This window comes from Pseudomonas rustica (genome assembly GCF_049959085.1).
GTDB lineage: Bacteria > Pseudomonadota > Gammaproteobacteria > Pseudomonadales > Pseudomonadaceae > Aquipseudomonas > Aquipseudomonas rustica.
Window position 1 is genome coordinate 1,467,672 of sequence record NZ_CP188200.1, and the last position, 55,083, is coordinate 1,522,754.

The 55,083-nt window shown below is 56.3% G+C and carries 54 protein-coding genes (1 of these 54 cut by a window edge); 33 read left to right on the plus strand and 21 right to left on the minus strand.

The annotated features are described in order from the left end of the window. Positions 1-113, minus strand: the start of a protein-coding gene (locus ACP3TY_RS06880) for an MFS transporter (protein WP_282356715.1). It extends 1,189 nt beyond the left edge of the window; the window shows 113 of its 1,302 coding nt (coding positions 1-113); the start codon lies at positions 111-113; its stop codon lies off the left edge, out of view. A 73-nt stretch (positions 114-186) separates the two neighbouring features. Here ACP3TY_RS06880 and ACP3TY_RS06885 point away from each other — a divergent pair, with 73 nt between their 5' ends. Both ACP3TY_RS06885 and sthA read left to right on the plus strand, forming a co-directional pair. Then, positions 187-1,233, plus strand: coding sequence for an FAD:protein FMN transferase (locus ACP3TY_RS06885; RefSeq protein ID WP_426619558.1), 1,047 nt, complete (start codon positions 187-189; stop codon positions 1,231-1,233). A gap of 201 nt (positions 1,234-1,434) precedes the next feature. Then, complete coding sequence (gene sthA, locus ACP3TY_RS06890; RefSeq protein WP_038362239.1) at positions 1,435-2,829, plus strand: Si-specific NAD(P)(+) transhydrogenase; 1,395 nt, start codon at positions 1,435-1,437, stop codon at positions 2,827-2,829. Between the two features lie 42 nt (positions 2,830-2,871). Here the strand turns inward: sthA and ACP3TY_RS06895 are convergent, their stop codons facing one another. Continuing rightward, positions 2,872-3,594, minus strand: a complete 723-nt coding sequence (locus ACP3TY_RS06895) for a glycerophosphodiester phosphodiesterase (RefSeq protein ID WP_008087738.1) — start codon at positions 3,592-3,594, stop codon at positions 2,872-2,874. A 14-nt stretch (positions 3,595-3,608) separates the two neighbouring features. Further along, on the minus strand, positions 3,609-4,190 hold the full coding sequence (locus ACP3TY_RS06900) for a PilZ domain-containing protein (RefSeq protein WP_053122069.1): 582 nt from the start codon (positions 4,188-4,190) through the stop codon (positions 3,609-3,611). 94 nt (positions 4,191-4,284) lie between these two features. Here ACP3TY_RS06900 and ACP3TY_RS06905 point away from each other — a divergent pair, with 94 nt between their 5' ends. The 3 genes from ACP3TY_RS06905 (at position 4,285) to ACP3TY_RS06915 (ending at position 7,534) form a co-directional block, all read left to right on the plus strand. Further along, a complete protein-coding gene (locus tag ACP3TY_RS06905; RefSeq protein ID WP_053122066.1) occupies positions 4,285-5,535 on the plus strand; it encodes a lipoprotein-releasing ABC transporter permease subunit in 1,251 nt (416 codons plus the stop codon). Then, entirely contained in the window at positions 5,528-6,226 is a 699-nt protein-coding gene (gene lolD, locus ACP3TY_RS06910) for a lipoprotein-releasing ABC transporter ATP-binding protein LolD (protein ID WP_008087731.1), read from the plus strand. The genes ACP3TY_RS06905 and lolD overlap by 8 nt, the downstream gene beginning before the upstream one ends. 63 nt (positions 6,227-6,289) lie before the next feature. After that, positions 6,290-7,534, plus strand: a complete 1,245-nt coding sequence (locus ACP3TY_RS06915; protein ID WP_053122062.1) for a lipoprotein-releasing ABC transporter permease subunit — start codon at positions 6,290-6,292, stop codon at positions 7,532-7,534. A 119-nt stretch (positions 7,535-7,653) separates the two neighbouring features. Here ACP3TY_RS06915 and ACP3TY_RS06920 read toward each other — a convergent pair whose 3' ends face one another. Further along, the gene (locus ACP3TY_RS06920; protein ID WP_426619559.1) at positions 7,654-9,000 is read right to left on the minus strand and encodes a heavy metal sensor histidine kinase; all 1,347 of its coding nucleotides are present in this window, start codon (positions 8,998-9,000) and stop codon (positions 7,654-7,656) included. Further along, on the minus strand, positions 9,000-9,680 hold the full coding sequence (locus ACP3TY_RS06925; RefSeq protein ID WP_159814271.1) for a heavy metal response regulator transcription factor: 681 nt from the start codon (positions 9,678-9,680) through the stop codon (positions 9,000-9,002). Before ACP3TY_RS06925 ends, ACP3TY_RS06920 begins: the two co-directional genes overlap by 1 nt. A gap of 164 nt (positions 9,681-9,844) precedes the next feature. Here ACP3TY_RS06925 and ACP3TY_RS06930 point away from each other — a divergent pair, with 164 nt between their 5' ends. Continuing rightward, positions 9,845-10,372 carry a cupredoxin domain-containing protein gene (locus ACP3TY_RS06930; RefSeq protein WP_426619560.1) on the plus strand — a complete coding sequence of 176 codons (528 nt, stop codon included), beginning with the start codon at positions 9,845-9,847 and terminating at the stop codon, positions 10,370-10,372. 61 nt (positions 10,373-10,433) lie between these two features. Beyond that, positions 10,434-11,264: an NADPH-dependent 7-cyano-7-deazaguanine reductase QueF gene (gene queF / locus ACP3TY_RS06935; protein ID WP_053122055.1), complete on the plus strand. Its 831-nt coding sequence runs from the start codon at positions 10,434-10,436 to the stop codon at positions 11,262-11,264. A 145-nt stretch (positions 11,265-11,409) separates the two neighbouring features. Here queF and ACP3TY_RS06940 read toward each other — a convergent pair whose 3' ends face one another. Both ACP3TY_RS06940 and ACP3TY_RS06945 read right to left on the minus strand, forming a co-directional pair. Continuing rightward, on the minus strand, positions 11,410-11,673 hold the full coding sequence (locus tag ACP3TY_RS06940) for a DUF4404 family protein (RefSeq protein ID WP_053122053.1): 264 nt from the start codon (positions 11,671-11,673) through the stop codon (positions 11,410-11,412). Positions 11,674-11,782: 109 nt separating this feature from the next. Then, positions 11,783-12,403 carry an HAD family phosphatase gene (locus tag ACP3TY_RS06945; RefSeq protein WP_426619561.1) on the minus strand — a complete coding sequence of 207 codons (621 nt, stop codon included), beginning with the start codon at positions 12,401-12,403 and terminating at the stop codon, positions 11,783-11,785. Between the two features lie 196 nt (positions 12,404-12,599). On the opposite strand from ACP3TY_RS06945, the gene ACP3TY_RS06950 reads away from it, so the two are divergent. Beyond that, complete coding sequence (locus tag ACP3TY_RS06950; protein ID WP_053122049.1) at positions 12,600-13,289, plus strand: MlaA family lipoprotein; 690 nt, start codon at positions 12,600-12,602, stop codon at positions 13,287-13,289. 54 nt (positions 13,290-13,343) lie between these two features. Here ACP3TY_RS06950 and ACP3TY_RS06955 read toward each other — a convergent pair whose 3' ends face one another. Next, a complete protein-coding gene (locus ACP3TY_RS06955) occupies positions 13,344-13,643 on the minus strand; it encodes a PilZ domain-containing protein (protein ID WP_159814263.1) in 300 nt (99 codons plus the stop codon). 273 nt (positions 13,644-13,916) lie between these two features. Here ACP3TY_RS06955 and rssB point away from each other — a divergent pair, with 273 nt between their 5' ends. Then, the gene (gene rssB / locus ACP3TY_RS06960) at positions 13,917-15,098 is read left to right on the plus strand and encodes a two-component system response regulator RssB (protein WP_053122045.1); all 1,182 of its coding nucleotides are present in this window, start codon (positions 13,917-13,919) and stop codon (positions 15,096-15,098) included. After that, positions 15,098-15,580, plus strand: coding sequence for an anti-sigma factor antagonist RssC (gene rssC / locus ACP3TY_RS06965; protein WP_042560140.1), 483 nt, complete (start codon positions 15,098-15,100; stop codon positions 15,578-15,580). Before rssB ends, rssC begins: the two co-directional genes overlap by 1 nt. Before the next feature lie 213 nt (positions 15,581-15,793). Here the strand turns inward: rssC and tal are convergent, their stop codons facing one another. Next, a complete protein-coding gene (gene tal, locus ACP3TY_RS06970) occupies positions 15,794-16,720 on the minus strand; it encodes a transaldolase (protein ID WP_053122043.1) in 927 nt (308 codons plus the stop codon). 202 nt (positions 16,721-16,922) lie between these two features. After that, positions 16,923-17,879, minus strand: a complete 957-nt coding sequence (locus ACP3TY_RS06975; protein WP_426619562.1) for a glycosyl hydrolase family 5 — start codon at positions 17,877-17,879, stop codon at positions 16,923-16,925. A 292-nt stretch (positions 17,880-18,171) separates the two neighbouring features. On the opposite strand from ACP3TY_RS06975, the gene ACP3TY_RS06980 reads away from it, so the two are divergent. The 8 genes from ACP3TY_RS06980 to ACP3TY_RS07015 all read left to right on the plus strand — a co-directional run bounded on the left by ACP3TY_RS06980 (position 18,172) and on the right by ACP3TY_RS07015 (position 27,850). Beyond that, entirely contained in the window at positions 18,172-18,612 is a 441-nt protein-coding gene (locus ACP3TY_RS06980; RefSeq protein ID WP_053122039.1) for a low molecular weight protein-tyrosine-phosphatase, read from the plus strand. Between the two features lie 39 nt (positions 18,613-18,651). After that, entirely contained in the window at positions 18,652-20,880 is a 2,229-nt protein-coding gene (locus ACP3TY_RS06985; protein WP_426619563.1) for a polysaccharide biosynthesis tyrosine autokinase, read from the plus strand. Positions 20,881-20,920: 40 nt separating this feature from the next. Further along, entirely contained in the window at positions 20,921-22,003 is a 1,083-nt protein-coding gene (locus ACP3TY_RS06990) for a glycosyltransferase family 4 protein (protein ID WP_426619564.1), read from the plus strand. Between the two features lie 15 nt (positions 22,004-22,018). After that, positions 22,019-23,131 carry a polysaccharide pyruvyl transferase family protein gene (locus ACP3TY_RS06995; protein ID WP_426619565.1) on the plus strand — a complete coding sequence of 371 codons (1,113 nt, stop codon included), beginning with the start codon at positions 22,019-22,021 and terminating at the stop codon, positions 23,129-23,131. After that, on the plus strand, positions 23,128-24,360 hold the full coding sequence (locus ACP3TY_RS07000) for a phosphoribosylaminoimidazole carboxylase (RefSeq protein ID WP_426619566.1): 1,233 nt from the start codon (positions 23,128-23,130) through the stop codon (positions 24,358-24,360). Before ACP3TY_RS06995 ends, ACP3TY_RS07000 begins: the two co-directional genes overlap by 4 nt. Further along, positions 24,351-25,454: a hypothetical protein gene (locus ACP3TY_RS07005; protein WP_053122025.1), complete on the plus strand. Its 1,104-nt coding sequence runs from the start codon at positions 24,351-24,353 to the stop codon at positions 25,452-25,454. The genes ACP3TY_RS07000 and ACP3TY_RS07005 overlap by 10 nt, the downstream gene beginning before the upstream one ends. Before the next feature lie 12 nt (positions 25,455-25,466). After that, positions 25,467-26,513: an acyltransferase family protein gene (locus ACP3TY_RS07010; protein ID WP_426619567.1), complete on the plus strand. Its 1,047-nt coding sequence runs from the start codon at positions 25,467-25,469 to the stop codon at positions 26,511-26,513. A gap of 206 nt (positions 26,514-26,719) precedes the next feature. Beyond that, positions 26,720-27,850, plus strand: coding sequence for a GDSL-type esterase/lipase family protein (locus ACP3TY_RS07015; RefSeq protein ID WP_426619568.1), 1,131 nt, complete (start codon positions 26,720-26,722; stop codon positions 27,848-27,850). Between the two features lie 111 nt (positions 27,851-27,961). On the opposite strand, the gene ACP3TY_RS07020 is transcribed toward ACP3TY_RS07015, so the two are convergent. Then, complete coding sequence (locus tag ACP3TY_RS07020) at positions 27,962-28,372, minus strand: mannose-1-phosphate guanylyltransferase (protein WP_053122019.1); 411 nt, start codon at positions 28,370-28,372, stop codon at positions 27,962-27,964. 35 nt (positions 28,373-28,407) lie between these two features. Continuing rightward, positions 28,408-29,241, minus strand: coding sequence for a UTP--glucose-1-phosphate uridylyltransferase GalU (gene galU, locus ACP3TY_RS07025; RefSeq protein ID WP_042560129.1), 834 nt, complete (start codon positions 29,239-29,241; stop codon positions 28,408-28,410). A 389-nt stretch (positions 29,242-29,630) separates the two neighbouring features. Between galU and galE the strand changes: the two genes are divergently transcribed. From galE to ACP3TY_RS07055, 6 genes are all read left to right on the plus strand, one after another. Continuing rightward, positions 29,631-30,647: a UDP-glucose 4-epimerase GalE gene (gene galE / locus ACP3TY_RS07030; protein ID WP_053122014.1), complete on the plus strand. Its 1,017-nt coding sequence runs from the start codon at positions 29,631-29,633 to the stop codon at positions 30,645-30,647. Positions 30,648-30,880: 233 nt separating this feature from the next. After that, positions 30,881-31,117 carry a hypothetical protein gene (locus ACP3TY_RS07035; protein WP_007910552.1) on the plus strand — a complete coding sequence of 79 codons (237 nt, stop codon included), beginning with the start codon at positions 30,881-30,883 and terminating at the stop codon, positions 31,115-31,117. 145 nt (positions 31,118-31,262) lie between these two features. Next, on the plus strand, positions 31,263-32,324 hold the full coding sequence (locus tag ACP3TY_RS07040; RefSeq protein WP_426619569.1) for a polysaccharide biosynthesis/export family protein: 1,062 nt from the start codon (positions 31,263-31,265) through the stop codon (positions 32,322-32,324). 12 nt (positions 32,325-32,336) lie between these two features. Beyond that, positions 32,337-33,002, plus strand: coding sequence for a YjbF family lipoprotein (locus ACP3TY_RS07045; protein ID WP_159815505.1), 666 nt, complete (start codon positions 32,337-32,339; stop codon positions 33,000-33,002). Then, positions 32,999-33,760 carry a capsule biosynthesis GfcC family protein gene (locus ACP3TY_RS07050; RefSeq protein ID WP_053122008.1) on the plus strand — a complete coding sequence of 254 codons (762 nt, stop codon included), beginning with the start codon at positions 32,999-33,001 and terminating at the stop codon, positions 33,758-33,760. Before ACP3TY_RS07045 ends, ACP3TY_RS07050 begins: the two co-directional genes overlap by 4 nt. Continuing rightward, complete coding sequence (locus ACP3TY_RS07055) at positions 33,757-35,835, plus strand: YjbH domain-containing protein (protein ID WP_426619570.1); 2,079 nt, start codon at positions 33,757-33,759, stop codon at positions 35,833-35,835. The genes ACP3TY_RS07050 and ACP3TY_RS07055 overlap by 4 nt, the downstream gene beginning before the upstream one ends. Before the next feature lie 877 nt (positions 35,836-36,712). Here ACP3TY_RS07055 and ACP3TY_RS07060 read toward each other — a convergent pair. From ACP3TY_RS07060 to ACP3TY_RS07070, 3 genes are all read right to left on the minus strand, one after another. Continuing rightward, on the minus strand, positions 36,713-38,107 hold the full coding sequence (locus tag ACP3TY_RS07060) for an undecaprenyl-phosphate glucose phosphotransferase (RefSeq protein ID WP_053122004.1): 1,395 nt from the start codon (positions 38,105-38,107) through the stop codon (positions 36,713-36,715). A gap of 389 nt (positions 38,108-38,496) precedes the next feature. Continuing rightward, positions 38,497-39,147, minus strand: a complete 651-nt coding sequence (locus ACP3TY_RS07065; RefSeq protein WP_053122003.1) for a winged helix-turn-helix domain-containing protein — start codon at positions 39,145-39,147, stop codon at positions 38,497-38,499. Between the two features lie 279 nt (positions 39,148-39,426). Beyond that, the gene (locus ACP3TY_RS07070; RefSeq protein WP_426619571.1) at positions 39,427-40,164 is read right to left on the minus strand and encodes a winged helix-turn-helix domain-containing protein; all 738 of its coding nucleotides are present in this window, start codon (positions 40,162-40,164) and stop codon (positions 39,427-39,429) included. Between the two features lie 572 nt (positions 40,165-40,736). Here ACP3TY_RS07070 and ACP3TY_RS07075 point away from each other — a divergent pair. Continuing rightward, positions 40,737-41,570 (plus strand): undecaprenyl-diphosphate phosphatase, encoded by an 834-nt coding sequence (locus ACP3TY_RS07075; RefSeq protein WP_426619572.1) that lies wholly within the window; start codon positions 40,737-40,739, stop codon positions 41,568-41,570. A 49-nt stretch (positions 41,571-41,619) separates the two neighbouring features. Here ACP3TY_RS07075 and dusA read toward each other — a convergent pair whose 3' ends face one another. Beyond that, complete coding sequence (gene dusA / locus ACP3TY_RS07080) at positions 41,620-42,585, minus strand: tRNA dihydrouridine(20/20a) synthase DusA (RefSeq protein ID WP_426619573.1); 966 nt, start codon at positions 42,583-42,585, stop codon at positions 41,620-41,622. A 144-nt stretch (positions 42,586-42,729) separates the two neighbouring features. Between dusA and ACP3TY_RS07085 the strand changes: the two genes are divergently transcribed. Continuing rightward, positions 42,730-43,872, plus strand: a complete 1,143-nt coding sequence (locus tag ACP3TY_RS07085) for a tyrosine-type recombinase/integrase (protein WP_426619574.1) — start codon at positions 42,730-42,732, stop codon at positions 43,870-43,872. A gap of 32 nt (positions 43,873-43,904) precedes the next feature. Here the strand turns inward: ACP3TY_RS07085 and ACP3TY_RS07090 are convergent, their stop codons facing one another. The 3 genes from ACP3TY_RS07090 to ACP3TY_RS07100 form a co-directional block, all read right to left on the minus strand. After that, positions 43,905-44,117, minus strand: a complete 213-nt coding sequence (locus ACP3TY_RS07090; protein WP_141537467.1) for a helix-turn-helix domain-containing protein — start codon at positions 44,115-44,117, stop codon at positions 43,905-43,907. Positions 44,118-44,139: 22 nt separating this feature from the next. Further along, a complete protein-coding gene (locus ACP3TY_RS07095) occupies positions 44,140-44,370 on the minus strand; it encodes a hypothetical protein (RefSeq protein WP_346637932.1) in 231 nt (76 codons plus the stop codon). 1,231 nt (positions 44,371-45,601) lie between these two features. Beyond that, complete coding sequence (locus ACP3TY_RS07100; RefSeq protein ID WP_426619575.1) at positions 45,602-46,099, minus strand: helix-turn-helix domain-containing protein; 498 nt, start codon at positions 46,097-46,099, stop codon at positions 45,602-45,604. A gap of 239 nt (positions 46,100-46,338) precedes the next feature. Here ACP3TY_RS07100 and ACP3TY_RS07105 point away from each other — a divergent pair, with 239 nt between their 5' ends. The 3 genes from ACP3TY_RS07105 to ACP3TY_RS07115 all read left to right on the plus strand — a co-directional run bounded on the left by ACP3TY_RS07105 (position 46,339) and on the right by ACP3TY_RS07115 (position 47,710). Next, entirely contained in the window at positions 46,339-46,734 is a 396-nt protein-coding gene (locus ACP3TY_RS07105) for a DUF6957 family protein (protein ID WP_122595326.1), read from the plus strand. Between the two features lie 207 nt (positions 46,735-46,941). Next, positions 46,942-47,235, plus strand: a complete 294-nt coding sequence (locus ACP3TY_RS07110) for a hypothetical protein (protein ID WP_426619576.1) — start codon at positions 46,942-46,944, stop codon at positions 47,233-47,235. Between the two features lie 91 nt (positions 47,236-47,326). Beyond that, positions 47,327-47,710, plus strand: coding sequence for a hypothetical protein (locus ACP3TY_RS07115; protein WP_346637930.1), 384 nt, complete (start codon positions 47,327-47,329; stop codon positions 47,708-47,710). A gap of 357 nt (positions 47,711-48,067) precedes the next feature. Here ACP3TY_RS07115 and ACP3TY_RS07120 read toward each other — a convergent pair whose 3' ends face one another. Then, entirely contained in the window at positions 48,068-50,281 is a 2,214-nt protein-coding gene (locus ACP3TY_RS07120; RefSeq protein ID WP_346637929.1) for a putative bifunctional diguanylate cyclase/phosphodiesterase, read from the minus strand. Between the two features lie 597 nt (positions 50,282-50,878). On the opposite strand from ACP3TY_RS07120, the gene ACP3TY_RS07125 reads away from it, so the two are divergent. The 4 genes from ACP3TY_RS07125 to ACP3TY_RS07140 all read left to right on the plus strand — a co-directional run bounded on the left by ACP3TY_RS07125 (position 50,879) and on the right by ACP3TY_RS07140 (position 54,196). Beyond that, entirely contained in the window at positions 50,879-51,418 is a 540-nt protein-coding gene (locus ACP3TY_RS07125; RefSeq protein WP_346637928.1) for a hypothetical protein, read from the plus strand. A 309-nt stretch (positions 51,419-51,727) separates the two neighbouring features. Beyond that, positions 51,728-53,167 (plus strand): ATPase domain-containing protein, encoded by a 1,440-nt coding sequence (locus tag ACP3TY_RS07130; protein WP_346637927.1) that lies wholly within the window; start codon positions 51,728-51,730, stop codon positions 53,165-53,167. Between the two features lie 24 nt (positions 53,168-53,191). Beyond that, the gene (locus tag ACP3TY_RS07135; RefSeq protein ID WP_346637926.1) at positions 53,192-53,554 is read left to right on the plus strand and encodes a response regulator; all 363 of its coding nucleotides are present in this window, start codon (positions 53,192-53,194) and stop codon (positions 53,552-53,554) included. A 276-nt stretch (positions 53,555-53,830) separates the two neighbouring features. After that, complete coding sequence (locus ACP3TY_RS07140; RefSeq protein WP_346637925.1) at positions 53,831-54,196, plus strand: histone-like nucleoid-structuring protein, MvaT/MvaU family; 366 nt, start codon at positions 53,831-53,833, stop codon at positions 54,194-54,196. Positions 54,197-54,317: 121 nt separating this feature from the next. Here the strand turns inward: ACP3TY_RS07140 and ycaC are convergent, their stop codons facing one another. Next, the gene (ycaC, locus tag ACP3TY_RS07145; RefSeq protein ID WP_426619577.1) at positions 54,318-54,950 is read right to left on the minus strand and encodes an isochorismate family cysteine hydrolase YcaC; all 633 of its coding nucleotides are present in this window, start codon (positions 54,948-54,950) and stop codon (positions 54,318-54,320) included. Positions 54,951-55,083 lie beyond the last annotated feature (133 nt).

A 55,083-nucleotide genomic window follows, 5' to 3' on the forward strand; every position in this document is an offset into this window, starting at 1 on the left:
GTTTTGGCGATGGCCGTGGCGTAGAAGCCATAGACCATGAAGTCGAACATTTCGAGGAAGTTGCCGCTGACAACGCGAAAGATCGCTTTGCCTTTGCCCGTAGAAGTGGACATTTTTAGATACTCTTTATTGGATTTTTAGAAGCGCGTTCCATCCGTTGGGAGCGAGCGGGCCCTTTGATTCATAATGGCCGGCGCTGTTTTGCGGGGAGATGAAGAATTGTTCACTGGACGGTGGGTAGGGTTCGTGGTTTTGGCGGCTTTTTTGGCGGCCTGCGGCGAGGGTGAGTCGATGGAAAGCTTTGGCGGGCTAACCATGGGCAGCACGTATTCGATCAAGTACGTGCGTCATGCGGGTGATGCCGATTCCGCGCAAGTTCGCAGTGAAGTAGAAGGGATCCTCGCCGAAGTCGATCAGCAGCTGTCCACTTACCGCAACGATTCCGACATCGAACGTTTCAACGCTTTGCCCGCCAATAGCTGTCAGACAATGCCCGCGTCGATACTCGAATTGATCCGCGTCGGCGAACAACTGTCAGCGCAAAGCGAAGGTTCCTACGACCTCACCGTAGAACCGCTGATGAATCTCTGGGGCTTCGGCCCGCAAGGTCGCGAAGAGAAAGTCCCCGATGCCGCTGCACTGGTCGAGGTGATGCAGCGGGTCGGCCGCCAGCATCTGCACATCAATGGCGATCAGTTGTGCAAGGACGCGGCAGTCGAGGTCGACTTCAATAGTATCGCCGCTGGTTACGCCGTCGACACCATTGCGGCCCGGCTCGACGCCATGGGCATCCACGATTACCTCGCCGAAGCCACCGGAGAACTCAAGGCAAAAGGCAAAAAGCTCGACGGCTCCTCGTGGCACATTGCTCTGGAAGAACCCCGCGACGATCAACAGATCGCCGAGCGCATCATTGATGTCGACGGCTACGGCGTTTCGACCTCCGGCGACTACCGCAACTATTTCCTGCAGGACGGTCGGCGTTATTCCCACACCTTCGATGCGCGCACCGGTGCACCCGTCCTACACGACCTAGCGTCAGTCACGGTAATTCATCCTTCAGCGTTGATGGCCGATGGACTATCGACGCTGTTGCTTATTCTCGGCCCCGAAAGGGCTATGGACTATGCCGAAAAACATGACATCGGTGCATTCTTGGTGATTCGTGCCGATACAGGTTTCGTCATCCGTACCAGTCCGGCGTTCGAACGCCTCTGTGGCAAAAAAAACTGACTGAGAACAATACGAAAGCTGGCGTTGTAGTGCAGGCAAAAGTAGCCTACGACGCGACCAAGGGTTAATGTGCGCGGCGTTGACGCTTCTATAGACTGTGTCCGGGTTCTTGATTGACCCCCAATTGTTCCTTCGCGCCGCCGTTCGGCGTGATTTAGCCGTAGGTGCTGCTGGCACCGCGGCCTGTTCTGAGGAGTACGCATGGCTGTCTACAACTACGACGTGGTGGTACTGGGTTCCGGCCCGGCGGGAGAAGGCGCGGCAATGAACGCCGCCAAAGCAGGGCGCAAGGTCGCGATGGTCGACAGCCGTCGTCAGGTCGGCGGCAACTGCACCCACCTCGGCACCATCCCGTCCAAGGCACTGCGTCACTCGGTGCGGCAGATCATGCAGTTCAACACTAATCCTATGTTCCGGGCGATCGGCGAGCCACGCTGGTTCTCCTTCCCGGACGTGTTGAAAAGCGCCGAGAAAGTCATTTCCAAACAAGTCGCCTCGCGCACCGGCTATTACGCCCGTAACCGCGTCGACGTGTTCTTCGGCACCGGCAGCTTCGCCGACGAGCAAACCATCGAAGTGGTCTGCGCCAACGGCGTGGTCGAGAAACTGGTGGCCAAGCACATCATCATCGCCACCGGTTCGCGTCCTTATCGCCCGGCGGACATCGATTTCCACCACCCGCGTATCTACGATAGCGACACCATCCTCAGCCTCAACCACACCCCGCGCAAACTGATCGTTTACGGCGCTGGCGTGATCGGTTGCGAATACGCGTCGATCTTCAGCGGTCTGGGCGTACTGGTTGAACTGGTCGATAACCGCGGTCAGTTGCTGAGCTTCCTCGACTCGGAAATTTCCCAGGCGTTGAGCTACCACTTCAGCAACAACAACATCACCGTGCGCCACAACGAAGATTACGATCGCGTTGAAGGCGTCGACAACGGCGTGATCCTGCACCTGAAGTCCGGCAAGAAGATCAAGGCCGATGCCTTGCTCTGGTGCAACGGCCGTACCGGCAACACCGATACGCTGGGTCTGGAAAACATCGGCGTCAAGGTCAACAGCCGTGGCCAGATCGAAGTCGACGAGGCTTACCGCACCTGCGTACCGAACATCTACGGTGCCGGTGACGTGATCGGCTGGCCGAGCCTGGCCAGTGCCGCTCACGACCAGGGCCGTTCGGCCGCTGGCAGCATCGTTGATAACGGTAGCTGGCGCTTCGTGAATGACGTGCCGACCGGCATCTATACCATTCCGGAGATCAGCTCGATCGGCAAGAACGAGCAGGAGCTGACCCAGGCCAAAGTGCCGTACGAAGTCGGCAAGGCGTTCTTCAAGAGCATGGCGCGTGCGCAGATCGCCGGCGAGCCGCAAGGCATGCTGAAGATCCTGTTCCACCGTGAAACCCTGGAAGTGTTGGGCGTGCACTGCTTCGGTTATCAGGCGTCGGAGATCGTCCACATCGGTCAGGCGATCATGAGTCAGCCGGGCGAACTGAACACTCTGAAGTATTTCGTCAACACCACGTTCAACTACCCGACCATGGCTGAAGCCTATCGGGTAGCGGCGTACGACGGCCTCAACCGGCTTTTTTGACGGGCTCCGGCCGGTGGCCTGAGCCGGCCGGGGAGACCGATTTCAGCAATTCTCGAGCGTGGCAGTGGCCAAACCGGGAAAGTCTGTAATCAGGCTGTCAACGCCGAAGTCGGCGAGTCTGCGCATCAGCGCAGGCTCGTTGACGGTCCACACCGACACATGCAGCCCCTGACGCTGCGCCTTCTGCAGGCGTTCCGGCGTACACAGCGTCCAGTTCAGCGCAAGAATCTCGCAGCCGTAACTAGCCGCGACCTTCAACGGGTCGAGCCAGGCGTATTCGGCGACCAGTCCGCGCGACACGTCCGGCACCAGATCCAGCGCCGCTTTCAGCACTTCCCGCGAACTCGAGGTGATCGTCACCTTATCGAGCAGGCCGTGGCGCTGGGCCATTTCACGAATCGCCAGCACGGTGGTTGCCGCGCGAGTGCGTGAAGCGCTTTTCACCTCGAGCTGCCAGTGCTCGAAATCGCATTGCTCGAACAACTCTTCCAGCGTCGGAATCGGGCATGGCTTGATCCAGCCCGGGCCACCCTTACGCGCGTCGTAAGTCACCAGCTCGGCGGCGGTGTGCTCGACGACTTTGCCGCGCCGATCCGTGGTGCGCTTGAGCGTCGGGTCGTGGATGACCATCAACTCGCCGTCCTTGGACAGGTGCAGATCGAGTTCGCAACGGCGCACGCCGTGCTTGAGACATTCCTGAAAGCTGCTCAGGGTGTTTTCCGGTGCTTCGCCCTTGGCGCCGCGGTGGCCGTAGATGAGGGTCACGGTTCTTCCTTAAATTAAATGCCTGATTCGTTCTGTTCGCGGGCCAGACGTCGTTCCTGGGCCTGCTTCTGCAAGATATAGCGGGCGAGCAATTGGCGCTGGGCGTCGGTCAAGTGTTCGAACTCGGTGCCGACGTCGAATCCGTTGCCCTTGGGGTCGCAATGGGTGACGCGGGCGCGCAGCAACAGGCCCAGCGCTTGCGGCATCAGCACCAGTTTCACCGACAGGTGCGCGCCGGCGGCGATCGGCGTCGGGTACTGAAAGTCGATCCCGCCTTCGGAAATGATCACCGGTTGCGGCTCGCCGATCTGCCCGAGCACGGTCAGGGCGACCACTTGGCTGAGCAGGTCGATGCGTTTGTTCTGGGATTTCAGGAACGCGGCGATGGCGCGGTCGCGCTCGCTGATCTGGCGCAACAAGTGCTGCGACTCGAATTCGCTCAGGTGCAGTTCGCTGAGCAGGTTGAACAGCGGGGAAGCATCCTGCAACACTTCCTGGCCTGCGGCTTCGGGAGCGGACAGGGGCCGAATTTCCAGTGCGATCGTGTCCTCGATACGGTAGTATTCGCGGCGATCTTCTTCATCTAATGTCGACATGGCGAACCCATGGTAGCGGCGGTGGTCTGAGTGTAAAGCTGGTTATCGACCCCCGCCACAAGGACGTTCCTTTTCCCTCCGAACAAGCCCCGACATGTTCAGACCTCTCTTCGTATTTATCGGCACGCGTTATACCCGTGCAAAGCGTCGCAATCATTTTGTGTCATTCATTTCCCTGACTTCGATGATCGGGCTCGCCCTTGGCGTGGTCGTGATGATCGTCGTGCTGTCGGTGATGAATGGCTTCGATCATGAGATGCGCACCCGCGTGCTGGGCATGGTGCCCCACGCGACCATTGAATCCACTGAGCCGATCAACGACTGGCAAAGCCTGGCCACCAAGGTCAAGCAGAACCCGCAGGTGACGGCGGTTGCGCCGTTCACCCAGATGCAGGGCCTGCTGACCAATAACGGCCAGGTCTCCAAGGTGTTGCTCAATGCCATTGACCCTGCGCTCGAGCGCAAAGTGTCGATCATCGACAACTTCATGAAGCAGGGCAAACTCGACGATTTGACGCCGGGCAGCTTCGGCATCGTCATCGGCGACAAGGCCGCGACCAAGCTGGGCGTCGGCATCGGTGACAAGGTCACCTTCGTCGCGCCAGAGGTCAGCGTGACCCCGGCCGGGATGTTCCCGCGCATGAAGCGCTTCACCGTGGTCGGCATTTTCCATGTCGGCGCCGGCGAGCTCGACGGCTATCTGGGCGTTACCAACCTGCAGGATCTGGCGAAGATGCACCGCTGGAAGCCTGATCAGGTGCAGGGCATCCGCCTGAAGTTCGACGACTTGTTCCAGGCACCGCGTGTGGCATGGAACATCGCCCAGCAACTTGGCGAAGACCATTACTACGCTCGCGACTGGACGCGCACCCACGGCAATCTGTATCAGGCGATCCGTATGGAAAAAGCCATGATTGGCCTGCTGTTGCTGCTGATCGTCGCCGTAGCCGCGTTCAACATCATTTCCACATTGGTGATGGTGGTGAATGACAAGAAGGGCGACATCGCCATTCTGCGCACCTTGGGCGCGACGCCGGGCACGATCATGCGCACGTTCATGGTGCAAGGCACGGTGATCGGTGTAGTCGGCACGGCGATTGGCGCGGTGGTCGGGATTTTCGCGGCGCTCAATGTCAGCGCGGCGATCTCGGCACTGGAAGGGCTGATCGGCCACAAATTCCTTAATGCTGACGTGTATTTCATTGATTATCTTCCGTCGCAGGTGCAGAGCCAGGACGTAGTCATGGTCTGCGCGGCGGCGTTGGTTCTGAGTTTCCTCGCCACCCTGTATCCCGCCTGGCGTGCCGCGCGCACCCAGCCGGCGGAGGCGCTACGTTATGAGTGAGTCGGGCATGAGTGAACAAGCAATCTTGAGCTGCCGCAACCTGGGCAAATCCTACGAGGAAGGCCCGGAGTCGGTAGAAGTGCTGGCCGGTCTGCAACTGGAGTTGCACCCGGGCGAGCGTGTGGCGATTGTCGGCACCTCGGGTTCGGGCAAAAGTACTTTGCTCAACCTGCTCGGTGGACTGGATACGCCGACCAAGGGCAGCGTCTGGCTCGACGGTGAAGAATTGTCGGCACTGAGCGAGAAGAAGCGTGGCCTGCTGCGTAACCGCGCGCTCGGTTTCGTTTACCAGTTCCACCATTTGCTGCCGGAATTCACCGCGCTGGAAAACGTGTGCATGCCGCTGCTGATCGGCAAGACGCCGATCCCGGAAGCGCGTCAGCGTGCGACCGCTTTGCTCGAGCGCGTCGGCCTCGGCCATCGCCTTGAGCACAAACCCTCGGAACTGTCCGGTGGTGAGCGTCAGCGTGTCGCCATCGCTCGCGCTCTGGTGAACAAGCCAGGCCTGGTGATGCTCGACGAGCCGACCGGCAACCTCGACTCCCACACCGCGCAGGGCATCCAGGATTTGATGCTGGAACTCAGCACCTCGATGCGCACCGCGTTTTTGGTGGTGACTCACGACATGAACCTGGCCCGTCAGATGGATCGCGTACTGCACCTGCAAGAAGGTCGCCTCACGCCTATCTGATTGGCTGAAACCCGACACCTGCAAAGGCGTCGGGTCTTTTATTTTTATACGGTGCCCCAGCGAATGTTCAGACCGTTATCGATCTTTATCGGCACGCGCTATACCCGCGCCAAGCGCCGCAATCGCTTTGTTTCGTTCATTTCGATGACCTCGATGATCGGCCTCGCCCTCGGCGTGCTCGCAATGATCGTGGTGTTGTCGGTGATGAACGGCTTCCAGCGCGAAATGAGCTCGCGCATCCTCGGCATGGTGCCGCACGCGACCATCGTTGGCGTCAAGCCGATTGATGACTGGCAGCCAGTGGCCGCCGCCGCGATGAAAAATCCCGAAGTGACTGCCGCTGTGCCGTTCACCGAAATGGAAGGCATGCTCTCCTATAAAGGCATGATGCAGCCGATTCAGATCAGCGGCGTCGATCCTGCGCAGGAAGGCAAGGTCTCGATCGTTGCCCAGCACATCGTGCAGGGCCGTCTCGATGCGTTGAAACCGGGCGAGTTCGGTGTGGTGATCGGTGAGATCACTGCGCGACGTTTTCGTCTCAACGTCGGCGACAAAATTACCCTGATCGTCCCGGAAGTCAGCACCGCGCCGGGTGGCATCACCCCGCGCATGCAACGGCTGAACGTGGTGGGCGTGTTCAAGGTTGGCGCTGAACTGGACGGCTCGATGGGCCTGATCCATGTCGCCGATGCCGCGACCATGCAGCACTGGGAACCGAATCAGGTACAGAGCGTGCGTCTGGCAGTCAAAGACCTGTACGCGGCGCCGAAAGTCTCCGCAGACATCGCCGCCAGTCTGGGCGCCGAGTTCAAGGCTGACGACTGGACGCACACTCAGGGCAGCCTGTTCAGTGCGATGAAGATGGAAAAAACCATGATTGGCCTGCTGTTGCTGATGATCGTCGCGGTGGCCGCGTTTAACATCATCGCGACGCTGATCATGGTGGTGAACGACAAGGGCGCGGACATCGCGATCCTGCGTACCATCGGCGCGACGCCCCGGCAGATCATGGCGATTTTCATGGTGCAGGGCACGGTGATCGGGATTGTCGGTACGATCATTGGCGGCGTGTTGGGCGTGATTGCGGCGTTGAATGTCAGTCAGATCGTCGGCTGGATCGAGCGAGTCAGTGGGCAGCATATCTTTAGCTCTGACGTGTACTTCGTCAGCAATCTGCCGTCGGAATTGCAGGGCGGGGACGTGCTGTTGATCTGCTCGGCGGGGTTCATCTTGAGCTTCCTGGCGACGGTGTACCCGGCGTGGCGAGCGGCGAAGATCGAGCCGGCTCATGCCCTGAGATATTCGTAAGCGATCCCAAGCTCGTTCCCACGCTCTGCGTGGGAACGCCTCAACGGACGCTCCGCGTTCGGCTCTGGAAGGGACGCGGAGCGTCCCGGGCGGCATTCCCACGCAGAGCGTGGGAACGATCAGCTTCGAGGCAACTCAATCACAAACCGAGTCCATCCCGCCTCTGATTCGCAACGAATCTGCCCCCCATGCGCGCGGACAATCGATTGAGTAATCGCCAACCCCAACCCCGCATGCTCACTGCTGCCTTCCTGTCGTGCCGGATCGGCCCGATAAAATCGGTCAAACAACCGTGGCAACAACTCCGCAGAAATCCCATCCCCAGTGTTTTCAACCGAAACCCGCACAGCACCCGGTAATTCAGCGATCCGCAAACTCACTGAGCCCGCCGCCGGGGTAAACCGCAACGCGTTATCCAGCAAATTCGACAAGGCCCGCCGCAACATATTGCGATCCCCCTCAATCCGCGCATTACCCTCACGGCTCAGCGTGACGCCGGCGTCCTCCGCCAGCGGCGCAAAAAACTCCAGCAACACATCGGTCTCATCCGCCAATTCCAGCGGCTCACGCTTGGGCATCAACAAACCGTGGTCGGCCTTGGCCAGGTACAACATGTCGTTGACCAGTTGCGCCATCCATTGCAGTTCTTCGAGGTTGCTGTGCAGCGCTTCGCGGTAGTCCTCGATCGGCCGGGGGCGGGTGAGGGTGACTTGGGTGTGAGTCAGCAGGTTCGACAGCGGCGTGCGCAGTTCATGGGCAATATCAGCCGAGAACGCCGAGAGCCGCTGAAACGAATCGTCGAGACGGCCGAGCATGGCGTTGAAGCTGTGGGCCATTTCCGCAAGCTCTGGCGGCATTTGCGCTTCCGGCAGTCGGGCATTCAGCGATTGTGCAGAAATCCCACGCGCCACCGCGCTCATGCGCCGCAATGGATGCAATCCGCTACGCGCTGCCCACGCGCCGAGCAACGCTGTGGCCAGTGCCGAGAGGCCGACGGTCAGCCAGATTAAATGCTGCATGCGTTGCAGGAAGTGTTGGTGATGGGTGATGTCGAGCAACAGGCTCAAGTGCGGCGAATCGGACTTGTCCGGGTAGAGCGGGGCGTTGAGCACGCGGTAATCGGTGCCGTCAGTGCTGATCGTCGATAGCCCGTTTTGCGACGGCAAATCCTTGGGGATCTGCGTCGAACTGTCGTACCAGCGCTGGCCGTCAGCACCGGTGATGCGCAGCGACAAATCGGCCTGACGGCTGAGCTCATCCGCCAGTCGCGCTTCCCGCTGAGCCGGCTGAACGTCCTGCAGCGCGCGGCGCAGACCAATCAGTTTGCCATCCAGTTGTTGCTGGTCGAGCTCAATGAAATGCGCCTCGCTGGCGCGGTTGAACAGCACCCCGGCGAACAGTGAAACCACCGCGGTGCAAGCGGCGAATAACAATGCCAGGCGCGAACTCAGGGACAAACGGCGCATCAGACGCTGCGCTCTTCAAGCACGTAACCCATGCCGCGCACGGTGTGGATCAGTTTGTTGGGGAACTCGTCGTCGATTTTCAGACGCAAACGGCGGATCGCCACTTCGATGACATTGGTGTCGCTGTCGAAATTCATGTCCCAGACCTGCGAGGCGATCAGCGATTTCGGCAACACTTCACCTTGGCGACGCAGAAGCATTTCCAGCAGGGCGAACTCTTTGGCGGTCAGATCGATGCGCTGGCCGCTGCGCTCGACGCGGCGGCGGATCAGATCCAGACGCAGATCGGCCAGTTGCAGACTGGTCTCCTGCGGCGTGGCGCTTCCTCGCCGTAACAGACTGCGCACCCGCGCCAGCAACTCGGAGAAGGCGAACGGTTTGACCAGATAATCGTCAGCACCGAGTTCGAGGCCGTGAACCCTGTCCTCCACCGCGTCTTTAGCCGTGAGAAAAAGTACCGGTGTGTCCAGTCCGGCACTGCGCACCGCTTGCAGAATCTGCCAGCCACTGCGACCGGGCAGCATCACGTCGAGGATCAACAGCGCATAATCACCGCTCAATGCCAGTTGCTGACCGCTGTTGCCGTCGGCCACCAGTTCGGTATTAAAACCGGCCTCGGTCAGGCCCTGACGCAGGTATTGGCCGGTTTTCGCTTGGTCTTCGACGATCAACAGTTTCATGGGCGACTCGGGTTATTCGGGGATGATTCAGTGAAGGCTTTATACCGTGAGAGCACGCGTGAGGCGCCAACCTGACAAAGTTGTAATCTGCCTGTCAGGTTGATGCCAGTGCAGGGCGGCTAAAGTTTCCCACAGGCTGAACCTTATCTTGTTGGAGAACGACCATGTTTTTACGCCAATCCCTGGCCTTGTGTTTGTTGGCATTGAGTTCGCCGGTATGGGCGGCTCCCGCGCACACCTACGACTTCGGTCAGCCAGCGCCCGGCGCCAAAGCCACGCGCAGCGTTGAAGTGGTGCTGAACGACATGTCGTTCGACCCCAAGGCGATTCAGGTCAAGGCCGGTGAGACCGTGCGTTTTGTGCTGGTGAATAAAGGCCAGTTGCTGCACGAATTCAACCTCGGTGACGCAGCGATGCATGCCAAACACCAGCAGGAAATGTTGCAGATGCAGCAAAGCGGCATGCTTACGCCTACCGGCATGAAGGAAATGTCCCACGACATGGCGGGCATGGATCACGCCGCGATGGGCCATGGCATGAAGCATGACGACCCAAACAGCGTGCTGGTTGAGCCGGGTAAAACGGCGGAACTGACCTGGACGTTCAGCAAGGCGACGAGCCTGGAATTTGCCTGCAATATTCCGGGGCATTATCAGGCGGGGATGGTGGGTAAGTTGACTGTCAGTCAGTAACCACTCAAAGCCGCGCGCAAAGGCTGGTAGAATCCGCTGATTCTTCAGTCAGGTTTCCGCCATGCATCCCGCAGCCGAACATTCGCCGCTGGGCAAGTCCAGCGAATACATCGCCACTTACACGCCGTCCTTGTTGTTCCCGATTCCGCGCACTGCGAAGTGGGCGGAGCTGGGGCTGACCGCCGAGACCCTGCCTTATAAAGGTGTGGATTTCTGGAACTGCTTTGAGCTGTCGTGGTTGCTGCCGTCGGGCAAACCGGTGGTGGCGATTGCAGAGTTCAGCATTCCGGCGGATTCGCCGAATATCATCGAGTCGAAGTCGTTCAAGTTGTATTTGAACTCGTTGAACCAGTCGCCGTTTGCTGACGTCGCCACGCTGGAAGCGACGCTGGTCAAGGATCTGTCGGCGGCTGCCGGGAAACCGGTGGGCGTGCGGGTGCGCAGTTTGAAAGACGTTGAAGCCGAAGGCGTTGTGGCGTTGCCGGGCGTGTGCATCGATGATCTGGATATCAGTGTCAGCAACTATGAGCATCCGCGCCCGGAGCTGCTGCGTTGCGATGAGTCGCGGATCGTCGAGGAGACTGTTTACAGTCATCTGCTCAAATCCAATTGCCCGGTGACCAGTCAGCCGGACTGGGGCACGGTAGTCGTGGAATATCGCGGCTCGGCGCTGGATCACGCCAGTTTGCTGGAGTACATCGTGAGTTTCCGTCAGCACTCGGACTTTCATGAGCAGTGTGTGGAGCGGATCTTTCTTGATCTGCAGCGACTGTTGAAGCCGGAGAAGCTGACGGTGTTTGCGCGGTATGTGCGTCGCGGTGGTCTGGACATCAACCCGTATCGCAGCACTGAAAGCGTACAACTGCCGAACGACCGGCTCGTGCGACAGTAAGATCAAAAGATCGCAGCCTTCGGCAGCTCCTACATGGGGAGTGCATTCCAAAGGTAGGAGCTGCCGAAGGCTGCGATCTTTTAAATGTCAGAAATGAAAAAGCCCTGCCGGTGATGGCAGGGCTTTTTTTGTGCGGCCGGAAATCCTAGATCCCCATGCTACCCAGCGCATTGACGATATTGCGCAGGGTGCCGGCGATGGCCGGGTGCTCGACTTCGAAGCGCTCGACCGCCAGGTTAACGCCATCGGCGATGCTGGCGTCCTGAGTAGCGTTCTCCAATTGGATTTCAGACTCGATTTGCGCCATCAACACGCGCAGATCTTCACGTTCGGCTTCCGACAGTGGCGGATTCTGCTCCAGTTGCTCGCGCAGGGTTTCGAGCTGTTTTTGCAGTTCTTGGGCCGGCATTGGTGTTTTCCTTTTATCGAGAGGCACTGGCATTGACCGCAGCCGCGCGCCAAAGGTCTGTGGCTGACCTTTAGATTAATCCACTCTCGTTCAAACTGCATGATCCCGATCAGGGCTTTTCGCCTTTGAGGCGGCGCAGGCTGATGTCGGCGAGGCAGGTGTCGAGCTCGCCCAAGTGATCGATCACTGAATGCACGCCAAGCCCGAACAATTGCACCGTTGCCTTGCCCCGCAGTTGTTCGCGTTCTTTTTGCGTCAGCGCTTGCCATTCACTCGGCGCCAGACCGCACAGTGAACCGCAGGAGGCGAGGCCGATCGTCCACAATCCGGCATTCAGCCCGGCTTGCAGCAAACGAGGTTCGCCGCTGACCAGCACGCAGCCATCGAGTCGATCGACGTTGAGTCCCATTAGTGCTTGCCAGCAAGCATTCGGCGCGGGCCATGGATTGTTTGTTGCTGAATGTTGCGAAGGTTTGATCCACTCCGGTAAAGCGGCCGACAGCGGTTTTGCGAGGGCAGGGGGCAGCTCATCGATCCATGCGCAGGGGATTTTTCGGCGTTGCAAGCTGAGCAGGCTATCGAGTGCGCCGGGAGTCGTTATGGCGTGCTCCGGGTCGCTGCCGCCAAGTTGCAGCGCACGTGCGCCGAAATCCACCAGACAGCCACTGAGCCCGAACAGCACGGCGGTCAGGCTGGGTGTGGCGAGCGGTAAGGTTTCGGCCTGTGACATGGAAGCGTCCCTGAAATAGCGTCAAGGCTAGGGCGCGACAATGACAGTTGGATGACAGGGCTTGCGGAAGGGAATGAAGGAAACTTCCTACAGACAGTCTCATGCCAGACTGCCCAAAATGCCGATTGCGCTTATACTAGCGTTCTTACGCGTGGCCTCAGCTGCCCGTGCCAGAATCAAATCCAAGGAGTTTTCTATGCGCTGGAGCAATCCTCTCGCTCAGCTTTGTGTATGCGCCAGTGTCATGCTGGTTCCGTTCGCCGCCAACGCTGCGACGGAAGAAGACCCTTGGGAAAGCGTTAACCGTCCGATCTTCCAGTTCAACGATTTCGTTGATACCTACGCGCTGAAGCCGCTGGCACAGGGTTATCAGTTCGTGACGCCGCAGTTCGTTGAAGACGGCATCCACAACATGTTCCAGAACGTTGGCGACGTCACCAACCTGGCGAACAACATTCTGCAAGCCAAACCGGCTGCCGCTGGCGTTGATACGGCGCGTCTGATCTTCAACACCACTTTCGGTCTGCTCGGTTTCTTCGATGTCGGCACGAAAATGGGCCTGCACCGCAGCGACGAAGATTTCGGCCAGACCCTCGGTTACTGGGGCGTGAGCAGCGGCCCGTACGTGATGCTGCCGTTGATGGGCCCGAGCACCCTGCGTGACGCGCCGTCCAAGTACGTCGACAGCTTCACCGGCATGTATCGCTACATCGACGACGTGCCGGCGCGTAACTCGATCTTCGGTCTGAACATCGTCGACACCCGCGCCAGCCTGCTGTCGAGCGAGAAGCTGATCAGCGGCGACAAGTACACGTTCATCCGCAACGCTTACCTGCAGAACCGCGAGTTCAAAGTTAAAGATGGTCAGGTTGAAGACGATTTTTAATCTCGACCTGTAGAAACAACAAGGCGACCCTCGGGTCGCCTTTTTTGTGTGCGCTTATTTCATCTTCAGAATGGTCAGGCCTAGCTTCTGAGCGCCGCCATCTTGTGCGCTGACCCAGACCACTTCGGTCTCGGCCTCAAGGCCAGTGAGCGCTGCATGGTCGGAGTCGATCCGCACGCGCAAACGGTCGCCGACCGCGAATTCTCTGGGCGCTTCGACCTGCATGCCACTGCTCGAGAGGTCGATGCACACTCCTGAAACCTCATCACCCTCATGAATCAACACGACATCGGCATCGACTCGCATGCGGATGAAATCGCGCTTTTCGCTGTAGTCCCGACCGGTTTGACTCATGCCTTCGTCCTTCCATTGGGTTACGGTTTGAGCTGTTCTTATAACTCCCAGTGATTTGACAAGTAAAGTCGTCAAGCGACCATCGGCGCATGCTTGAAACGCTCTGCGGATGGGAGTACCGTCTGCGCCTTAGAAGGGCACCTCTGAAGTAACTGCGTTTCGGCCTATGCTCGAAAGCGGTGCAACAGAGAGGCTAGAAAGCGAATCCAGTAGTCCGCGCAGGGTTGTTACCTTGCCCACTACGCCAACCTAATTCTGGCGCCGTTTGCCCACATGCCAAAAACCAGTGCCACGCTGCTGATAATCGATGATGACGAAGTAGTGCGCGCGAGCCTCGCGGCCTATTTGGAAGACAGTGGTTTCAGCGTCCTGCAGGCCAGCAACGGCCAACAGGGTCTCAAGGTATTCGAGCAAGAACAGCCCGATTTGGTTATCTGCGATCTGCGCATGCCGCAGATGGGCGGACTCGAATTCATTCGCCAGGTCACCGAGCGTTCGCCGCAGACGCCGATGATCGTGGTGTCGGGTGCCGGCGTGATGAACGACGCGGTCGAGGCCTTGCGCCTGGGCGCGGCGGATTACCTGATCAAGCCTCTCGAAGATCTGGCTGTGCTCGAGCACTCTGTGCGCCGGGCCCTCGATCGTTCGCGTCTGCTGCTGGAAAACCAGCGCTACCGCGAGAAGCTGGAAAAGGCCAATCGTGAGCTCGCCGCCAGCCTGAACCTGCTCCAGGAAGACCAGAACGCCGGTCGCCAGGTGCAGATGAACATGCTGCCGGAAAGTCCGTGGAGCATCGACGAGTTCAAGTTTGCCCACCAGATCATCCCGTCGTTGTACCTGTCGGGTGATTTTGTCGACTATTTCCGTGTCGACGAGCGCCGGGTTGCGTTTTACCTAGCGGATGTTTCCGGGCATGGCGCCTCGTCAGCCTTCGTCACGGTGCTGTTGAAGTTCATGACCACGCGCTTGCTGTTCGAATCCAAGCGCAACGGCACATTGCCGGAATTCAAGCCTTCAGAAGTCCTTGGTCATATCAACCGGGGGCTGATCAGTTGTAAGCTGGGCAAACACGTCACAATGGTCGGTGGAGTCATCGACGAGGAGACCGGTTTGTTGACCTATAGCATCGGCGGTCATCTGCCTTTGCCAGTGTTGTACACGCCTGACAGTGTTCGTTATCTCGAAGGGCGCGGTTTGCCGGTGGGCCTCTTTAATGAAGCCACCTATGAAGACCACGTGCTTGAGCTGCCGCCGACGTTCAGCCTGACGCTGATGTCCGATGGCATTCTGGATTTGTTGCCAGAACCCACGCTCAAAGAAAAAGAAGCTGCTTTGCCCCAACGGGTGAAGTCGGCGGGCGGCAGCCTGGATGGTCTGCGGCAAGTGTTTGAATTGGCCACGCTAGGGGAGATGCCGGATGATATCGCCCTGTTGGTGTTGAGCAGGAATCTTTAATGAGTACCGGTAGAATCCAGTTCGCCGAGCAGGACGGCACCTTCGTCCTGAAATTCGTCGGTGAAGTTCGCCTGACCCTGTGTTCGGCGTTGGATGCGACTATTGAGAAAATCTTCACCGCGCTGAATTTCAACGCGATCGTGATCGATTTGACCGAAACCCGCAGCATCGACAGCACCACCTTGGGCTTGCTGGCCAAACTGTCGATCCTGTCGCGGCAAAAGGTCGGCCTGCTGCCGACTGTCGTGACCACCCACGATGACATCACCCGTCTGCTGCAATCGATGGGGTTTGAGCAGGTGTTCAACATCGTCAACCACCCGGTGCCATGCCCGGAGTGCCTGGACGACCTGCCAGATCAGGATCAGTCGGAAGAAGTGGTGCGGATCAAGGTGCTGGAAGCACACAAAATCCTCATGGGCCTGAACGATTCCAATCGCGAAGCGTTTCATGACCTGGTGAATGCCCTCGAGCGGCATTGATAGTTTGAGCTGAGGGTAGGGCGGCTGGCCCTATCGCGAGCAGGCTCACTCCTACAGGGTTCTTCATTAGCCACATAATCGCGATCACTCCACAGATCCCCTGTAGGAGTGAGCCTGCTCGCGATAGCTTCCGCAAGAACACCGAATATTTCCCAGCCATAAAAAAGGGCGAACCCTCACAGGTTCGCCCTTTTTGCATTTCAAACAATCAAATCACAGCTTGGCCTGCAACAGTGCCTCAAGCTTCTCCTGGTCGCGAGCGAACTGACGGATGCCCTCAGCCAGTTTCTCGGTGGCCATCGCGTCTTCGTTGGACAGCCAGCGGAATTGCGCTTCGTTCAGGCTCTGACGGGCTTCACCGGCGTGGCCTGGGGCCAGTTTGCGTTCCAGCTTGCCGTTATCCGCTGCCAGTTTGTCGATCAGATCCGGGCTGATGGTCAGGCGGTCGCATCCGGCCAGTTGCTCGATCTGATTCAGGTTACGGAAGCTCGCGCCCATGACCACCGTTTTGTAGTCATTGGCTTTGTAGTAGTTGTAGATGCGCGTGACCGACTGTACGCCCGGATCATCGGCGCCGGTGTAGTCGTTGCCGTTGGCCTTTTTGTACCAGTCGTAGATGCGGCCCACGAATGGCGAAATCAGGAACACGCCGGCGTCGGCGCAAGCTGCGGCCTGGGCGAAGGAGAACAGCAGGGTCAGGTTGGTCTGAATGCCTTCTTTTTCCAGCACTTCAGCAGCGCGGATGCCTTCCCAGGTCGAAGCGATCTTGATCAGTACGCGGTCGCGGCCAATGCCGGCCTTGTCGTACAGCTCGATCAGGCGATGCGCGCGTTTCAGCACAGCGTCTTTGTCAAACGACAGGCGTGCATCCACTTCGGTGGAGATACGGCCCGGGATCACTTTGAGAATTTCCTGACCTACCGCGACGCCAAAACGGTCGCTGGCCAGGCCGACATCGCCCTTGCAGTCGCTGACGCAAGCGTTCAGCAGCTCGGCGTAGCCGGAAATGGCCGCGGCTTTGAGCAGCAGGGAAGGGTTGGTGGTGGCGTCGACCGGTTTGACCCGGGCGATCGCTTCGAAGTCGCCAGTGTCGGCCACTACGGTGGTGAATTGTTTGAGTTGTTCCAGCTTGGAAGTCATGGGCGTGCTCTATCCTATGGGTCTGATGACATTACCCGAGCGCTGACGGTCACTCAAGGGCGTGGACGTGTATCGATGGCCCCTGCGGCAACAACCTGAAAACGATTGTTTGAAAGGTGGGGCGGGCTATCGATGAATACGATGCCAAAACAGCGCACAGGTTCAAAGCAACCGACCTGCGTACAGATCGGTTGCGCACGGACTACTCAGCGTTCAACAGGGTTTCGACCGACATTCGCGCCGGTTTCGGCTGACCGTCAGAGGTCAACAGGCCGAAGTTCTTCTCGCGATCGTTACTGCCGGAATCACTGTTCTTCCATTCATAGATAGACGTCAGCGGGATCTGCAGTTTTTTAACATCGCCAATAAAGGCGTTGATCTTGCTCGCCTGACCATCGGCGCCACCATTAGAGCTGAGCGCTGAGACGCCCCACTCACTGATTACCCCCGGCAAATGAAAGTTCTGCTGAATGAATGCCTGCGCGCTGCTGATCTGCGCAGCAGTCATGCCATACGGGTGATACGACACCGCGCTCAGGCATTTCGGGTATTCGCTGACGATGCGGTTCAGCGCCACGGTGGACGCGGAACCGGCGGTCGGCGGCCGCGCGAAGCCATAACCCACCAGTGGCGTCGCCGGTGGCTTGCCCTGCAACGTCTTGCACACCGAACTCATGAACGGCACGAACGTCGTGTCGAAATTTCCCGTCGGCCAGTAGGTCGGCAGATCCGGCTCGTTCCACAGCTCAATCGCCACCAGTTGCGCGTTGTAGGACGTTTCCAGGCTTGTCACAGCATTGGCGAACGCTTCGCCCGCCGTCGCCAGTTCGCTGCCTGACGAAGCCGGCAACGGCTTGATCGCGCGCACCGTCAACAGCACCGGCAACCCCGCCGATCGCGCCGCCGCAAAGGCAGCGCTGACCTGCTGCTGATAGGCCTTGGCGCTCAGGCTGTCGCTCCACACACCGAAGCGCACAAAACTGAACCCGGCGGCTTTGATCTGCGCGGCATCGGCGGCGGTGAAGTTCTGGATCTTCACCTGCACGCCGATGGTCTTGGCGGGGAGGTTAGGGAACAGTTCACTGGCGTGAACCTGACTGGTGGCACCGAGCAGCGCCAACGTCAGCGCGCCAAGTTGTTTCAAAGGTGTCGATTTCATGTCTGCTCTCCCGAAGAGAAGTGACAACTACGAAGAATGATCTCTTTTCTCAATTTTCGAGTGAGGTGATGGCACTTAGTGCGCGAATGTTATTTTTTGTCGGAAAACAATCAGCCGAAAATCACAGTTATTTTTAGTCCGCTAATAGTGGTTGGGCGCCTTTAAAACGCTGTGGTACTTAATGCTCCAGTACTAACAGGGCGATTCTATTTCTGAGTGCAGAAAGATCCACAGGGTTCATTGCAATCCTTTGGCATGTTGGCCGTTTGACATTACCCGGGAAAGTAAAACCTTGTTCAGAAAGATCCTTGTTGTGTGCGTGGGCAATATTTGCCGCAGTCCGACGGCAGAACTGTTGCTGCGTAACGCGCTGGCCTCGTCAGCGATCACCGTTACCTCCGCAGGCCTTGCGGCGCGGGTCGGCGAGGGTGTCGAAGCGTCGGCGCGTCAGGTGCTCGAAGATCACGGCCACAGCGCCGAAACGTTCAAGGCTCGGCAACTGACATCAGACATCGTCAATGAATCAGACCTGATTCTGGTCATGGAAAAACAACACGTTAATCAAGTACTGAAGATTGCCGCGCACGCGAGGGGCAAAGTGTTTCTGCTTGGCAAGTGGCAGAGCGAGCGCGAAATACACGATCCGTATCGTCAAGGTAAAGCCGCTTTTATCCATGCGCATGCATTGATTGAAGATGCAGTTAGTTCATGGGCGCAGCGCCTCGGGCATTGACGAATATTCTTCAGAACAGTGAATGGTAAGAACAGACTTATGCAGTTACCGTCCGTAATCGGCACCCGTGACAATGATCAAGACAGCATTGATCTGCTCGGCATCTTTGGCAGCCTGATCGATCAGAAATGGTTGATTGGCGCGCTCACCGGCGCGTTTATGGTCACCGGCGTTGCCTATGCGGTTTTGGCCACGCCGGTGTATTCGGCGAACGCGCTGGTGCAGGTCGAACCGAAAAAGAACGACATGCTCGGTTTCTCCGACCTCAACAGCATGCTCGGCGGCCAATCGCCGTCGGTGACCGAGATCGGTATCATCAAATCCCGCGCAGTGATCGGCAAAACCGTCGACGACCTGCGCCTGGACATCGACGTCAGCCCCAACACCTTCCCGCTCATCGGCGGCTTTCTCGCCCGGCGTTATCGCGGCGAAACCGACAGCAGCGTCGCCGCGCCGCGTTTCGGCCTGAACAGCTACGCCTGGGGCGGTGAGCGGCTGGAGTTTGCCCGGCTCAATCTGCCGAAAGAATTGCTCGGCAAAAAACTCACGCTGATCGCTGGCGAACAACATCGCTTCCAGTTGCTCGATGACAACGACAACCTGCTGGCCGAGGGCGCGATGGGCGAAGCCTTTGCGCAGGATGGCGTGGAAGGCTTGATCACTCAATTGCAGGCCAATCCCGGCACGCGTTTCGAAGTGGTGCGCAATCCGCGCATCGTGACGATTCAGGGTTATCAGGATGCACTGGATATCTCTGAACAAGGCAAAGAGTCGGGAATCATTCGTCTGGCCCTCGCCAGTGCCGACGCGCCTGAAGCGGTGAAGATTCTCAACAAGATTGCCTCGCTCTACGTCGAGCAAAACGTACGCCGTACCTCGGCGGAAGCGGCGCAGAGCCTGGCCTTCCTGCAAAGTCAGTTGCCGCAGGTCAAACGTGATCTGGCCAAGGCCAGCGATGCCCTGAACGCCTATCAGACCCACGGCAAAACCGTGAACATTTCCCTGGAAACGCAATCGGTGCTCGGTCAGTCCGTCGCGCTGGAAACGCGGATTTCCGAGCTGAAAATGCAGCAGGCGGAGATGGATCGCAAGTTCACCAAACAGCACCCGGCCTATCGCGCGTTGATGAGCCAGATCGGTGAATTGACCCAGCAGCAGAAGTCGCTGGAAGGCAAAGTCCAGGACTTGCCGGCCACCCAGCAAGAACTGCTCAACCTGACCCGCGATGTTGAAGTCGCCTCGCAGATCTACACGCAGTTGCTCAACAAATCCCAGGAGCTGGACATCGTTCGTGCCGGTGCGGTGGGTAACGTGCGTCTGGTCGATACGGCGGACGTCGACCTGACCAGTCCGGTCAAACCGAAGAAAGCCTTGATCGTGCTGATCGCCACATTCTTCGGCGCCTTCGTCGGTGTGGCGCTGGTGCTGCTGCGCAAATCCCTGAGCCGTGGGCTGGAAGGCCCCGAAGCCATCGAGCAACTCGGTTTGCCGGTGTACGCGTCGATTCCGTACAGCGCGCTGCAACAGGAAGAGGACAACAAAAAGGGCCGCGCCCGCGATGGCGTCGACAAACCGGCGTACCTGTTGGCGCTGCGCAATCCGACCGATTTGTCGATCGAGTCGATCCGCAGCCTGCGCACTTGCCTGCACTTCGCCGGGCTCGATTCGACCAACAACCGCATCATGATTTCCGGGCCGAGCCCGCAAGTCGGCAAAACCTTCGTCTCGTCCAACCTCGCCGCAGTCATGGCCTTGAGCGGTCAGCGCGTGGTGCTGATCGATGCAGACATGCGCAAAGGGCACCTGCACAAAACCCTCAACACGCCAATCAGCAACGGTTTATCCGACCTGCTGGTGAAGCGCTGCAGCATCGATCAAGCGATCAACAAAGTCGAAGTCGACAACCTGCATTTCATCAGCCGTGGTCAGGTGCCACCGAATCCGTCCGAGCTGTTGATGCACGCGAACTTCCGCGAATTGCTCGCGCAACTCAGCGAGATGTACGACGTGGTGATCATCGATACGCCGCCGCTGCTGGCGGTGACCGATGCGGCGATTGTCGGCCGTGAAGCGGGCATCAGCCTTATCGTCACGCGCTTCGGGGTGAACCCGGCCAAAGAGATCGAGCTGACCATCCGCCGCTTCGCGCAGAACGGTATCGAGTTGAAAGGCGCGGTGTTCAACGGCGTCGAGAAGCGTGCCGCGAGCTACTACGGCAACGGCGGCTACGGCTATTACAACTACGAATACGCGTCCGACAAATCCTGAGTTTTGGCGATTGTCCTTTCCTGTTTGAAGTGGGTGAGTTGTGAAAAAAATACTGCACGTGGCAGAGACGATCAAAGGTGGCGTCGCGACCGTTATTCGCACGATTTCGGCGTCGCCGGAAGGCGATGCGGCCGACTACGAGTTGGTGTATCTGGTGCCGGAGGATCAGGCCAAAGAACTGCACGGCATCGGCGCGCAACAGATCCGCACCTTCCCGCGCACCGGGCGCAATGTGCCGTCGTTGCTGCGTTTCGCCTGGCGTCTGACGCAGGTGCTGCTCAAGGAGAAACCCGATGTGGTGCATTTGCACAGCACCTTTTCCGGGGTGATTGGCCGCTGCGTCTGCGTGCTGTTGCGTCCGTGGCGCAAGCCGAAAATCGTCTACTGCCCGCACGCGTTTTCGTTTCTGATGGAAAGCTCGCCAATCAAGCAGAAGGTCTATGCGTGGATCGAGCGCGTGCTGCAAAAGGTCACCGACGTGATCATTTGCGTCAGCCAGTACGAACTCGATAAAGCCGCGCGCTTCGGCATCGAGCGCAAACGCATGAAGCTGATCTACAACGGCATTCATCATAAGGACGACGCGCCGAAAGCCGCGAGCCCCGAGCCGATTCATCTGCTGTTTGTCGGCCGTCTCGATTACCAGAAAGGCTTCGACGTGCTGCTCAAGGCCTTCGCCAATGTGCAGCGCAATGACCTGAAACTGACGGTGGTCGGCAGCGCGGTCAACGAGGATTCGGTGGAGTGTCCGCCGATGGATTCGGTCGAATACCTGCCGTGGGTCACGCCGAGCGAAGTGCAGGCGCTGTACCAGAAAGCCGATGCGCTGATTGTGCCGAGTCGCTGGGAAGGTTTCGCCATGGTGCCGCTGGAAGGCATGGCCATGGGGCTGCCGGTGATCGCCAGCAATTGCACCTCGCTGCCGGAACTGGTCACGCACGGCGTGTCGGGCTACGTGTTTCCGTCCGGCGATCACCAGGCGCTGGCCGATGTGCTGGCGCAAATCCAGAAGCCGCGCTTGCTCGACCTCGGCAGCGAAGGGCGCAGCATCGTCCGCGAGCGTTTCAGCGCCGCGTTGATGATTCGCCAGACCTACGACCTGTATCGCGCTCCCAATTTTTAAGTAGAACTCAAGCATATGAACGTAACGATTTTGCATGGCTACAGTGCGTCCAACTCCGGTGACGGCCTGCTCGTCGATCTGGCCATTGCCTTGGTGCAGCGCAACTTTGGCGACGACACCGCGATCAGCGTGGTCGCCTCTGATCCGGATTCTTTCAGCTATCTGCCGCACCCGCGTTTCGACGCGCCAGTGATGGCGGCCAAGGGCCTGGGCCGGGTCAAGCAAGCGGTGTTTCTCAATCAGTCCTACGCCGGGTTGGCGGATCTGCTGCAGAAAACCGATCTGATCGTCGGCGTTGGCGGCGGCTACATGCGCTCGAAAAGCGCTTTCGAACACATCAAGTTGAAGCTCGGTCACGCCAAGCAACTGGAAACCGCGATCCTCAGCAAATTGCCGTCGGTGTACCTGCCGCAAAGCATCGGCCCGTTCCATGGCGAGAGCAGCAAAATCGTCGAGCACTACGCCAACGCCGATGCGGTGTTCGTGCGTGACAACCGTTCCTCGGCGATTTTCGACGCTTGCGAAAACGTCTACCGCGCGCCGGATCTGGCGGTGCAATCGCTGGCGAGCAAAATCCTCCAGCAACCGAAGTTCACCCGTTGCGCCGCATCGCCAGCCACGGTGTGCGTGGTGCTGCGCAAGCCGCCGGAGTGGAGCAAGGACAAGAAGGTCGCGTACGTCGCCAACCTGAAGCTGCTGCTGCAACGCCTTAAGCAAAAAAGCAAAGTGGTCTGCGCCGTGCAGAGCGCCGTTCGCGGCAACGATGACGGTGCCTTCTATCGCGAACTGGGCATCACTGAAGACCTGCTGTCGTTGAAGGCGACCATCGCCAAATATCAGCCCGATCTGGTGATCTCTGTGCGCCTGCACGGCGCCATCGAATCGCTGCTTTCCGGCGTGCCGGCGTACCACATCAGCTACGAGCGCAAAGGCTTTGGCGCCTATCAGGACATGGGCGTCGAGGACTGGGTGATCAATGGCGGTGACATCGATGTCGACACCATCATCAACACGGTTTACGCGCCAAATGCGCTGTCGAATTTCGGCCAGCGCCTGACCGATACCTGCCGTGAAATCGAAGCGAAAACCGTGGCCATGGACGAGATCATCAAGGGTGTCGTTCGATGATATTTCGGCTACTGCTTCGCGGCGGAGCCTTGGGCGCGAAGTTTTTGCTGGTGTTGGCGATCACTCATTACCTCGGTTATGAGGCGCTGGGTTTTTACGGTGTGGTGGTCGCCGCGTCGTTGATCGCCTCGAAGTTTTACAGCGTCGGTTTCAGTTCTGAGATCAATCGCTTGATCAGCGTCGGCGGCAGTTCGCGCCGCGTGGTCGACAAGGTTTTGCTGTTGTACCTGGCGGTGGGACTGGTGCTGTCGGTGGTGACGGTGCTGATTTATTCACTGTTCCAGACCGTTGAAGCGACGGCGACGCTGATCCTCTGCGTGACCCTGGTTTTGCTCACCGAGCACCTGTCGTTCGAGATCAACTCGTTCGTGTTTTCCGCACAAAAAGCCACGGCCGGCGCATTGCTTTTCTTCATCAAGACCGGTCTGTGGGCGGTGTTGGCGGTGGGCGGGATGATGCTCGGCTGGGTGTCGGGGATCGCCAGTGTGCTGTGGTTGTGGGTCGCGGCGAATGTGCTGGTGATTGTCGCCGGATACTTGATTGTGGTGAACGTGCACAAGGGCCGCGACAGCTCGACGCTGGCGACGGGCGCGGTGTGGAAGGCCGGGTTGCCGTTCTACCTCGGTACCGGTTTGATCGCGCTGAGTCAGTACGCCGAGCGTTTCCTGATTATCGATCTGGAGCCCTACGCCAGCCTCGGCAAATATGTGTACGCGTGGTCGGCGGCGAACACCTTGCAAGCCTTGTCGTATGCGGTGGTCGCGGTGGTTGGCATTCCGGTGTTGGCCAAGCGGTTTCAGGCCGATCAGCAGGCGTTTACGGTCAAGCAGTTGTTCGTCAACAAATGGGTGATGCGTTCGCTGGTGGTGTCGGCGGCGGTGGCGGTGGCGATTTATCTGTTCTTCAACGTGGTGCTCGATTACGTCGCCACCAGCGTGCCGCGTCCGGACAATGCGATTCTTGGCGTGCTGATCTTTTCCTGCGCTTTGCGGGCGATTGGCGACATCGTCTGGGGCGGTTTGATTGCCTCGAAAAACAGCCGCGTCTCGCTTGCCAGCGCAGCGATCTGCCTGCTGGTTTCGGTGCCAGTCAGCTACGTGTTGATCAAGCACTATTCGATTTATGGCGCGGCGTGGGGCAATGTCTTCGCGGTCATCGTGCAGCTCGGCGTTATTGCCGTTCTGACGCGCGTGACCGCTGCGAAAAAGGCTGCCGTGTCATGGGCCTGAAGCTGCCGTGTATCGAGTTTCGCGGCAAGCGACTCGATTCGTATGTGTCGTTCCTGATTCTGTTCACCGGGTTGTTTTTGTCAGTGGCCATGCCGCTGCTGATCCCTCGTGATCCGGGCCCGGATGCGATGACCTTGTGGTCGTCCTACGCGCGCGCCGACAACTGCAACTTCTGGAACCCGTTCTCGCCCGATCGCTCATCGTACGAGTGTTCGGCGTTCCTGCTGCGGCCCACCGGGATCAACCTGACCAATGCCTGGGCCTACGGCATGTTCTGCAATTTCTTCCTCACGGCGATTCCGGTGGTGGTGTTTCGGCGCATGCCGTTGGCGATCTTCGGCACCCTGTGTCTGTGGGGTATCGTCCGCTCGTTTTTCCTTGAGAACCTGACCAAGGAAATCATTGTATCGGTGGCGGTGTTGAGCATTTTGCTCAGCTCGTTGACGCGCAAATATCGTGGCGGATTCTTTCTCTCAGCGGTGATTTACGGCGTGCTGATCCGGCCGTACTGGATTCTGTTTTCGCTGTCGTGGGTCGGCGTCTGCGTGATGAAAAAGTACGTATCACGCACGACGTTCTTTCTGATGTTGTTCCTGTTCTACCTGGCGGTGGCCATGGCGATTCAACTAGCGCTGGGCTTCCCGGTGTCGTCGATTCGCGCCAGCAACAACGAACTGCGCACGGCGGGCGAGGAGGGCTCGAAGTCGCTGATCGTCTCGTGGCTCACCGGCAGCGACTTCGTTTCGCAGGCGCTGGACTCGATGATCATCTTCTTCCGCTTGTCGTTCCCGGTGGAGCTGATTCTGCTGTCCGGGCCGGGGCAGGTGATCTTCGTGGCGTTGATGATCATGACCGCGCTGCTGCTGTTCAAAGTCATCACCTCGACCGATTACAAAGGCGCGCCGATACAGACCAAACCCAAGGAACTGATCGCGATTCCGCTGGCGTTTCTGTTGGTGCAGGGTTTGTTCGAGCCGGACTTCGGCTCCTTCGCCCGGCACTTTTCGATGGTGGTGCCGGTGCTGTTCGTAGGGCTGGGCTTGATGCTGCGGGCGAACAAACCGGTGCAGGTTGAATCAAGAATTCTGAATTGAGGCAGGTGCTTTATGTCGAGCAAGAAAAAGTCCCTGGAGATTGAAACCCTGCGCGGTCTGGCGTGCCTGCTGCTGGTGCTTTACCACGTCATCGGGCCGTTGGGCGGCGGCTTGAAGATCGATATCGGCTCGCCGTTCCGGGTGATCGCCGACTCGATGGTGTACGTGCGCATGCCGCTGTTCACCTTTATTTCCGGGTACATCTATTCGATCTACAAAATCCGTGGCAACGACTTTTCCGCGTTCTTCAGCGGCAAGGTGCGGCGTTTGATCGTGCCGTTGTTTTGCGTCGGTGTGCCGTTTTCGGTGCTGCAAGCGGTGGGGCCGGGGGTGAACAAGGATGTCGGTGTGATCTACGCGTTGCTGTCGTTCTGGGTGCCGATCAACCACTTCTGGTTCTTGCAGGCGGTGTTCATCATTTTCATGTTCGTCGGGCTGCTGGAGTGGCGCGGGATGCTGCGTTCGGCGACGCGCTTGTATGGGTTGTTCGCGTTTGCGGCGCTGTTGTTTTTGCTGCCGCCGTTCAAGCTTGATGCGTTCGGAATAAACGGTGCGATTTACCTGCTGCCGTTTTTTGTCGCGGGGATGATCGGGCAGGAGAATGTCGAGGCGCTGAAGCAACGGTTCGCGATGATCGGGCCGGTGGTGTTTGTGCTGATTTCGCTGACGTTGCTGTATGTGGCGGCGCTGGATCGTGAGTTGATTGTTGATCGCCGTAGCTTGATTGGTTTGACGGTGGGGTGTGTGTCTTGCTTTGCGTTGTTGTCGAGTGGCATGCGCTCGAAGGCGTTGACGTGGTTGGGTGGGTATTCGTATGCGATTTTTCTGTTTCATGTGCTGTTTGCGGCGACGTCGCGGGTGGTGCTGGGGCGGTTGGGTGTGAAGGATGAGAGCCTGCTGGTGTTGGGTGGGTTGAGCGTTGGGCTGCTGGGGCCGGTGGTGTTGTCGATGGTGTTCAGCCGGTTTAATTTCACCTCGGTGCTGTTTCTTGGTGAGCGTGCGGCGGTGAAGAAACCGGTGGTGGTCGTTGCCCCGGTGGTGCCGGTTCAGAATAGCTAGAAGCTTCGCGAGCAGGCTCGCTCCCACAGTGGATATCGAGATCTCCTGTAGGAGCTGCGGCACGCTGCGATCTTTTGCTGTTGCTTCTAAAGAGCAAAAGATCGCAGCGTGCCGCAGCTCCTACAGGGGGATTTGTGTATGACGCCGATCCAGTGTGGGAGCGGGCTTGCTCGCGAAGGGGCCTTACGGACGGAAGGAATTTTTGCATGTTGGCAGTGAATGACGCTCAACCCGTTGCAGCGTCGGTGGTTGAGGTGGGTGATGCGCGTGAGCGTTTTGCCCAGTGGCGTGAGGGCAAGGCCGGCAAGGTGTTGTCGGTCTCGGTGATCGGCGACAGTTACAGCGCCGGCCAGGATTTCTATCTGAACAAACTGGTGCAGCGCGTGGCCGGGGAAGTAGGTTTTGCCGGGCCCGGCTATATCGGCTTCAACCATGGCGCCGCGCTCGGCGGCACGCATTTCAAATACACCCGCAGCAGTGAAAAATACTTCGGCGGGGACTGGACGGTTTCAGGTCTGGGCCAGGCGAGTCCGGACAGCCGCACGGTGAAGGGCCGGCCAGGCGCATGGCTGCAAGTCAACGCCAGCCCGACACCGGCGATCAACACCGCCGTCACTCAGGCTAAATTGTTTTACCTGGGCAGTGGCGAACCTGCCGAGATCCGCTATCGCTGGTCATCCTCAGAAGATTGGCAGCCGATGACGTTGGCAGGTTCTGGCGTTCAGGAAGCAACCCTCTCGGGTCTTCCGGCAGCAGCAGACTGGTCATTCAAACTGGAAGTTACCCAAGGCACGCCAACGCTGTTCGGCCTGTGGATGAGCAACGATCAGAACGGCGTGCGCGTCTCGAAACTCGCAGCGTCCGGCGCTGCATCCGCTGACTTCTATCACAACGATGCGCAATGGCAGACCCAGTGGAAAGCCGCTGTGTCGAAGATCCCTGCCGATGTTTACCTGATCATGCTGGGTGGCAATGATCAGGGCTTTGGCGTCAAACCCGCGCAGTATCTGCAGAACGTTCAAGGTCTGGTGGGCATGCTTCGCGAGATTCAACCGGCGGCGAGTATCAACCTGATCATGCGTCAGGACACCACGCGTTCGAGCGCTTATCCGATGTCGGCGTATGCGCAGGTGCTTGAGCCTTGGGCGCGGGAGCAGCGGTTGGGTTACGCCAACCTGCAATGTGCATTCGGTCCTGACGTGAAGCGCTACGCTGCTGCGATGATCGGCCCGGACAAGATTCACCCAGTGCCGGCAACGGGCGGGAAGGTGATTGCGGATTACTTCTACGGCTGGATCACTGGCGCCAACAATCGCTGCGATGCCGCCCCACAATGATCGTTCCCACGCTCTGCGTGGGAATGCATCCTGTGACGCTCCGCGTCATCCGGCGTAGGGACGCGGAGCGTCCCGGGCGGCATTCCCACGCGGAGCGTGGGAACGATCAGGTCAGTCTTGCGTGAAGGCGTCGACTTGTTCGAGCAATTCCGCAAGCTTCTGCGGCATCAACCGTGCATCACAACGGGTTTCCACGTTGATGATGATCGCCGGGTCGTTGCAGCAAATCCGCACGCGGAAGCGCCAGTCGCTGAAGATCACTTTCAGCCCGTCGCTGTCATCCATCTCCAGCGCCTGCTCGCCATAGCGCTTCTTCAAATGCGCGAGCAACGGATACGGATCGCGCAGCGGCCGGCGGATATCCCCGGACGCCGGGAACACGCCAATGCGCTCCACCAGCAAAATCGTGCCCAGCCAGGTTTCGTTGGCGCTGGGCAACGGCTGATGGCGTGACAACCAACTCATCACCCCGAGGTTGCCCACCTCGCGTTCAATCTCTACGGAATGTTGTGCAATGTTCATGGTGGCCTGCCTGAAATGAAAAAGAGGGAGCCGTCTCAGCGGCCCTTGAGGTAGACGTTTTCGTAGCAGAAATTGGTCGCCTGCAAGTAACCCTCGGCGTCGCCGCAGTCGAAGCGCAGGCCCTTGAATTTGTAGGCCAGCACGCAGCCGTTTTGCGCCTGTTTCATCAGCGCGTCGGTGATCTGGATTTCGCCGCCCTTGCCCGGTTGGGTGTCGGCGATCAGGTCGAAAATATCCGGCGTGAGGATGTAGCGACCGATGATCGCCAGGTTCGACGGTGCGTCTTGCGGCGCCGGTTTTTCCACCATGTTGTTGACGCGGTAGATGCCGTCGGAAATCAGCTCGCCGGCGATGACGCCGTACTTGTGGGTCTGGTCGGCCGGGACTTCCTGAATCGCGACGATCGAGCAGCGGAATTTCTTGTACAGCTGAATCATCTGCGTCAGCACGCCGTCGCCTTCAAGGTTCAGGCACAGGTCATCGGCCAGTACCACGGCAAATGGCTCGTCGCCAATCAACGGACGGCCGCTGAGGATCGCGTGGCCGAGGCCCTTCATTTCCACCTGACGGGTGTAGGAGAAGGTGCAGGTGTCGATCAGCTCGCGAGTGCCGGCCAGAAACTTCTCTTTTTCGGTGCCGCGAATCTGGTGTTCGAGTTCGTAGCTGATGTCGAAATGGTCTTCCAGCGCACGCTTGCCCCGGCCGGTGACGATGGCCATGTGTTGCAGGCCAGCGTCCCGTGCTTCTTCAACGGCGTATTCGATCAACGGCTTGTTGACGATCGGCAGCATCTCTTTCGGCATGGCTTTGGTGGCCGGCAAGAAACGCGTGCCGTAGCCGGCAGCGGGGAACAAACATTTACGAATCATAAAAGTATCCTGGACAGTCATGGAACACAGGCGACGCATGCAGGCCATAACTTCGGTCTGCAAGTTTCAATGATGATTGAAGGCTTACTTTAATACCTGAGTCAGGTTATTAATGGCAATTGTTCATGGGGATAAAAGCCGACAATGTTATGAGATGTCGGTGAGTGCTTGATTAGTTATTTTTAGTCGGTATCTGTTGATAGTGATTCGTGCACTTGCAGTGCTAATAAGTAGCGGGCAATACAGTGTGACCTGCAAAAATATTTATTGCCAGTCATTGAACTAGTTTTGTTTTCGGTTGTTGTCGTTCGTTTGTGTGGATTGCGACACATATCCATGCAGTCGGGCTTGACACGCTACTTGGCATTTATCAAATGACGGATCGCGCCATGAAGATTCTCGTGACCGGCGGTGCCGGCTATATCGGTTCGCATACCACACTTGCGTTGCTGGAAGCAGGTTATGAAGTTGTTGTGCTGGATAATCTTTGCAACAGCAGCGATGCGGCGTTGCATGCCGTAGAAGCCATCTGCGGCAAGAGTGCCTGGATGATTCGCGGCGATGTCTGTGATCGGGCCTTGCTCGACCGGATTTTCCGCGAACACAACATTGAGGCCGTGCTGCATTTCGCCGGTCTCAAGGCTGTCGGCGAAAGCGTGCGCAAGCCGCTGGAATACTACGAAACCAACGTCAGCGGCAGCATCACGCTGTGTCAGGCGATGGCGGCGGCGGGGGTGTTTCGTCTGGTGTTCAGTTCGTCCGCCACGGTGTACGGCGAACCCGAGCAAATGCCCATTCGCGAAGATTTTCCTACCGGCAATCCGACCAATCCCTACGGCCAGTCCAAGCTGATTGTCGAAAACGTGCTGCGCGATTTGAGCCAGGCCGAACCGCGCTGGAGCATCGCTTTGCTGCGCTACTTCAACCCGATCGGCGCCCACGACAGCGGGCAGATGGGCGAAGACCCCAACGGTATCCCCAACAATCTGGTGCCTTACATCAGTCAGGTCGCGGTCGGCAGCCTTCAAGAGTTGTCGATTTTCGGCAACGACTACCCGACGATCGACGGCACCGGGGTGCGCGATTACATCCACGTCGTTGATCTGGCCGATGGGCATTTGAAAGCATTGCAATCGATTGCCGGACGCACTGGCATTCACACCTGGAACCTCGGCACCGGTGATGGCTACAGCGTGTTGCAAGTGCTGCATGCCTTCGAACAGGCCTGCGGGCAACCGGTGCCGTACCGGATGATGCCGCGTCGTTCCGGCGATATTGCCGAGAGTTGGGCCGACGCCTCCAAGGCTGCGAAAGAACTTGGCTGGAAAGCCACGCGCAGTTTGCAGGACATGGTCACCGACACCTGGCGCTGGCAATCCACGCATCCCAATGGTTACTTGGGATGATGGCCATTTAAAGTCCAATGTTATTTTCAGTCAGGTTGTTAGATTCCGTCGGGAAATTACACTGGCAATGCCTTTTGCAAGTCCGTAGATATAAACCTGCCGTTCGACTTTTATCAGTTGGGTAAGACTGTGAAAGAACAACGGATCTTGTTCGCGCTATTTGCGGGCTTGAACGCTACCACCTCTAACACACGCCGGTTTTTTAACAGGCTGAATGTTAGAAAGGAGTTGTTATGAAAAAAGTGATGGCAGTTGCCCTGTTGACGATGTTGAGCAACTGGGCTGCCGCCGCTGAAGCACCGCTTACTGCGGTGACCAATGTAGGTGGCAACGTGGCGGCTTCTCAAGCGCCGGCAGCCAGTACTGCAATGGTCGCCAGTGCAGTCGCGGCGTCTAACAGCGGTGGCAGTGCCAACGGCGGTACCACCGGTACAACGGGTACCACCGGTACAACCGGCACGCATAACTAACAGGAAAGTTCTGTTAGTGCAGTACAAGGTCGCCCGACGTGAGTCGGGTGACTTTGTTTTTGGATTCGCCCTTGAATAGCGTAGTGCCATTATGACTCGTAGTGTTTATCTTTTAATGTTGGCAAGTCTCGCTTTGCAAGGTTGCATGTTTTCCCCCGGTCAATACCTGAGCACCCAGGACATCACGCGTCAGGGTGCCAGTGAAAGCAGCCGGGTCGAGCTGATTCCGATCACGCCCAAGCTGATTGCCATGAACCGCGCCACGCAAAAACGTGAGTCGCTGCCGGCAGAGTTGTTGGCGACGCCCGCGGAATACCGCATCGGCAAGAACGACGTGCTGTACATCACCGTGTGGGATCACCCGGAACTGACCGCACCCTCCGGCGCGCAACAACAGATCGATGCCAACGGCCGCCTGGTGCGCTCCGATGGCACGCTGTACTACCCGTTTATCAAGGAAGTTCAGGCCACCGGCCGGACTATCCAGCAACTGCGCTCGGACATCGAACAACGGCTGTCGGCGTTCATCGCCGAGCCGCAGGTGGATGTCGCGGTGTTGCGTTTCGCCAGCCAGAAAGTCGTGGTCACCGGCGCCGTCACCAAGGCTGGCCCACAAGCGATTTCCACCAACCCGCTGAGCGTGGTCGAGGCGCTGGGCACTGCCGGCATCGACACCAACAATGCCGACTTGTCCGGGCTGCTGCTCAACCGCAAGGGCCGGGTGTATCCGCTCAATCTGGATTCGCTCAATCAAGCGGATTCCGAGTTGCAGAACGTCTACCTCAAGGGCGGCGATCAGCTGTATCTGCCGTACAACGACAACAAGCGCATTTACGTGATGGGCGAGGTCAATCAGCCACGCGCGTTGAGCTTCAAGACCGCGACGATGAACCTTTCCGACGTGCTCGGTTCGGTCGGCGGCTTGAGCCAGACCACCTCCAACGGCAACGCGGTGTACGTCATTCGCGGCGTGGAAAACCTCGATGTCGAGCCGGCAAAAATCTATCAACTCGAAGCCGAATCGCCGACCGCCATGGCGCTCGCTTCGCACTTCGAAGTACGTCCTCAGGACGTCGTGTATGTCGGCCCTGCCAACGTGACTCGCTGGAACCGTCTGATCAGCCAACTGGTGCCGTCGGCATCGATTGTCGGCACCGGCGCTTCCGCTGCGAAGAACTGGAGCGAATACAGCAACAACAGCAAATAAGGCCGCCCGTCCGTGAAAATATTGAAAATCGGCGTCTGCCTGATGGCGGCCGCGTTGCTGTGCGGCTGTAACCCCCTGATGAGCGCGTCGCTGAACAACTTGAAGGCCGCGGTCGTCGGCCCGGATGAAGTCGAGGTGACGCCCGCCGAAGTGGCCGGGGTCAATTACCCGCAACTCAAACTGACCACGCCGTCCGGCTCCGGCGTTTTGGCGCTGGTGCGCGAGCGCGAGGATCTGCAATTTTGGGTCGCTTCCGGCAAACAAGTGTTGTTGCTGCGCGATGGCCTCGCTGTGCGCAGCATTGGCCTGGGTCTGGAAGGCGATCTCGATGGCACGCGCCTGGCTGACAACTCGCCGTTCAAACGAGGCCTGCATCAAGTGCCGGACGGTTTCACCACGCGGCGCTGGATCGATCTCTACAAGGGCCAGGAAGTGGGGGTGATCGTCAACAGTCGCTTCACCCGCCGCGCCACTGAAACCCTGACCATTCTGGACAAGGACTACGCCGTGCTGCGTGTCGACGAGCAGATCGACGCTCCGGCCATTGGTCTCAGTGCGACCAACCGTTATTGGGTCGATCCGCGTGACGGTTTCATCGTGCAGAGCGAGCAGCAACTCACTTCGCAACTGCGGGTGAAGCTCGTGCAACTGACCCCTGATCGCAGGCATTTGCCGTGAAGCGCCTGAGGGTTTTTTCCGCTTTTTTGCTGTTGGTCGCAGGTGCGAGTCAGGCCGCCGTCATTGTCAGCGGCGATGTCGCCAACCCGGGCCCGGTCGAGTTGCCGGCGGGTGGGCGTTTGCTCGATGTGATCAGCGTTGCCGTACCGAATGCCGAAGGTTATTGGCTGGCGGGCGGCTTGCTGCGCCAATCGCTGATTGAGCAACAGACGCGGCTGAAGGTCGGCGTGCTGTTTGATCTGGATGTGCTGCGGCGCATGGCGTTGCTTTTCGACAGACCGAGCCGGGCGGCGCTGGCGCAGCGTGTTGCCGACGAGGTTCGGCAGATGCCGGTGACCGGGCGGCAGATTGCCGATCTCGATCCGGTGGCGCTGGAAGTCGGCTTCGCGCGCAACATTCGTCTCGACGATGGCGATCGGCTGATCTATCCGACACGCGTCGATGAGGTGGAAGTGGTCGGTGCTGTCGACGCGCCGTGTCACCTGCCGTATCAGCCGTTGCAGGAAGCTCGCGAGTACCTGCAAGGCTGTGCGATTTCCAGCGATGCCGAGGCCGATTATCTGTGGCTGATCCAGCCCAACGGCGCTTCGCAGCGCGTCGGTATTGCGCATTGGAATCGCGAATCCGGGCACTTTCCCGTGGCCGGCAGCAAGATTCTGGTGCCGCTGAAAAATGATGATCTTGATCCGCCTATCCCTGAGCTGAATCAGCAGTTGGCCGAATTTATTGCCACGCAGCTGGCCGAGGTGGTTCGTTGAAGTTACGTTTTGCAGCTGTGTTGTTATTGCCCTGTGGTTTGGCTCATGCAGAGCCGCGCATTACCCAGAATGACTTCGGCGGCGCCGGTCTGTTGCAGACGCCGACGGCACGCATGGCCCCGGCCGGCGAGTTGAGCGTCAACGCCAACCGCACCGATCCGTACAGCCGCTACAGCGTTTCGTTGCAGCCGCTGGACTGGCTCGAAGGCTCGTTTCGCTACACCGCGATCACCAACCGGCCGTACGGCTCGGAGGCCCTCAGCGGCAGCCAAAGCTATAAGGATAAGGCAGTCGACGCCAAAGTCCGGCTGTGGGAGGAGAGCCACTGGGCGCCGGAAGTGGCGTTGGGCTTCCGAGATATCGGCGGTACCGGTTTGTTCTCCAGTGAGTTTTTCGTCGCCAACAAACGCTTCGACAATTTTGATTTCAGCGCCGGCATCGCCTGGGGTTACATCGGTAATCGCGGCGACTTCGACAACCCGTTGGGCTTCGCCAGTGATCGCTTCAAAACCCGTCCGGAAACCGAAGGCACCGGTGACGTCAACGCGGGTTCGTATTTCCGTGGCCGGCCTTCGCTGTTCGGCGGTGTGAGCTATCAGACGCCGTGGGATCGTCTCAGCCTGAAGCTCGAATACGAAGGCAACGACTATAAAAACGAGCCGAAGGACAACGAGATCAAACAGGACTCGCCGATCAACCTCGGCGCAGTGTTCAAAGTCACGGATTCGATCGACCTCAGCGCGGCGTGGGAGCGCGGTAATACGGCGATGTTTGGCGTGACTTTTCACACCAATTTCGTCAGCCGCAAAGCGCCGGCGAAGACCTACGACCCGACCCCGGAACCGCTGCCGGCGAAGGCACCGACCACGTCGATGGAGCAGGTTGACTGGGCCAACGTCTCGCAGCGTTTGCAGCAGAATGCCGGCTATAAAGTCGAGCGCATTGCCCAGCGCGATTCCGAGCTGATCGTGTATGGCGAGCAGCAGCGTTACTTCCATTCGTCCAAGGCAGTCGGGCGTGCGAGCCGGATTCTCGATAACAGCGTCAACGACGATATCGACTGGTTCACCGTGGTCAACAAGCGCTACGACCTGCCCCTGGAAGAAACCAGCGTGCCGCGCCAGACCTTCCGCGAAGTGATCAACAACGAGGAACCGCTGCAGTCGCTGCACCGCACCACCGAGATCAACCCAGCGATGCCACACAACGAGAAAACCCTCTACACCGAAGCGCCGCAGCATTTCAGTTACGGCGTCGGTCTGGGCTTCAAACAGAACGTCGGCGGCCCGGATGGTTTGCTCTATCAATTCAGTGCCGATGCGGATGCCGAATACCGCTTCAATCGCAACACTTGGTGGAGCGGTCTGCTCAGCGCCAATCTGGCCAACAACTTCGACAAATTCACCTACGACGCACCGAGCGGATTACCCCGTGTGCGCACGGATTTGCGGCAGTACCTGACCACCTCCGATGTGACCATGCCGCTGTTCCAGGTCAGCCACGCCGAGCAGTTGGATAAAGACCTCTACGGCATGGTGTACGGCGGTTATCTGGAGTCGATGTTTGCCGGCGTGGGCGGGGAGGTGTTGTTCCGCCCGACCGGTGAACGCTGGTCGGTGGGCGCGGATCTGAACTGGGTGCGCCAGCGTGATTTTGATCAGGGTTTGGGTTTGCGTGATTACTCGGTGGTGACCGGGCATATCACCGGTTACACGGATCTGCCGTTTGATACGTTAGCAGCCGTCAGTGTCGGTCGTTATCTGGCGGGGGATTGGGGCGGTACCGTGGATATCTCGCGAGAGTTTTTCAACGGCGTGCGCTTTGGTGCGTGGGCGACGGTCACCACGGCCAACAGCGCCGAATACGGTGAAGGTAGCTTCGACAAAGGCCTGTACCTGTCGATCCCGTTCGACGAAATGATGAGCATGTCGACCATGCGCCGCGCCAACCTGGTGTGGGCCCCGTTGACCCGAGACGGTGGCGCCAGACTGAGCCGCAGCTTCCAACTGCACTCGATGACGGATAGCCGGGAAGGGGACATGTTCTATCGCAACTTCGAGAAAATCACCGAGTAACCCGTGATCTTTGTGGGAGCAGAGTTTGCTCGCGAAGGCGTCGGCACATCCAGCACCGATGTTGCCTGACCCACCGCTTTCGCGAGCAGGCTCACTCCTACAATGATCTGTAGCATTCCCGCTATCCGATACCCACACAAATCCCCGGTAGGAGCCGAGCTTGCTCGCGAAGGCGTCGGCACATTCAATATCGATGTTGCCTGACCCACCGCTTTCGCGAGCAAGCTCTGCTCCTACATTGATTTGTGGTATTCCCACTATCCAGTGATCAACACAAACCCCCTGTAGGAGCCGAGCTTGCTCGCGAAGGCGTCGGCACATCCAGCACCGATGTTGCCTGACCCACCGCTTTCGCGAGCAAGCTCACTCCTACACTGATCTGTGGCATTCCCGCTATCCCGTGATCAACACAAATGCCCTGTAGGAGCCGAGCTTGCTCGCGAAGGCGTCGGCACATTCAATATCGATGTTGCCTGACCCACCGCTTTCGCGAGCAAGCTCTGCTCCTACAATGATTTGTGGCATTCCCGCTATCCTGTGATCAACACAAACCCCCTGTAGGAGCCGAGCTTGCTCGCGAAGGCGTCGGCACATTCAATATCGATGTTGCCTGACCCACCGCTTTCGCGAGCAAGCTCTGCTCCTACAAGGGCATGTGCCACGCCACCTATCTTGGGCCGAGCACTCATCCCCTGTAGGAGTGAGCCTGCTCGCGAAGGCGTCAGCATATTCAACATCGATGTTGCTTGGCCCACCGCCTTCGCGAGCAAGCTCGGCTCCTACAAGGGTTGTGTGCCGCCGCAAAAATCCCGATTCCAACCCAAATCCCAGGCACAAAAAAGGGGACTTTCGTCCCCGTGCATTTGCGCAACCGGCCTCAGTAAATATCCTTCGACAACAGCGTAAACGGTGTCTTCACCAGGATCTTCAGATCCAGCCACAACGACCAGCTGTTGATGTACTGCAGGTCAATCTCGACACGCTTCTGCATCTTGTCGATCGTGTCCGTTTCGCCCCGGCAGCCGCTGATTTGTGCGAGCCCGGTGATCCCCGGTTTAATCCGGTGACGTGCCATGTACGCGAGGATTTTCCCCGAGTAGAAGTGGTTGTGCGCCACCGCATGTGGACGCGGCCCGACCAGTGCCATATGCCCTTGCAGCACGTTGAACAGCTGCGGCAATTCATCCAGCGAAGTGCGGCGAATAAAGCGTCCAACCGCAGTAATGCGCGAATCGTTACGGCTGGCCTGTTTCACTTCGCGGTCGTCGTGCACGCTCATCGAGCGGAATTTCCAGACCTTGATCACCTTGCCGTTCCAGCCATGGCGATCCTGTTTGAAAAACACCGGCCCCGGCGAGTTGAGCTTTACCGCCAGCGCGATGATCAGCAGGATCGGGCTCAACGCGATGATCGCCAGCAACGCCACGGTTTTCTCAACCAGACTTTTGCTCAACGCAGCGGTCGGGCGACTGGTCAGCGGGCTCTCGTTCAAGTAGATCGCCGGCAAACCATCCACGACTTTCACCGAGTGATTGAGCAGCGTCAGCGCGTTCAGATCCGGCACCCAGACCACATCAACGTTGGCGCCGAGCAAATCGACATACATCGCCTCGATCTGCGCCGCTTCGCACAGCGGTAGCGTGATGTACAAACGGCGGATGTCGTGTGCTTCGATCAGCTCCAGCAATTGTTCCTGAGCGCCAACGACGCGCGGTGCATCCGAGGCCAGAGCGGGCAGGGTGCCGTTGCTCACCAGTCCCACCAGCGGCAGGTTTTCCGAGAGACTGAGCTTCTTCGCCAAGCCCAGTGCCAGTTCGCCAGTGCCAACGATCAGCGTCTTGTGCTCACTTTTACGCGAGCGCTGGTAGTACTTCGAAAACGCGTGTAGCGGTGCGTACAAAAACGCCTGGCCGAGGAAGCCGTACACCGCCCAACTCAGAATCACCTGCCGCGAAAACAACTCATCGGCCTGGCAGACAAACGCGATGCAGGCCAGCGCTGCCATGGTCATCGACCAACCCATGAACAACCGACCCAACCCGGTCAGGTAGTTGTCGCGTTTGCGATAAACACCGCTAAACGTATAAGCCGGCACCGAAGCCAAAACCGCCAAGGTTGCGCACATCCGGTAATAGAACGCGACGCTTCCAGTGTGCTGTTCAGCCAGTACGAACAACAGCGTTACAACGAAGCCCTGCGCCAGCGCCCATTGGCCCCAAAAGGTCAGTCCCTTGAGGCCCGTGCTTCGATTGATACTAAGAGAAAGATCCATACGATATCCCCAAAAGACGTCCATTCAGGTTTCAACAGTTGAAATCCGAGTTGTTAAACAGGCTTATTGTTTTTGTTGTAGCGAGTGTCCTGAGGTAACAACGCCGATAGGTCGAACTGTCGTCAGTCAATAGACTAATTTATTGGCGATAAGGGTGTCTGACGAGTTCTAACAAGATGGCATAGTGCCAACTTTTAAATATTTAAAAGCTGATTGTTAGAAAAGGTCGAATAGCAGGGGGTGAATAAAGGATGTCGTATTTGTTACTGTTGGAGGGGTGGAGGCAGGGAGTGTTAATTAAAGGAGGGAGTTGAAACCAAACAGAGTGCTCTTGTTGTTTTTGTAATCGCACTTTTATCTGTTTATCTGGTCTGGGCGGTCGGCTGTGTTTAGGCGACGACTTCCTGGATGAGGCAATAACCACGGTTTCTGACCGCGCGGAACAGTCGTTCACCCTTACTGGCCATTTTGAACTTGTCTTGCAGGCGGCTCAGGCACATCTCCAGACCGCGATATTGCTCCGGCTCTCGGCCGATGCTCAGAATCAACTCGTCTCGACTGACAACCCGTTCTTCATGGCTGAGCATTTTTTTAACCAGTGCTGTTTCAAGTCCGGTGAGACTGATCTCGACATCGTCTTTGACCAGTGCGCCTTGATCGTTGTCCAGATGCCAGGTTTCGTTGCCAGGCGTATCGTCAGCATTGGCGGGAATTATCTCGCCGGTTACCGATGGATTGCTCTGAAAGGGATTAGCGATTTGCGCGGCTCGCCATTCGGATTCGAGGGTGGCGATGATTTTCTGGGTGTCATATTCAATCGTGCGTGCGACGTTCTTTCGACTAACGCTTGGGTATGTGAACTCCATCACGGTCGGGGCGGAAGAGGGCGAAGCGGAGCCTTCAATAAACATTTGTGCCTGAGACGTGCCAAATGAATTGAAGCGTTCACTGGACAAAATGCTTTCCAGTTCACGTTGCGACGTTGTGCTATTAGTCACGACAACAAAATATTTTCTTGGGAGGGTTGTACTAGTTTCCATGTCTCTCTCCTGAATACACACCAAAATTGGCTAAAAAGGGTCAATCGGCAGGCGAGCAATGACTTCCTCGGAAGTAATCGATAGGCAGGGTCTGGGCCCAATGATGGCCCTCGATAAGTTCCACTCGATCTGCTGCTATGTTATGGAGTTATTGTTATGGTTAGTGTTGTCGCGCTCATTCAATCGCTTGATTTCTAATAGGCGTGCGGTACAGATAAAACGATAGCGTTGCATGGGACGATCCTTCGTACGTATGCAAAAGGGATGGCTGCCATTGAATCAGGCAGTCGATATCAGACCCCGCAGCAGGCGATAGCCATGGCCGCGGATGCTCTGAATCGCGTTGGTACCATACATGTCCTTGATTTTTCCACGCAAGCGGCTGATCGATTTCTCCAGCGCTCGAGGGTCGTAGAAATTGGGGTTGAGGCCCATGATGTTGGCAATTTCATCATGGCTCAGAATGTGGTTATGAGTTTGCGCAAAGGCTTCGAGGATCTTCATTTCGGCAAACGAGATATCAAGTTTCTGGCGGGAGCCCATCAGGCAAATGCGCGTCGGGTCGAGTGTCAGATTGATATCGCGTTGCCACTCTTCACTGTTGAAGAACTCGGCAAGCAACTCGGCGCTGTCCTCAGAGAGGGTATTGAGTTTGATACAAAAGTCAGCGCCGGCCAGAAAATACTTGATCTTGTTGAAGGCGCCGCGCCCAGTGATCACTGCGCAAATGATCGGTTTCAAGTTGTCGCTGCGAACGCTTTGCACCAGCGCCAAATTGTCTTCGAGGGCCTGAGGGCTGTCGATGACCAGGAAAATGGCGCGATACCCAGAATAATCATTCTGCTGAAATGAACGAGTGTACGCATCGACCTCTAGTGCCATATCGCTGCGCACATGCCTGGCCACCAGCGTTCTAAAATGTTCGGCCACGCCACGGGTACGACCCAAAGTGAGAACACCGGGGTCGTCGTTTTGCGGGCGCGGACTTCTAGTCGCTAAGTTCCCAGAGAGCATCATGCATTGACTCGAATTAAGTGCTGACATCGGGATGTTAAAGCACCGGTTCTCATCTGTGACTGACAATTGGTAACATTCACGCGCTTTTTAGACGTGGCTCCCGAGTTTTCTAACAATAATTAAGCTTTTCAAGCTTTTAGTTGATTTTGTCAGATAGGTGAACTAGCGCTTAGATGGTGGCGATATGCAATGGTGCCACTATTTTGAATCGCTGGCCATCGCTTTGTTAATGTCCAATTGCCATTGTTTGGCCATCTGCGTGAATGTGAGATTCATCACACTTTATTGGCTGGACTAACTTTTTGCCACTCGGCTCCTAAATATTTTCTGCGTAGTTCGTCGTCCGACGATTACTAACATGGCTTGAGTGTGGCATTTCATTAGACCTATTCTTTCAGGATCAAAAGATCGCAGCCTTCGGCAGCTCCTACAGGGGAATGCATTTCAAATGTAGGAGCTGCCGAAGGCTGAGATCTTTTGATCTTTCATTTTGGCCAATTGTTTAATTGCAGATACTCAAGCCCTGAGTGTTATTACCCGGTCGCTCACACGAGCGCTCTGACGGAGGATTAATGGATTTCTGGACTTTTTTCCAGGTGTTGATATTAGGTGCGGTTGAAGGCCTCACCGAGTTCTTGCCCATCTCAAGTACCGGCCACCAGATCATCGTCGCCGACCTGCTCGACTTTGGTGGTGAGCGCGCCATGGCGTTCAACATTATTATTCAACTGGGTGCCATTCTCGCCGTGGTCTGGGAGTTCCGCCCGAAGATCTTCGAAATCATCAAATGCCTGCCCACTGAGCGCAATGCACAACGCTTCACCGTCAACTTACTGATCGCCTTTCTACCCGCCGTTGTACTCGGCGTGCTGTTCGCCGACACCATCCACCATTACCTGTTTAACCCGATTACCGTCGCCGTGGCGCTGGTGGTCGGTGGCGTGGTGATGCTGTGGGCCGAACAACGCAGTCATGTGATCAGCGTCGAGCACGTCGACGACATGCGCTGGTCTGACGCGCTCAAGGTCGGTTTCGTACAGTGCCTGGCGATGATTCCCGGCACCTCGCGTTCCGGCTCGACCATCATCGGCGGCTTGCTCTTCGGCCTGTCACGCAAAGCCGCTACCGAGTTCTCGTTCTTCCTCGCCATGCCAACCATGGTCGGCGCCGCCGTGTACTCCGGCTACAAATACCGCGACTTGTTTCAGCCCAACGACCTGCCGGTGTTCGCGCTCGGCTTCGTCACCGCGTTCATTTTCGCGATGATCGCCGTGCGCGGTTTGCTCAAATTTATTGCCAACCACAGCTATGCCGCGTTCGCGTGGTATCGGATCGCGTTTGGTTTGCTGATTCTGGCGACGTGGGCGTTTGGTTGGGTCAACTGGACAGCGGCAGCGGCGGGGTGAAGGTCAAGCCAGGCGGATCAAACCGCCTGGTTGAAACTGGGGGAGGGCATCAACGCCCTTCAAGCAACTCGGCGGCTTGATCCAGCAACGCCAGCGGATCCTTGGCCTTGTGAATATCCACCGACAACAACTGACGGAATTTACGCGCCCCCGGGAACCCCGTGCCCAGGCCTAGCACATGCCGCGTGATGTGATGCATCGCGCCGCCGGCCGCCAAATGCTCGGCTATATAAGGACGCAATTGCGCCAACGCCTCAGCCCGACTGATCACCGGCGCCGAACTGCCGAACAACTGCTGATCCACCTCCGCCAGCACATACGGATTGTGATAAGCCTCGCGCCCCAACATCACGCCGTCGAACGTCTGCAAATGCTCATGGCAAGCCTCCATCGTCTTGATCCCGCCGTTCAGCACAATCTCCAACTCCGGAAAATCCGCCTTCAACTGCGCCGCCACGTCATAACGCAACGGCGGAATGTCACGATTCTCCTTCGGCGACAACCCCTCCAGAATCGCAATCCGCGCATGCACGGTAAAACTCGTGCACCCGGCATCGCGGACGGTGCCGACGAAATCGCACAGCTCTTCGTAACTGTCGCGACCATTGATGCCGATGCGGTGCTTGACCGTTACTGGAATTGACACCGCGTCACGCATGGCCTTGACGCAATCCGCCACTAACTGTGGGTGACCCATCAGGCAGGCGCCGATCATGTTGTTCTGTACGCGATCGCTTGGGCAGCCGACGTTGAGGTTTACCTCGTCGTAGCCGTGCTCCTGCGCCATGCGTGCGCAGGCGGCCAGGTCGAGGGGGACGCTACCGCCGAGTTGCAACGCCAAAGGATGCTCGGCTTCGTTGTGACGGAGGAAGCGTTCGTGATCGCCGTTGAGGAGAGCGCCGGTGGTGACCATTTCGGTGTAGAGCAGGGCGTTCTTCGACAGGAGGCGTAGGAAGAAGCGGCAGTGACGGTCGGTCCAATCCATCATTGGGGCTACACTAAATTTACGATTCATAAAGCCTTGTATTTAAAGGTCTCCAGCATATTTTAGTGCTATCCTGCGTGTACATTTCAGGGCCAAAATGACGGTTTTGGTACACCTGGGGTACACGCCGTGTGCAAAAAGGTATGCATCGGGGTACGGGTTAATGAACATTGAGTGAACACAAGTATGGCTTCGATACACCAGCTCCCCAGTGGCAAATGGCGCGCCCTCATTCGGAAAAAGGGCATCACCCCGATCAGCGCAACGTTCGTGACCGAAAAGCTTGCGAAGACATTCGCGAAGGAGAAGGAGCGTCAGCTTGAAGAGATCAAGGCTACAGGCAGGACGGCGGCCCCCAAGGGTTCAACTGTCGCTCATTATATCGATGACTACCTCGATTACATACAGCGTGGGCGAACCCTTCAGCGGAGCGCGCTGTTTATCTACAAGGCGTTGAAGAAAAGATTTGGCAAAATCGGCATCGAACGGCTTTCGAAGAGCCACCTGGATTCGTTCATCAATGATCGGAAAAAGGAGGGCGTACAGGGCCAGACTATCGCCGGTGATCTCTCCCTGCTGTCATCTGTCCTTCGCTATTGCTATGACAGTAAGCACCTAGATGTAGATCCCGACCTTGCAGACAAAGCTCGGAAAAGCCTCAAGACCAATCACAAAATGAGGATCAAAAGCCGAGAGGTTGAATGCTTGCCGACTCAGTCAGAAGTTGACGCCATTATTGCGGCCTACGCCAACAAAAAGCGCCAAAAGATCGACATGCCCAAGGTCATCAAATTCGGACTTTACACGTCCATGCGACAGTCGGAAATCTGTGGGATCAGAATTGAAGATTTAGACAGGGAAAATAAAACTGTCATCATTCGTGACCGTAAGCATCCGAGTGACAAAGAGGGTAACGATGAGACAGTTGCATTGCTTCCATCTGCCTGGCAGATAGTCGAAACGGTCATTGGGAGTCGCCAGTCAGGCTGCATTTTTCCCTACAATCCCAAGTCTGTGTCCACCGCGTTCACTCGTGCAAGGGCAGTTGCGGGAGTAACACGTCCGGTTCGATTCCACGACCTAAGGCATAAAGCAATTACCGACTTCTTTGGCCTTGGCCTTAACGTACCCCAGGTCGCTTCAATGAGTGGCCATCGCGACTGGCAAACACTGAAGCGCTATACACACGTCAAAGCGACTGATGTTCATGCAGCTTACAATGCTCTAAATCTCAAACAGGGAGATTTGAAAAATGTCGGCAGCCAGCTCGCTCTGATCTTGCAGAAGCTCGGTGATATGAATGGCGCCCCGGCATAAAAAACAAGGGGGCCATCTGGCCCCCTTGTTTTTTAAATGCAGCGCCTGATAAAGTCGTCAGAATCAGTTTCCATCAAACTACCAATGAACTCCATCACAGCGTTTTTTGGATATAAGTAAGCAGAGCCGAAGCGTATAGGTTTCGGGCCTTTGCCGTGTTTTCTCCAGTAAGCAAGGGTCTCAAGAGTTACCTTGGCAAGCTCGCTGATGTCCTCGGCGGTGTAGCAGTTGATCTCGTCTGCCATTTTGCTTCTCAAGTTGCTGGCGTCAATCATTAGATGCAGGCTTTTTCTGAGTGCTGCCGAAATTATTAACCCTAGTAATCAGGACAGTTCTTTTTCTCTCATTAGCACTGCAGAGGTGATTTTTGTCATCAGTATGTGCTTGCTCAATAAAGTTCCTGCACAAGTCTTCCAGGCGTAGTTTTGAAAAATTTAAGATTTGCGCGGTTTCTTTTTCAACGACATGGCCTGTGCCCTGAGCGATTTTTTTTTGCATATCAACATCTCGGAGGTGCTCGCCATCATGACCGTCAGCACCCCCATTTTTTCTGAAGCCCGGTGTCGTACCTGCGGCCTGTCAATACATGAGAAATGTTTTTTGTCTGGGCGTCAAGGAGCACTCGTATTATTTAAACGGTATGCCTAGGGCATACTCTTAACTATGAGGATGTTGAAATCTATACTGAGATAATAGAGATCTAGTCGTTGATGGTAAAGTTGTCATCGGCAAAGTTTTTTGGGTTGGGCGGCATGTCCGTAGTAACTGCGCGTAGGGGCGCAGTCTTAGAATGTAAGTTGCAAAGTAAAAAATGAGCATTGCCACTATAAAACAAAGTTTGCAGCTTACGGCTAATCACTTTGCTACCTTGGGTTAACGATATAGCCAAGAATCAATGTTATGTGGCTTAGTGGTGGCTAGGTGAGGTTTTACATATGTAACGTGTTCGCAAATATAGGTTGATTCGGGAATTCTATCTAACCATTCATCCGGCGTTGCTGAGAGAAACCTCGAGCCACTGAGGCGGTGTTTATTTATCAACGGCGACTCAGCGGTGTGCGGTATATCGCAGAGGAAATTTCTAGTCCTTGATGCTGGGGATAGTTACGAAGGCTCGGGGCGAAATTATGCCTCTTGCTGATTCGCTGGATTTTTCGATTTTCGATCACGCAGAGCCTCGGATTTACCAAAAAAAGTAAGTGAAAAGCTTAGCTTTTGATGCCAAAAAGGAGCCGGGGCCTTCGGCCCCAAATGGGCGAGTAGTTATGAGGGGGCGGAGGCGCAACCCTAAACGATGTCATTTTGTTAAAAATGAGCTCAAGAATCCTATAGATCGAAGGATCAGATTTGAAAAGCAACCAGCAAACACGACAGTTTTTAGAACATAAAACTGGGGAGGCCCAGGCAATGCTGCTTTTCTTTTGAGTTCAAAATATAGATCTCCGGTTTTGAAAAACGAATTCAAGGGCAGAGATTTCATGATGTCGAAAAAAAGACATTAATGTCGCATTTATGTAAATATTGAATCAAGATCTGGCACCATCGCTTATGAGGTTCGCGTGCGCAGGGGGGGGACTGTGGATTAAGCCGGAAATAAGGTTATCCAGTGATCGAAGCCATTTGGCGGCAAACCGATCTTTCCGCTTGGCCTCGAGTTGTCGTGTAGGCCAAGCTCAATCTCAACGCACCGCCCCCTTTGAGAGCACCTGCGTCAATCCAGCATTGTCCTCTAACAATCAGCTCTAGATTCGGTAGCGTTAATCCTCTTCCAGTATCGATGCACAGTCGATAGAGCTAGCCCCGTCTCCCGCGCAATTTGCGATTGATTCATTCCAGCAGTCTTAAGCTCGCGAACGACGCTTTCGCTTCCCTTGTTCTGAGGCTTTCCAGGCTTACGGGGGGCAACCGCTCCATCAGTGAGCTGTTCAGCGAGAATTCCAAGACCTCCTTCTTTGTCAAACGCTTGCAGCTGCTTTAAAGCAGCATCAATGAGGACAGGGTAGGGGGTGTCCTGCTGTTGGGACATACAAAGAGCTAGGAGGGCCAGAGGGTTTATTCGAAGGCCCTCAGCAAGGCTCTCGAACTTCTCAAGAGTAATACTTGTTTCGCCTCGCTCGAGGGCGCTGAGTTTGGATTTCGCGGAGGCGTCAGAAAGGTCTTCGTGCCGAAGTTGACGCTGCTTACGCAGTGCTCGGATGGCGCCCGCGAGTGCGATTCTAAGCTGCATGGCTCACTCAAAAGTCAGGATATAGCCACACAGGAGGGTTTCCGTTAAATGCCAGAATGAGGTAGTATTGCGCATACAGCAGTTAGGACGGCCCATTGCGAAGCTTCCGTAAGCTCGTTTTGGCAATTTATGGGAATTAGATGAGAGCGTTTCGCTGGGCATGAAGACCGGCGCGCGGACTTTCCAGCAAGCCTCTGCTGAGCAGGCGTATTACTCGTAAAATATTTCGGAGGCTGTACATGGTTGGAGTGATCGATACAGGGCTTTTCGGAGACCCTGGAGCCTCTTTAGTTGGCTCAGAAGTTAGCCTCCAAGACGCGATGTCTGCAGCCAGAAAGCGCTACAAATGGATGCCCCTATGCGCCGTCGAGGAGTGGATCATCCTTGACGCCATCCTCACCGACGCCGAGCGAGCCAAAGTAGCTGCCACAGGCTGCCAACCAATTTTCATGTTTGCCCACAAAGTCGTGGACGACGAGCAACGGCGTTTCGAACCGGGTCATTGGGTGCGCTCAAGCATGGGCACCGCTTTCAAAGAAGGCTACCTATTCGAAACACGCAACTCCGTCTACGTTTTGCTCGGGCCAGGCCATCGTAAGTCTGCTTCTATCGAAGCGATATTTTCCCTTTTTTGATTACCAACCGGTTCTGCTGGGCAACTGACGTGCTCCAGCAGTTTGAGGCGACACATGTTCAGAACCTTAGACAACGACCTGATAGGCGTCCCAGGAATGTTCGGGGAGGGCGTGTCCCAATGGCGTGGAGTCTCAAGGCTGCTTCGAACGCCTTGGTATCACTTAACCCTTAGCGTCGAAAACGAGGGTCGGTTCAGCGAGTGCGTGATGATGATTGACGACACCCACCAGCTTCAAAAAATTTTGGTAAGTCAGGGTGCGGATTTAGCTATTACCGAGATTATGGCTGTGACGCCATCTTGGATGAATAAGTCCGGGGGCTGGCAGATGGAGCGGTTAACCAAAGTATCCGTTGGTGAGGACAGGTCAGGTTTTGAGGTTTGCTTGTTGGAAGTGGCTAAGGGGGCGGTGTATCACACCTCACACCAGCAAGACTTCAAGATCGAGGCGCTGGCCAACCTGAGGCCCGTCTTTCTCTCAAGCATGATTCGATCAGCCTGAAATTTACCAGTAATCCCCCACGATACCAGCACCTCTGGTTGCGTGGGAAATTCCTGATAACGCCATATGGACTGCCCATTGGAGCGCAAAAATGCTCGACACCCTAGATGTGAATTTCCACGGAAAACGCCATACGGACTTCGATCTCAAGCGAATAATCAAAGCCCAGGAACAAGGTTTTGATGTGCCAGCGACCGCCTATCTCTGCGGTGTTTCCATCAGGTCTCGCGCAGGCATCGGTGTTGTTTTTGGCCACAAGCGCAAAGACCAGTACGGGCGGTTTGGCGATGGCCATCTGATCAGGACTTCTGACGTTCTGAAAATTGAGCGTGAGGGGAGGTTCTGGGTAATGACGACGGAGAACTCCAGGTACGTGCTCGCTACGTTCCAGCGTGAAAACGGACGTGCCAGTCTTCGCGAATTCTTGCGTCTTTCACAAGGGCAGCATCACGTAACTCCACGACTCGTCCATTGAAATTGAGCTGGGAGTTAAGTCGCTCATTAAATCTTATGGGCGAGCTCTTCGCCGGGAGGTGGCGGTAGGGAAAACCGTCTTACTGGAGCATGGGCGTTAAACAAGATACTCGCGAAGGAGCGACGCATCGGGTAATAGCGTAGCAATTTATTCCCTACCAATTTTTGAATCACCACTCTGTTTATCAAGAAGCCAACACGCGATGCCAGGCATTTCGCTATAAGCGGGATTCGAATCAGTCGGAAATCGCACTTCTCCGGACGCCTAGCAGCAGCAACAGTTTGCCCACGACCCATCGCTTCGAGAAGAAACAATGCTTGCGGCAAGTAGCCGATAGGAAGCCGATCTTGTGGGACTTCAAGCATCAAACTCTGCCGCAATCAGGAAACCATCAAGTGCTTCGTATGGCATCGGTTTGGCATAGTAATAGCCCTGGAAAACATCGCAGCGACTGCCCTTTAGGAAGTTCACCTGAGACAAGGTCTCTACACCTTCTGCAACAACGGTCAGATCGAGGTGATGAGCCATGGAGATGATGCCTTGAGTGATCGCAGCATCACGATGGTCTGTGGCGATTTCCCGGATGAACGAGCGGTCAATCTTTATCTTGTCGATGGGCAAGTGCTTGAGATAACTGAGGCTGGAAAAGCCAGTACCGAAATCATCGAGCGCAATGCGCACGCCTAAAGCCTTAAGGCAGTGAAGCACTTCAATCGCCTGCTCAGCATTCTGCAATAGAAGCGACTCGGTAATTTCAAGTTCGAGCTGTGCACCCAATAGTCCGTGCTTCTCCAAGGTCGCCTGAACACACTGGACGAAATTGTTTCGCTGGAAATGCACCGGAGAAATATTCACGGCCATTGAGATGCTTGCAACACCCTTATCGATCAGCTGGCGTAGCTGGGCGCAGGCTGTATCAAGTACCCATAGACTTAGAAGAATGATCTGGCCGCTGTCCTCTGCAACCGGCACAAATAGCTCTGGTGATATAAATCCTTTTTCTGGATGCTCCCAGCGCAGCAGCGCTTCTATTCCGACCACCCTTGATGTCCGCGCATCTATCTGCGGTTGATAATGTAATCTGAGGGATTGCGAGTCGAGCGCCATCTGTAAGTCACTGCGTAGTTTCGCCTGATCGCAAACGTGCTCATTAAGATCACTTGTGTACCATTGAAAGTTGTTGCGCCCTTGCTGTTTGGCCTTGTACATAGCCATTTCAGCCTGCTGGATAAGCTTCATCGGCTGATCGATATGACCATCGCTCACAGTGATGCCGATACTGGCGCTCACATGTACTTCGTTGCCTTGAATTGAGTAAGGTCTGGCGACATCGGCCATTAATCGTTCAACTACCGTTACGACGTCTTCATCACGTACCAGATCCGGAATCAGCACAACAAATTCATCTCCACCTGTGCGCACCACGGTATCTCCGGGACGAACCTGCCGGGTAATACGTCGTGCTACTTCAATCAACACCTGATCACCGGAGTAATGTCCGATGGAGTCGTTGATGGATTTGAATCCATCCAAATCAATGCAGATCACTGCTAGATGACGTTCGCACCTACGGCTGATATGACAATCTAACTCTAGCCAGTCTTCGAGAGACACACGGTTAAGTAAGCCGGTCAGTAGGTCATGGCAGGTGTTGAAACTTAACTGTTGCTCGTAACGCTTTTTTTCGCTGATATCTCTGGCGACCCCGAATACACCGACGATTTCGCCATCGACCCTGATTGGAAAATTGGAAATGTGCATTGTTAACGGTTCGCCGCTTTCGCCCAGCAGACGTGCCTCAAACATTTGAGGTTCGCCGTCCTTGGCTACTGAGAAATGTGCGTTGACCCGATGCAGGTCTTCTTCCAATACAAGATTGGCGAAGTAATACCCGACAAGATCGGTTACGCCGTATGGCTTGAGCTTTAGGCCGGCTGGATTTACATCCAGGATTCGCCCATTCAGATCCAGAGCAAAAACGGGGTGGGGGTTATGAGTGAACAGTGAACGGAAACGTTGCTCGCTTTCTTCCAAACGTTGACCGTCACGCTTGTGGCGGATCGCGATGGCTGCCAAGTTGGCGGAATAGGCTAGCTGTTGAATCTGCGCTTTGCTGGGCATGTGAGTGCGGCGATGGTAAAGGGCAAATGTACCCAGCACTTGGCCTTGAGGGGATAGCAAAGGCATCGACCAACACGAGCGAAGGTTATACCCCAGTGCCAGGTCACGAAAACGTCCCCAGCTTGGGTCATCTGCAATGTCTTCGGTGATCACTAACTCGCGCCGAAATGCTGCAGTGCCGCATGTTCCTTCTTGAGGGCCGATGACCATTCCATCAATTGCCCGGCTGTATTCAACCGGAAGACCAGGAGCAGCAGTGCTCAGCAATCGTTTTCCCTCCGCGTCCACTAGAAGTATGGAGCAAAAGGTATCGACTGACTGGGCATCTAAGATACGACAAATCACGGAGAGTATTTCGTCAAGGTGACGGTCGTTCGCGATCATACCGAGCACGTCACGTTCAGATTTGGGAGGCATCTGACTATGGAGGCTCATGGGGCGAATATTCATATGGGGCGCCTGAAGACTCTCAAAGTCGTCCGTTCTCTGGAGAGGCTGAATAGTGGCCGATCACCTTCCGCTAGTGCTTCGGAACGCACTTTATAGGTACAGATCCAAGGCCAAAAAAGGCTCAGATGCGGAAAAAAAAACCGTATCAGATAGCGCTCGGTTTGCTTGCAGGATGCTCTGTAGCCTCACTGGTGCAACAGTTACCTGCAGTCGTCCACATGAAGGCTACAGTCCGTGCAGGAACAGCACCCGAACGCAGCATCATCCTTTCCTCAGACGCCCTCCATCAGGACGCATCGTCGGGACGCAAGGAAAGTTTTGGGACGGCCATGACCGTTCGTGAACTAACTTTGCCAATACTCGGTGATGAATACGCCGAACTAGATGTTATCGAACCAATTGGTCGCACAGCTCACACTGTAAACTATGAACGTACCCACCAATGCGGTAGAAGTTGACAGCTACTGATTGTCAGGAATGCCGTGCGCTTATTCGATGTTCGCCTCCGGCTATTGGTAGCTTTTCATTGCGACCAATGGTCTGGAAAAGCCATGGCGTCTGTGCCTTACTCGAAATCCAAGTCGTGGAGGGCAATGAATGCGCCGCAGAGGCCCACAGTTCTGGCTTTGGGTGAATAAAAAATTCCCTACAAGGATCCATGAGGAAAGGCTCAAGGATGGGCGGCGCGTGGAAGTTCAAGCACGTGTGACGCACAACAAGGAAGTGCAGGTATTTGTCGGAATCTATCAAGAAAATGGTGCCGCGATGCACGAGGAGTTCCATGAGCGAGAAGGTCTCGAGCGGCTGAGTAGTGCACTGAATTGGGGGCTTCAGCGTGCACTTGCGATTTTGATGGACAGCGAGCCCTTCTGCGCTCCCCACCGCACCCGGTTCACTCTGGGCCCAGCGATTACCGATGACGTAGTCCTTGCACTCAGGCGTCGGGAGATGACTGAACAAGAACAGCACAAGCTCGATATGCTGGATGCCGATGCGGAATACGTTTCTGCCAAGCTGGCGATGTTGACTCTAATGCGCTCCACCTCCGTCGACGCCGAAGCTTGGGATGCGCATCGCGCTCGCTTGCAGCAGGCGATTGACCGCAAAATTAGTCTGCTGCGTACTTATCTGCTTTAAGCGTTTCATAAATTGAGATGCCAGTGGATGCGGAAGGTATTGCCGTGCGATCCGCGAGCAAGGAAAAGTTTTGAACGACTGCTGTTGGCTGTAAGCAGTCCGTCGATGCCCCGTTTGCCTAGACAGCTGTCAATTTATGCTGGATTCCAAACTTGCGGAAGTTGTCTGGCCCTTAGCGACAGATGCGTCTTTCTCCACTACCTAATCTCTGGCGACAACAATCTAGGTGCAATAGCTTCGGAGCGAAAATGGCGTTAGCATTCCGTCCACTCGGCTTCACCAGCTTGTTTTTCAGATCAGGGTCGCATTGTGGAAAAGCTAAAACGCCTCGAAAGTGGAATCGAAGGGCTCGACGCTCTGCTCAAGGGCGGACTGGTAGCAGGCTCTTCATACATAATCCAAGGGCGCCCAGGGTCTGGTAAAACGATTCTGGCTAACCAGCTTGGGTTTCATCACGCGGAAAATGGGGGGCGGGTGCTAGTCGCAACGCTGCTTGCGGAGTCTCATGATCGCCTATTTCAATTTCTTTCAACTCTGAGCTTTTTCGACTCTTCCAAAGTCGGCGCTGAAATCCAATTTGTCAGCGCGTTTGACACTCTGGAAAACGAAGGACTGGACGAGGTAGTAAAGCTGCTTCGACGCGAGATAAGCCGTCAGAAAGCCACCGTTATGGTTGTGGACGGTTTGCTCAATGCGCGCTCAAAAGCTGATTCACACATTGATACCAAGAAATTCATCTCTGAACTGCAAGGGCACGCCGCTTTTGCTGGTTGCACGGTGTTGTTTCTTACCAGCTCTCGCCTCGACGACGGCAGTCCTGAACACACCATGGTTGATGGCGTCATAGAGATGGGCGAAGAGCTATATGGCACTCGCTCAGTGCGTCGAATTCAGCTGCGTAAAACTCGCGGCAGCGGAGCTATGACCGGTCTTCACGAATGTGAAATTACCGACAATGGCTTGGTGGTGTACCCGCGACTCGAAAGTCTTTACAGCCACCCGTCTTCTCCCGATAGCGCCGATTTGACGCGTATCGCCAGTGGCATTGAATCACTGGATGACATCTTAGGCGGTGGACTGCACAGTTCCAGTGTATCTCTGGTCATAGGCCCCTCAGGGATTGGTAAAACGACGCTCGGCCTTAAGTTCCTGGCCGAGTCGACCGTGGAAGCGCCGGGCTTACATTTTGGCTTCTATGAAAGTCCACAACGGCTGCGCCTCAAAGGCCAATCACTCGGTATTGATATCAAGGGCATGGAAGATAGTGGCGCGTTGACCATTGCCTGGCAGCCCACTACAGAGGGGCTTTTGGATGGACTGGGTGCACGGCTGTTGAGTATCGTCGAAGAAAAGGGCATCAAGCGTTTGTTCATCGATAGCCTAAGCGGCATGACGCGAGTCACGACAAATCCAGCGCGGATTACTGACTTCTTCAGTGCTCTGATGAACGAGCTGCGATCCAGGGGCGTTACAGTATTTGCATCTTGGGAAATGCGCGATCTGTTCGGTTCAGAGGTCAGCGCACCAAACTCTGACCTGTCCAGCATCGTCGACAACCTAATGCTGATGCGATTCTATGAGAATCACTCTGAACTAAGCAGGACGCTTTCCATTCTTAAAGTACGAGACAGCTCTTATGACCCTTCGCGTTTTGAGGTCGTCATCCGTGATCAAGATGTTTTCCTGAAAAAGGCTTTAAGACATGAACCTTCAGTCCCGACTGAGACATCGCCCGGTTCACAATCTTAAGCCTTCGTGCGGGTTGAATTTAACATGACCACCATCCTGGTCGTCGACGACGAGTATTTGATCGCTGATATTCTCAGTTTCGCGCTGGAGGATGAAGGATTCATGGTGGTTACCGCCAGCAACGGTCAGAAAGGACTTGAGGTGCTGGATAGAGAGCGGCCTGCTTTGATCATTACCGACTTTATGATGCCGGTGATGGACGGCCTAGAGTTCGCTACAGCCGTCCGAGCGCTTCCCTCCGCTCAGCATTTGCCAATCATATTGATGAGCGGTGCTCAGGCCCATATCGGCATGGAAAGATCGGACTTGTTTGATGCGGTTTTGGCAAAACCATTCAACATCGACTTGATCATTTCTGAGGTTAAAAAACTCTTGGCTCTTGGTTAGTGTATGTCTCCAGTTACTTGCGTAGAATGATCCTGGGCATGGCTACTCTCAAACCAAGCGGTGATTTCACGACCCGCACCACTGGCTTAGTCACCTATTGAGTAACACTGCGCGTATGGTGATTTCGTCTCATTCAGTACAATCAGCACATCATCAAATATTTGATATTCGTCCAGTGATAAAATTTAATAGCTGCGGCGCTAATAGTACCTTGTTAGAAGTGCAAGCCGTGATTTATGGTGTAAACTTTTGGTATCACTCACATCGAGAATTTCAATGTCCAAACTTGCAGAATTCCGCCAGCTCGAAAAACACCTCGCCGAACAGCTCCAAGCGCTCGAAGCCTTAAAGGGCGATGCCGGCCTCAAGAAAGAAATCGAATTCGAAACCAAATTGCGCGATTTGCTCGCAAAATACGGCTACAGCCTCAAGGATGTGATCAACCTGCTAGATCCGCAAGCAGGTCGTCGCGTACCAGCAGGCGAGCGGAAAGCTGGAGGCCGTAAGGCACGTGAAGTGAAGGTTTATAAGAACCCGAATACTGGTGAGACAATTGAAACCAAGGGTGGAAACCATAAGGGTCTCAAAGAATGGAAAGCGAAACATGGCTCCGATACGGTCGAGGCTTGGCTGGCCAATTGATTCTGGTTTGAGTACAAGAAAGGGCCCGTTGAGGGCCCCATTTCGTTAAGTGCACAGAAGTATGCCTAATGAAGCCCATGCCCAAAGCCCGCAAAGGCGGGCCTTGGGTTACGAACCAGACTTACGATTGGCGTGTAGTCAACGCCGAATAGCTGTTCATCAAATTGCGGTAGTTAGGAATGCGCTGAGACAGCAGATTGCCCAGGCCTTCTATGTCGTTGCGCCAGTCGCGCTGCAACTCACAGGCCACCGAGAACCAGTTCATCATTTGCGCACCGGCTTGAGTCATGCGGTTCCACGCAGCCTGTTGCACGGTGGTGTTGAACGTGCCCGAAGAATCGGTGACCACGAACACTTCAAAACCCTCAGCCAGTGCGGACAGGGTCGGGAACGCTACGCAGACATCCGTGACAACGCCGGCGATGATCAATTGCTTGCGACCGGTGGCTTTAATTGCTTTGACGAAGTCTTCGTTATCCCACGCATTGATTTGACCGGGACGCGCAACGTAAGGTGCGTCCGGAAACATTTCCTTTAGCTCCGGTACCAGCGGGCCATTAGGGCCTTGTTCAAAGCTGGTAGTGAGGATGGTCGGTAATTCGAAAAATTTGGCAACGTCGGCCAGGGCCAACACGCTGTTCTTAAACTCGTTGGGCGAGAAGTCCTGCACCAAGGAAATGAGGCCGGTCTGGTGGTCGATCATCAGCACTACAGCGTCGTCTTTGTTCAGGCGGTTGTAAGTAGCGTTGCTCATGATGAAATCCTTTATCGATGTGGTTTATTGGCTTCGTTCAACATGGGCTCAGATTAATGATGTTCATTGGCTCAATAAAGGCGTTGAAAACGGTTTTACTGTCAACTCAGGTGTGACAATCTGTGTCCCCCTG

Excerpts from the sequence above, each read along its gene's own strand:
- ACP3TY_RS06885 (WP_426619558.1), top strand. The coding sequence starts at position 187 with ATGGCCGGCGCTGTTTTGCGGGGAGATGAAGAATTGTTCACTGGACGG.
- sthA (WP_038362239.1), top strand. The coding sequence starts at position 1,435 with ATGGCTGTCTACAACTACGACGTGGTGGTACTGGGTTCCGGCCCGGCG.
- ACP3TY_RS06900 (WP_053122069.1), bottom strand. The coding sequence starts at position 4,190 with ATGTCGACATTAGATGAAGAAGATCGCCGCGAATACTACCGTATCGAG.
- ACP3TY_RS06905 (WP_053122066.1), top strand. The coding sequence starts at position 4,285 with ATGTTCAGACCTCTCTTCGTATTTATCGGCACGCGTTATACCCGTGCA.
- lolD (WP_008087731.1), top strand. The coding sequence starts at position 5,528 with ATGAGTGAGTCGGGCATGAGTGAACAAGCAATCTTGAGCTGCCGCAAC.
- ACP3TY_RS06915 (WP_053122062.1), top strand. The coding sequence starts at position 6,290 with ATGTTCAGACCGTTATCGATCTTTATCGGCACGCGCTATACCCGCGCC.
- ACP3TY_RS06920 (WP_426619559.1), bottom strand. The coding sequence starts at position 9,000 with ATGCGCCGTTTGTCCCTGAGTTCGCGCCTGGCATTGTTATTCGCCGCT.
- ACP3TY_RS06925 (WP_159814271.1), bottom strand. The coding sequence starts at position 9,680 with ATGAAACTGTTGATCGTCGAAGACCAAGCGAAAACCGGCCAATACCTG.
- ACP3TY_RS06930 (WP_426619560.1), top strand. The coding sequence starts at position 9,845 with ATGTTTTTACGCCAATCCCTGGCCTTGTGTTTGTTGGCATTGAGTTCG.
- queF (WP_053122055.1), top strand. The coding sequence starts at position 10,434 with ATGCATCCCGCAGCCGAACATTCGCCGCTGGGCAAGTCCAGCGAATAC.
- ACP3TY_RS06940 (WP_053122053.1), bottom strand. The coding sequence starts at position 11,673 with ATGCCGGCCCAAGAACTGCAAAAACAGCTCGAAACCCTGCGCGAGCAA.
- ACP3TY_RS06945 (WP_426619561.1), bottom strand. The coding sequence starts at position 12,403 with ATGTCACAGGCCGAAACCTTACCGCTCGCCACACCCAGCCTGACCGCC.
- ACP3TY_RS06950 (WP_053122049.1), top strand. The coding sequence starts at position 12,600 with ATGCGCTGGAGCAATCCTCTCGCTCAGCTTTGTGTATGCGCCAGTGTC.
- ACP3TY_RS06955 (WP_159814263.1), bottom strand. The coding sequence starts at position 13,643 with ATGAGTCAAACCGGTCGGGACTACAGCGAAAAGCGCGATTTCATCCGC.
- rssB (WP_053122045.1), top strand. The coding sequence starts at position 13,917 with ATGCCAAAAACCAGTGCCACGCTGCTGATAATCGATGATGACGAAGTA.
- rssC (WP_042560140.1), top strand. The coding sequence starts at position 15,098 with ATGAGTACCGGTAGAATCCAGTTCGCCGAGCAGGACGGCACCTTCGTC.
- tal (WP_053122043.1), bottom strand. The coding sequence starts at position 16,720 with ATGACTTCCAAGCTGGAACAACTCAAACAATTCACCACCGTAGTGGCC.
- ACP3TY_RS06975 (WP_426619562.1), bottom strand. The coding sequence starts at position 17,879 with ATGAAATCGACACCTTTGAAACAACTTGGCGCGCTGACGTTGGCGCTG.
- ACP3TY_RS06985 (WP_426619563.1), top strand. The coding sequence starts at position 18,652 with ATGCAGTTACCGTCCGTAATCGGCACCCGTGACAATGATCAAGACAGC.
- ACP3TY_RS06995 (WP_426619565.1), top strand. The coding sequence starts at position 22,019 with ATGAACGTAACGATTTTGCATGGCTACAGTGCGTCCAACTCCGGTGAC.
- ACP3TY_RS07000 (WP_426619566.1), top strand. The coding sequence starts at position 23,128 with ATGATATTTCGGCTACTGCTTCGCGGCGGAGCCTTGGGCGCGAAGTTT.
- ACP3TY_RS07005 (WP_053122025.1), top strand. The coding sequence starts at position 24,351 with ATGGGCCTGAAGCTGCCGTGTATCGAGTTTCGCGGCAAGCGACTCGAT.
- ACP3TY_RS07010 (WP_426619567.1), top strand. The coding sequence starts at position 25,467 with ATGTCGAGCAAGAAAAAGTCCCTGGAGATTGAAACCCTGCGCGGTCTG.
- ACP3TY_RS07015 (WP_426619568.1), top strand. The coding sequence starts at position 26,720 with ATGTTGGCAGTGAATGACGCTCAACCCGTTGCAGCGTCGGTGGTTGAG.
- ACP3TY_RS07020 (WP_053122019.1), bottom strand. The coding sequence starts at position 28,372 with ATGAACATTGCACAACATTCCGTAGAGATTGAACGCGAGGTGGGCAAC.
- galU (WP_042560129.1), bottom strand. The coding sequence starts at position 29,241 with ATGATTCGTAAATGTTTGTTCCCCGCTGCCGGCTACGGCACGCGTTTC.
- galE (WP_053122014.1), top strand. The coding sequence starts at position 29,631 with ATGAAGATTCTCGTGACCGGCGGTGCCGGCTATATCGGTTCGCATACC.
- ACP3TY_RS07035 (WP_007910552.1), top strand. The coding sequence starts at position 30,881 with ATGAAAAAAGTGATGGCAGTTGCCCTGTTGACGATGTTGAGCAACTGG.
- ACP3TY_RS07040 (WP_426619569.1), top strand. The coding sequence starts at position 31,263 with ATGTTTTCCCCCGGTCAATACCTGAGCACCCAGGACATCACGCGTCAG.
- ACP3TY_RS07060 (WP_053122004.1), bottom strand. The coding sequence starts at position 38,107 with ATGGATCTTTCTCTTAGTATCAATCGAAGCACGGGCCTCAAGGGACTG.
- ACP3TY_RS07065 (WP_053122003.1), bottom strand. The coding sequence starts at position 39,147 with ATGGAAACTAGTACAACCCTCCCAAGAAAATATTTTGTTGTCGTGACT.
- ACP3TY_RS07070 (WP_426619571.1), bottom strand. The coding sequence starts at position 40,164 with ATGATGCTCTCTGGGAACTTAGCGACTAGAAGTCCGCGCCCGCAAAAC.
- ACP3TY_RS07075 (WP_426619572.1), top strand. The coding sequence starts at position 40,737 with ATGGATTTCTGGACTTTTTTCCAGGTGTTGATATTAGGTGCGGTTGAA.
- dusA (WP_426619573.1), bottom strand. The coding sequence starts at position 42,585 with ATGAATCGTAAATTTAGTGTAGCCCCAATGATGGATTGGACCGACCGT.
- ACP3TY_RS07090 (WP_141537467.1), bottom strand. The coding sequence starts at position 44,117 with ATGGCAGACGAGATCAACTGCTACACCGCCGAGGACATCAGCGAGCTT.
- ACP3TY_RS07095 (WP_346637932.1), bottom strand. The coding sequence starts at position 44,370 with ATGCAAAAAAAAATCGCTCAGGGCACAGGCCATGTCGTTGAAAAAGAA.
- ACP3TY_RS07100 (WP_426619575.1), bottom strand. The coding sequence starts at position 46,099 with ATGCAGCTTAGAATCGCACTCGCGGGCGCCATCCGAGCACTGCGTAAG.
- ACP3TY_RS07105 (WP_122595326.1), top strand. The coding sequence starts at position 46,339 with ATGGTTGGAGTGATCGATACAGGGCTTTTCGGAGACCCTGGAGCCTCT.
- ACP3TY_RS07110 (WP_426619576.1), top strand. The coding sequence starts at position 46,942 with ATGATGATTGACGACACCCACCAGCTTCAAAAAATTTTGGTAAGTCAG.
- ACP3TY_RS07115 (WP_346637930.1), top strand. The coding sequence starts at position 47,327 with ATGCTCGACACCCTAGATGTGAATTTCCACGGAAAACGCCATACGGAC.
- ACP3TY_RS07120 (WP_346637929.1), bottom strand. The coding sequence starts at position 50,281 with ATGAATATTCGCCCCATGAGCCTCCATAGTCAGATGCCTCCCAAATCT.
- ACP3TY_RS07125 (WP_346637928.1), top strand. The coding sequence starts at position 50,879 with ATGCGCCGCAGAGGCCCACAGTTCTGGCTTTGGGTGAATAAAAAATTC.
- ACP3TY_RS07135 (WP_346637926.1), top strand. The coding sequence starts at position 53,192 with ATGACCACCATCCTGGTCGTCGACGACGAGTATTTGATCGCTGATATT.
- ACP3TY_RS07140 (WP_346637925.1), top strand. The coding sequence starts at position 53,831 with ATGTCCAAACTTGCAGAATTCCGCCAGCTCGAAAAACACCTCGCCGAA.
- ycaC (WP_426619577.1), bottom strand. The coding sequence starts at position 54,950 with ATGAGCAACGCTACTTACAACCGCCTGAACAAAGACGACGCTGTAGTG.